Genomic DNA, 57,671 nt, shown 5'->3' with positions numbered 1-57,671 from the left:
CCTCTCGGGACATCCGCCCGTGAAGCGAATGAAGCCGACGTCGCCGAGCAGGCCCGCTCTGTCCAGGGGGATGATGACTACCCCCGTGGCCCAGTGGATGAGGAGCCGGTCTAGCTCCGCTGGGCGTTTCCAACTCTGTGCCCGCCCGGTTCTCCGGGCGGGCACATTGATGACGTGATACTGCACGAGCGCACCCCTACCGATCGGTAACTCTTGACGGTATGATGAAGTGCTTAACTGCCCCGGCGACCGCCTCAGGGCTTTTCCGGCCCGGCCTTTCAGGTGTTGCATTGCCCGGTCCACGTACGCGAAGGACGATGATCCCTTGGAAACTTTTCCGGGAGCGCACAGGCCCCTCTATGAAGTGAAGGCCAATCTCTTCAAAGGGATGGCGCATCCGGTGAGGGTGCGGGTTCTTGAGATTCTTTCCGCGACGCCTGACGTCTCCGTGACGGACCTTATCTCGGATATGGGGGTTGAAGCTTCACGGCTTTCCCAGCATCTTTCGGTGCTGCGTACACACCACCTCGTCGTGTCCGAGCGACGCGGCAGCCAGGTCTTTTACCGTCTGGCCTACCCGCGGGTTGCTGAACTGCTGGCGACGGCCAAGATGTTGCTGGGTGAAGTCCTGGAGGCCACCCAACAGCAGTTACTCACTGCGGAGTGGGCTGCGGCGGACTCTCAGAAAACGGGATCCACGTCTACGTCCTAGCCGGCGCCCGCACGAGCCGAGGCATCCTTGGCGAGGCCTCGGAGCGGTCGCGGATGTGGCCCATTGCGGCATTCTCACGCACCGCTGTAATAGCGGTGACTGCCTCCCTTTTGTGGTGGTATCCCGCAGAGGTCACGAGGACACCGCCATGCTCATCCATGAGATGAAAGCGGTACAGCAGGTCAGTGTCTCTGAAAATTTCGAAGTTTCCGGTCAAATGAGTCCCTCCCCCGAGGTGCCCAGACGCCCCGTTGCGCCTGAGCAATTTATGGTTTCATCAAATCACCATATTGGGAAGGTTTGTGACGTCACATACCGCACCGGCTCCGAGGAGTCAGGTGCCCGTCCAGCCCTGCCGGTCGAGCCAGCGGCTGCAGAGCGAGGTCCACTCATCCGGCCCGCTCTCCTCCCAGGCCAGACCCAGGCCATGGCGCCCGTGCGGGAAGACGTGCACCTCCGCCGGCACCCCGTGCTCGATCAGGGCGCGGGCATAGGCGAACGTGTTCTCGACCGGGACGGCGCCGTCGTCCGCCGTGTGCCACAGGAAGGCCGGCGGCGCTGCGCTGGTGGTATTCAACTCCGCAGACATCCGCTGCAGCAGGTCCGACGACGGGGAAGTGCCCAACAGATTGTCAATACTTCCCTGATGCGCGGCACTGGTGAAGGACACCACCGGGTAGCAGAGGATTGAAAGGTCCGGAACGGCGTCGGCAATGTCCAGCGCCGGGTCGTCGCAGGGGACGGCGGTCGACAGCGTCGCGGCGAGGTGACCTCCCGCCGAAAACCCGAGCACTCCCACACGGGAGGTGTCGACGGCCATGCCGTGGTCACCGTTGCGGATCCACAGCATTGCCGCTTTGGCGTCGGACAGCGGTGCCGGATGCCGGTGCGGGGCAACCCGGTACCGCAGCACGAATGCGTGGATGCCGAGGCCGGCAAGCCATTCACCCACCGGCTCGGCTTCATGATCGGAGGTCTTGCCATAACCGCCGCCGGGGAGAACCAGAACGGCGGGCCGGGGTGTCTGCGGGCTGTTTTGGGCGGGAATCAGGGTCAGGTCCAGGGCAGCGTGGCTTGTCATGGTTTCAAACTAACCGAGCCACTGTCCGCGCCCTCAGCCGGGCGCAATATACGACGCCACCGCCGGTGCAAGCGAGGCACCGATTTCCTGGGGACTTCGCCGGGCGCCCTTGACCGCAAAGGAGTGGTCGGCGTTGGGCACATAGGTGAGGGTTGCCCGCTGTCCCAGTTTCGCCACCACCGCCTCCAGGAGTGCGTGCTGGGCGAAGGGATCATTGCTTCCCTGCAGGAACAGCATCGGGATTTCGACGGCGCCGAGATGTTCGTCGCGGATCTTCTCCGGCTTTCCCGGCGGGTGCAGCGGGTACCCGAGGAAGATCAGGCCGGCCGCACTCATTCCCTCAGGCACTGCCATGGACGCCATCCGGCCGCCGAAGGACTTCCCGCAGGCCCAGACCGGCTCACCGCCCGACAGCTCTCCAGCATGCCGCATCACTTCACGCCAGGCCGCAATCGCTTTGGGCGGCCGATCCGGGAAGCGCCGGCCCTGCTCCATGTAGGGGAAGTTGTACCGGAGCGTGGCGAAGCCGGAGTCATTGAGTGCCTCGCTGAAGCCCACCAGGAACGGGTGGTCCATCCCGGCGCCGGCTCCGTGCGCGATGACGAGCGTAGCGACAGGGTTGTCCGGCCCACTGCCAGCGCAGGAGAATTCGGCATCATCAACCTGCAGCGTGAAGCGTTCAGCGGAAGCCATATGCCCATCGTCTCGTAGCGTTGCACCCGCTCTGCGCGGGCGTCCTGGAATGGAACCGGGCGGCTTAGCCTTCCTGCTCGCGTCGGTTCAGCTCGAGGTTGATCTCCTCAAGTCGCGCTTCCGTTTCGGGTTCGGGGAGGCCCTCCGCGTACTCTGCCTCCAGCTCCCGATGGATCCGGCTGTTCAGTATTTCCACCTCGACATCCGTCAGGACGGTGAGGTCCTCCGGGAATGGGTCCTCAGGGGAAATCTTGTGGTTGGTTTCCATGGATCACTTTCAGCCGAGCGGTTCTCTCTCCCGAAGTGTAACCATGCCGTCGATTTTTGTGCGAGGGCGTATGACGGAACCCGCAGCGCCCGCGTCCACGGGTAGGTGCCCAGGCCTGCTGGAGGGCATCCCACGGGATCGAACCGGGGCTGTTCGGACTGCTCGCTGCTGATGCGCAGGTTCAGTGTGCCGCAGCGGGTCCATGGTCCGCGCAGATGGCTGTAGAAGAGTCCCCACTGGAGGTGCCCCTCGTACGAGCGAAGCTCCGAAAGGGTGCCCAGTCCCTGCCCCGGACCCTCGCGCCGTGCGGCCAGCAGTACCGGTCCGCCTGCTCCCCTGAACGGCATGAGGGAGGTGAACGGACCATCTACCACAGATCGGCGAGGCAGAACCATGAAGCGTCCCGGTGCACCGCGACCCGTGGTCGCGAGGAGCACATCAGCGTCACCGATGCGCAGAGCCAGCCCGACGACGTCGGGCAGAGCGTCCGGTAAGCCCACCGAGCGGGAAATCCGCGCAAGCACCTGCTCCTCGCAGGTGCTGTCAAGCCACTGCTCGCCGCTGAATACCCGAGTGTGGGTCAGCGTCCCGTGCAGCAGGACGCCGGAGCGGTGGATCGGCCGGTCCGGCCGGAAGAGGCGCAGAACAGCGAATACGGCCTTCAGCCCCTGGCCGCCGGCGCGGGCAAGAGGGAACAGCCCGCTCATGGTGTCACCGTCCTCAATAGGTCCTTTTCTTCGACGAGGGGAATCGACAGTGACTTGTACCCGTGCTCCTCGAACAGGACCGTGACAATCTCATTCTCATATTCCATCACCACGCCGGTGCCCCATTCGCGGTGACTCACAGTGCTCTGCAGCGGGAAGGGGCGGCTGCCGCCGTCGTCGTGATTCTCGGCCGTCCGCCCTGAGTCACAGTTGTCGCAGGCATTGCATTCGCCCTCCCGCTCCTCGGCGAAGTAGCCGAGCAGGAACTTCCGGCGGCACCCGCGGTACTCCGCATACTGCCGGGCCATGTCCACCCGTGAGCGGTCTATTTCCTGCCGCCGCTTCCGATGGTCGACGACGTCCGCGATCACCTGGTCGGCGTTCTTCCCCACCGCCCGGTATTTCCCTGCGCGCTCGCGGACGGCGCCCACCTCGAGCAGCAGGTTCAGGAGCCCGGAAAGCTTTCGCTGGGTCAGTCCGGTTACCTGCCGGATCCCTGCCGCATCCAGGGCGTCTTCCGCCGAGCGGAGGGCAGCGAACAGCTCGCGGAGGCTGCCTTCCGGTACGTTTTTCGCCGCGAAGAAGCGCCGGATCCCGAGATCCTCCGGGCGATAATGAAGCACGACGGCGGCCGGCTCCCCATCGCGCCCGGCGCGCCCTGCCTCCTGGTAGTAGCTGTCGAGGGAGTCCGGGATGTCCGCGTGGACCACAAACCGCACGTCAGGCTTGTCGATCCCCATGCCGAAGGCCGTTGTTGCCACCACAACGTCCAGCTCACCGGCGTGGAACGCCTCGTGCAGTGCGGTCCGCTCGGTCTTTCTGCGTCCGGAGTGGTAGGCATCCGCGCGCAGCCCGGCCTCGCGCAGTTCCTGGGCGTACTGATCAGCCTGCTTCCGGGTGGCCGTATACAGCAGGCCCTGGCCCTGCAGCGCCGTTACCTGCCCAAGAACCGCACGCCGCTTGTCCCGCTCCGACTCATGCTGTTGGACGCTCAGGTGCAGGTTCGGCCGGTCGAAGCCCTCCGCAACGATGACCGCGTCCGTCAGCCTCAGCCGCTCCAGAATCTCCTGCCGGACCGGCGGCGAGGCGGTCGCCGTCAACGCGATGACCGGGCGCTTCAGCCGGTTCACGAGCGAGCCGAGCTGCAGGTAGTCCGGCCGGAAGTCGTGACCCCATGCCGATACGCAGTGGGCCTCGTCGATCACCAGGAAGGACACGTCCAGGGTGCTGAGGCGCTCCGCGACGTCCTCGCGTGCCAGCTGCTCGGGTGCCAGGAAAAGGAACTTGGCGCGGCGTTCCTCATCGGAATCTTCCGCGGCGGCCCAGGCCTCATCGACCTCGGCATCGGACGCCGTCGAATTCAGGACATGGGCACGGACTTCTCCCAGCGCCTCATTGATGGCGCTCACCTGATCGCTCTGGAGGGCAATCAGCGGTGAAACAACGACGGCGACACCGGGCACAGTCATGGCCGCCACCTGGTAGATGGCCGACTTTCCATAGCCGGTGGGGAGAACGCAGAGGACGTTCCGTCCGTCGTCGGCCGCTTTCAGGGCCTTCCGCTGTCCGGGAAGCAGCGAATCCCAGCCGAAGAGGTCGCGGGCAGTGGTTTCGGATTGCGAATTCATTCGGCGGCCGCCGTGACCAGAGCGAGCAGGACCGAGTACACAACCATCCCGACCAGGAACCAGGGGAAACTGGAACCGCGGTTTGACGGCAGCTCCTCCTTGAAGACGTTCAGCAGTACGGCGCCGCCCAGCAGCGCGGTGAGGATGGCGACCAAAACGGTGCTGGTCGGAGCGACGATGACGGACAGCAGCCACCCGAGGAGCAGCGCGCCCGCGAGGAGCAACCGGCCGTTCGCGGCGAAGCGCCGCGGATAGTGCTCTTCGAGGTGCCGGTCCGTGAGTACAAAATGCAGGCCCATGGCCACGGTGAAGAGGATGGCGAACAGCAGCCCGGTTTCGAGGCGCAGCGCCATGGTGTAGGTGATGAGCGTGTTGTAGAAGGCAAACGCGCCGAGGTGTACCCAGTAGAGGCCCGCTGAGTCGGGTTTCCCGTGCGTCTTTCGGGAAGTCGCCAACCGGTCCAGACCGTAGAAGGCCGTGAAGCCGGCGAGTGCGACAACAAAGATGCCGAGGTCAAAGAGGGCGGTGACCTCGATAGTGTCCCCGAGCAGCTCACCGATGGCCTCTTCACCCTCCGCGATTTCCGGGAGAAGGTGAAGGAAAACGTAGGCCACGGCAAGCCCGCCGGCGAAGGACCCGGTGACGTTCTCGGGAACCAGCGGAAGCTTGCGGATACGCAGGGCTGCAAGGTGAAGCCCTGCCAGGGCCAGGGCAATGACCAGTGAGCCGAACAGTGCCATCTCCAAGGGGGCTACCTCACTTTGCCGTACTTTCCGATTGCCGTGCCATGCCTCAGGTGGGTTCGGAGCCGGCCGGGGGCAGGTCCGGATTCAGCGGCTCAAGATTCGGGTCCTCCGCCGTCCACACCTGCAGGACCGCCCAGGCCACTGCGGCGATCGGGACGGAGAGGACGGCGCCGATGATCCCCGCGAGGATGGTCCCGGCGGTTAGCGCCAGCAGGATCACCAGTGCGTGCAGCCGCAGCGATTTCCCCATCACGATGGGCTGGAGCAGGTCACCTTCCAACTGGTTGACGCCGACGACGACGGCAACCACAATGAGCGCGACCACCGGTCCGTTCGCCACCAGCGCCACGAGGGCGGCGAGGACACCGGCGAGGGTGGCTCCCACCAGCGGAACAAATGCGCCGATGAATACGATCATCGCGAGTGGAATGGCCAGCGGGACGCCGAGGATGAGGAGTGCGATGCCGATCGCCACGGTGTCGACGAGGGCCACGATCGCCGTTCCGCGTACGTAGCTGCCCAGCACCTCCAGCGTGCGGGCGCCGGAGCGGCGGAGTTTCTGCTCGCGTTCACCCTTGAAGGGCCGCAGGAAGAATTCCCAGATCTTCTTGCCGTCCTTGAGGAAGAAGAAGAGAATCACGGCCATCAGCGTGGCCCCGGTGAGGAATTCCGCGACCACGGAGACGCCCGAGATGGCGCCGGAACGGAACTGTGCGCTGGTGGCGAAGTCGATGATCGCCGTTCTCGCTTCGGCGAGCTGTTCCGGTGAGATGGGGAAGGGCCCGCTGGTCAGGAACGCCTGAAGCTCGTCCAGTCCCTCTGTTGCTGAGGTGACCAGCTCATCGGCCTGGCTTCGGACCGAGATCACGATGACGGTGATGATTGCGGAGAGTGCAATCAGCAGGCCAAGGAATGCGATGGCCGTGGCCAGCGCCCCCGGTACACCCCGCCGGCGCAGCAGGTTCACAAACGGTCCGATCGCCGCTGCCAGGATCAGCGCGATGATGACGGGAATCACCAGGAGGCGGATCTGCAGTAGGGCGTACACGCCGACAACGACCAGCGTGAGGATGAGCAGGATCTGCGCGGCCCGGGAGCCGGCGCGGCCCAGGCCGTCCGCCCAGGGACTCAATCGGGTGCTGTGCAGGCGGGAGCCGGCCATGTGGTTTCCTTCCCCGGTGGGTGAGCGGTATGCCGTGGAACTAAATGGTAAGCATACTGTGTATTTTCCCGGGGGCGTGGCGGGGGCTGCTGCGCAGTCAGTAGTCGGTGCGGTCAGTGAGTTCAGCCCAGGCGCGGAAGGGCTCCGCGCCCGCTGACTCTGGAAGGTCCACGTGCAGCAACTGCATTGACCGTTCCTCCACAGGCTTGGCGAAGAATTCGTAAAACACGGCGTCGTCAAAACCCGCCTGTGCCGCATCATGGCGATCCGCTGCGTACACGATGCAGTGCACCCGCGCCCACAGTGCGGCGGCCAGGCACAGCGGGCACGGCTCGCAGCTCGTATAGAGCATGCATCCGCTCAGATCGAAGGTCCGCAGGGATGAACAGGCGTTCCGGATGGCCATGACCTCGGCGTGGGCGGTGGGATCATTGTTCGCCGTCACGCGGTTGGTTCCCTCAAAAGTGCGTCCCTCGTCAGTGACGATGAGGGCGCCGAAGGGGCCGCCGCCGTCGTGCACATTCCGGGTTGCGAGGTCGATGGCGCGGGCGAGGAACTGCTCCTCCACAGTGCTCATTCTCGAACCCTACACCCGGGTGTGGACGCCGGTCCGGGCTCCAGGCGGCCGCCGCCGTCGATCTCTCTCCGGCCGGTCCGTAGAGTGCAGGTATGACGATTTCTGCCGGCGCTGACCGTGCCTGGTCCGATGAGGCGATCCGGCGGATCGACGCCGAGGGCAACCGGTCCGCCGATACCCACCTGCTCGCGTTGCCCATCCCGGAGAGCTGGGGCATCGATGTCTATCTCAAGGATGAGTCGACCCACCGGACGGGCAGCCTGAAGCACCGGCTCGCCCGCTCGCTGTTCCTCTTCGGGCTGGTGAACGGGTGGATCCGGGAGGGCGCCACGATAGTTGAGGCGTCGAGCGGGTCTACCGCGGTCTCCGAAGCGTACTTCGCGCAGCTGCTGGGGTTGCCCTTCGTCGCGGTGATGACCCGCTCCACCAGCCCGGAGAAGATCGCGCTCATTGAGCAGTACGGCGGAACCTGCCACTTCGTCGACGACGCCTCGGAGGTGTACGACGCCGCCGAACGGGTCGCCGCCGAAACCGGCGGACACTACATGGACCAGTTCACCTACGCCGAACGCGCCACTGACTGGCGCGGCAACAACAACATCGCCGAATCGATCTTCCGGCAGATGGAACACGAGCGGTTCCCGGTGCCCGAGTGGGTGGTGGTCGGCGCGGGAACCGGAGGAACCAGCGCCACCATCGGTAGGTACCTCCGATACAACCGGTACCCCACGCGCCTCGCCGTCGTCGATCCTGAGAACTCGGCGTTCTACCCGACCTGGGCGGGCGGCAGCGCTGCCGTCGGTCAACCCTCCCGCATCGAGGGGATCGGACGGCCCCGGCCCGAGCCGAGCTTTATCCCCTCCGTCATTGACGCGATGATCCAGGTGCCCGACGCCGCCTCGGTCGCTGCCTCCCGCCACCTGCGCTCGTTCGCCGGCAGCACAAGGAGAGGTACAGATGAACCAGCTGCTTCGGGTCCAGAACTTCTGCGTGTCGAGTGACGGCTATGGCGCCGGCGAAAACCAGAGCTTCGAGAGGCCCTTCGGCCACGCAGACCCGGGCGCCATGTTCGCGTGGGCGGGGGCAACGGCGAGCTGGCCGAACCGCACGGACCCCGGCGGAACCCGGGGCATCGATGATTACTTCACCCGGGACTTCACAAACAACATCGGGGCGGAGATCATGGGCCGCAACAAGTTCAGCCCGCACCGCGGCCCCTGGGAGAGCGAGGAGTGGCAGGGCTGGTGGGGTAGCGAGCCGCCCTTCCATACGCCTGTCTTTGTGCTGACCCATTATGAGCGGCCGTCCTTCACCCTTTCTGACACCACCTTCCACTTCATCAACGCTGACCCGTCCAGTGTTATGGCGAAGGCCCGTGATGCTGCCAACGGCAAGGACGTACGGCTGGGCGGGGGCGCCGCCACCATCCGGGAGTTCCTTGACGCGGATCTGGTGGACACGCTGCACGTGGCGGTCTCACCGATACAGCTCGGCGGCGGGTCCCGGCTCTGGGAATCACCCGAGGAGCTGCTTGACCGATACCACCTTGAGACTGTTCCCAGTCCGAGCGGGGTGACGCATCACCTGTTCTGGCGTCGCTGAGCGCCGGCGCCTTTTTCCGCGCCCTGCGGGCGGCGGTTGTACCCTGAAATACCAGGGAATGCAGGAGCGGTGATGTCGACAGACGAGAACTCTCTGGCACGTCAGGCCGCCGATGCGGCAGAGGACGCGTCGGACCACAAGGCGCTCGACGTCGTCGCGCGCTTTGGGTTCGCTGTTCTCGCCGTGGTCCACATTCTGATTGGCCTGATCGCACTGCAGATCGCGTTCGGCGGAAACGGCGAGGCCGAGCCCAGCGGGGCCCTGGAACACCTGGCCGGCGGAACCTTCGGTCCGTGGACCATGTGGGCGTGCGCGGTCGGGTGTCTGGGGTTGGCCGCGTGGCAGTTCAGCGAAGCGACGCTACGTGCCCGGCACCTTCCCACCGGGCAGCAGGTGTCCAAGACCATTTCCTCAGGGTCCCTGAGCATCATCTACGGCAGCATGGCTTTCACCTTCGCCCGGTTCGCCTTTGGCGGGGAGGTGGACTCCAGCGAATCCACCCGGGATTTCACCGCCTCCATGATGGAATCCCCGTTCGGCATCTTCGTGATTCTCGCCGTCGGTGGGACTGTGTTCGGGATTGGTGTCTATTTTGTCTTCAAGGGGATCCTGCGCAAGTTCCGGCCCGAACTTGCGCACTTCGAAGACACGCGACGGGGTGCTCTCATCGACGTGCTCGGGGTGATCGGGCACGTCGCCAAGGGGCTCGCCCTTGTGCTGGTGGGCATGCTGTTTGTGGCCGCCGTAATGACGCATGATCCGAGCCGTTCCACCGGTCTTGACGGCAGCCTGAAGGCGCTGCCCGAGCACCCCTTCGGTATCCCGCTGCTGATCACCATTGCCGTTGGGCTGATCTGCTACGGGATCTTCGCGCTGGTCCGCTCCAGGTTCGGACGGATGTAACGGTGCCTGGCGGCAGTAGGGTGCGGACCGGCAGGACTGTCTGAAACCACGCCTATAGGGTGAAGAGGTGGACACTGACACTCTTGTGAATGCCCTGCTGGTTCTCGTCTTCGTGCTGATCGGGGGTGTGTTCGCGGGCACCGAGATGGCCATCGTCAACCTGCGCGAGGGACAGATCAAGCGCATCGAAGAGTCCGGCCCCGGTGGTGCGAAGACCGCCACACTGGTCCGCAATCCGAACCTGTTCCTCTCGGCCGTGCAGATCGGCGTCACACTGGCCGGATTCTTCTCCTCGGCCTACGGTGCATCCACCCTTGCGCCGGACGTGGCGCCAATCCTGGTGGACCTCGGAATAACGGAAGGGACCGCCAATACGCTGGCCCTGATCGGGATGACGCTGGTCATTGCGTACCTGTCGCTGGTGCTCGGCGAACTGGTTCCCAAGCGCCTCGCCATGCAGCGCGCCGTCGGATTCACAAAGGTGCTTGCTCCGCCGCTCAACGTGTTCGCCGTGCTGATGCGCCCGGTGATCTGGCTCCTGTCCGTGTCGACCAACTTCGTGGTGAAGCTGGTCGGCGGGGACCCGCATGCCACCACCGAGGACTACACTGCAGCGGAACTGCGGCAGCTGGTCCAGGACACCCCGGACCTGCGGCAGGAACACCGTCAGATACTTTCCGATGCCTTCACCGCAGGCGAGCGCCTTGTCGAAGAAGTGAAGCGCCCGCGAACCGACGTCGAATTTCTGGACCAGGCCATGCCGGTCAGGGAGGCCGGCGATGCGGTGCGCAGTCTCCCCTTCACCAGGTATCCCGTGTACCGGGAGTCGATTGACGACGTCGTCGGCTTTATCCACCTCCGCGACCTGCTCACCCACGAGGGCTCCGGCGGGGAGCCGATCGCAGGGCTTGTCCGTCCCATCCTCGCCGTGCCGGGATCCAACAAGATCCTGCCGACCCTTACGCAGATGAGGCGGGAGGGACACCACATCGCCCTGGTGGTTGACGAATACGGCGGCACCGACGGGATCGTCACGCTCGAGGATCTCCTGGAGGAACTGGTGGGGGAAATCTACGACGAGTACGACGACGACCGCGCCGGCCATCCGGAAGCGCACCGGCTCGAGGGCGGTGAAGTGCTGGAACTCGATGGTGGGCTGATTCTTCAGGAGGCCTCCGAGAAGATGGGAGCTGAGCTTCCCGACGACGGACGCTATGAGACGCTGGCAGGCCTGGTCCTTGATCTTCTCGGCCGTCTCCCCCAACGTGGCGACAGTGTGGAGGTCGCCGGGCACCGTATCGAGGTGGACAGGATGGCTAACCACCGGATCGAACGTGTGCGGGTTACCCGCCTCGAGGAGGCCCAGGAGCCGGACGCCGGGTCATAGCCGGGGAACGTCCACCGCTGCGGGGGCCGTCCGGCGCACCGGTACGGTCAGCACAGCGAGGCTGGCAATCACCAGTCCCACGCCGGCCCAGCCCACCGGAGGAAGCCGTTCCCCGACGATGAGGACGGCGAGGATCGCCGCGACCACCGGTTCCGCCAGCGACAGGGTGGTGGCCGTGCTCGCCTTCACCCGGGCGAGGCCCAGGCCGAAGAACACGTAGCCGAGGAACATCGGCACCAGCGCCATGTAGATGCCCACACTGAAGTTGGTCCACGAGTCCAGCAGCGGTGCACCGGTGATGAAAAGCACCGGCATCAGCAGGACACCGCCCGCCCCGAAGATTGCGCCCATCGCCACCCGGGACGGTACGCCGCCCTGCATGGTCCGATGCGCAGCCCAGGAGTACAGCGCATAGGTGGCGCCGGCCAGGAGCCCGAGCAGGACGCCCAGCGCAGTATTGCCCGCTCCGGCCGCCCTCGCCGGCTCGACGACGGAGAGCAGTGCTACTCCCACGAGCCCGACGCCGGCACCCACCACCCAGCGCGCGCTCAGCCGGTGCCGGTCGATCAGGCGTTCGATGACGGCCGAGGCAATCGGAGCGGACCCGATCGAGATGACCGTACCCACGGCCACGCCGGCCAGGCGCATGGAGCTGTAGAAGGCGAGCGGGTAGATCGCGACCGCCAGGCCGCCGACCGCTACGGTGACCCACCGCCGTCGTAATTCATCGCGGGCGGAAGCCAGCGCCGGGCCCGCAAGGAGCGCCTGGAGGAGACCTCCGACGCCCATTGCCGCTGCGCCGATGGCGAGAGGACCGACGTCGGGCGCGAACGTCGCCGCGGTTCCGGTGGTACCCCACAGCACGGCGGCGATGAGCACGAACAGCGCACCAAGGCCGGCACCGGGGGAGACAGTCACAGCGGAAAGCCTATCCGGGCGGCGCCGGGCAGAATCGCCGGTTGGTTGCAGGTGCGTCGAAAGGTAACGACGTTCCTGTCGGGGACCGGCGTTCCTGCACACGGGGAGCGGTCAGGTGTCCCACACCTGGAGCCGCCCGCACATCCCGAAGGCGCGTGGCTCCGGACGCGGAACAGCACGCACGACGGCGGCATCCGCCAGATGCGCAGCGTCACCGGCGGCGAGGGACGCCAGTTGCGCGCGGGTGGTCTCGACGTCGGTGAGGACCGTCTCCGACCAGAGCTTCGTCCACTGCTCGACCCTGGGCTGCACCAGCGCCGCGGCGGCGGCGTAGAACTCCTCAAGCGGCCCGCGGTCACCGTCCTGCAGCGGGCTAAGCAGGGCACGGTAGCCCTCGATCGCAAGGTCCCGCCGTCGTCGTGCGGCGTCGGCACGCTCGCTCTCCGAGCCGTCCGGCAGGGTCACCGCTTCCTGGTAGCGATCAGCATCCGACACGACGTCCAGCGGGAAGGTGAGCACGGCGTCGCCGGCCTCCGGCAGCCCGGAATTCTGCATGACCGTCAGGATATGCAGGTCGCCGGTGTTGATCAGCCGGTGCACCGTGCCCGGGCTGAACCACAGGACGGACCCGGCGCTGAGCGGATCCCGGGCGAAGCCGTCCGATGAAAGGGTGTGCACCTCTCCCGTTCCACCGGCCACCACGTAGCCCTCGTTCGACACGGTGTGCAGGTGCGGGGTTCCGCCGTGGTGGCCGTCGTCTGTTTCCCACTCATAGACGCGCAGGTCGCTGATACCCACGCTGCCGGGGAACGCCGGTCCCTGGGGCAGGGCAGGTGTCACAGCGAGGCGCCCTTCGCGATCCGCTCGATGTCGCCGCGCTCGCAGATCCGGTCCACAAAGACGTAGCGGTGCTGCAGTCGCAGCGACTCTCCGGGGGTGAGCGTTATTTCCTCATCGAACGCAGGGGAGGGGGCGAGCGCCGCGAACGGTTCGCTGCGGACAAACCACTTCAGCGGAACCGACGACGACGACGTCCCCGCCAGCGCCACGATGGTGGCGCCGCCGTCGAGCCCGTCATGCTGGCCCGCGAGGGCGATCCACGGCGCCGACGTTCCCATCATCGCTTCACCCCCGGCGCCGTCCGGTCCGAGGATGTCGCAGCCGGTCCAGCTGCGCGGGCCGCGCCAGAAGAAGCCGGTGTAGCCGGCGTTGGGGCGGCCGTGGGTGGTGGGGCTGCCGAAGTCGAGGGTGCGGTCGGAAACGTTGGTCAGTTCCGTGGCGAAATCCAGCTGCCAGGATTGTTCCTGCACATCGACGGCGGAGAAGACGGTCTCGCGCTGCTCCGAGAGCCAGCGCTCGCCGGCCGAAGTACGCCAGGAGAGGTCCTCGCCGACGGTGATCCGGTCCGGCGTCGTCGAGAGCGAGGGGAAATCGTCGTGTTCAATCGACCCCAGGTTGTCGCGCCACTGGTAGTCCGTCTCCGGTGAGAACGTGGGCCCGCCCCAGAAGTTCTGACCGGAGATGTGGGACCAGGCGGGATGAACACGTACGTCGCGAGGTCAACGGCGCCGCAGGAGATGACGAGTTCGCTGTTGTTCGGGCGGCTGAGCTGCAGGTCAGGCATCGGCTGCCTCCTTGATCGGTTCGCGGGATCCCTGCCCTGATCCGTTCATGGACCAGTAGAACGGATTATCCCGGTGAAGCTCGCTGCGCTGTACCCGCCGGCCCGTGAACGCGGACTGGTACAGTCCCGCAACCAGTTCAAGCACCCGCCGCCCATCATGCCCGGACGCCGCCGGGCGCTCCCCGCGCTCAAGCGAGGATACGAGCTCCTCCAGTTGCACCGCGTGGGAGCTGGCGAGGTTCTGGGTAGGGGCCCAGGCACCCACCACATCGGGGCCGACGTGCGGTGCGGGCGTCCACCTCCAGTGCGAGTTGTCGTACCCATAGAGATGCTCCACCTCCACCGTGGCATCGGCGAAGTCGAAGCGCAGGTAGCTGGTCTCCCGCGGCGAGAGCACACTGTTGACCACCGACACGATCGCGCCGTTCTCGAAGGTCACGTGAGCGAAGGAGACGTCTTCGGTTTCCACCTCCCGTCCGAGCGTTGCCATGGTGGCGCTGATTTCAGTCCAGTCGCCGAGCAGGGACAGCAGCAGATCCATCTGGTGGATGCCGTGGCCCATGGCGGGCCCGCCGCCTTCCGTTTCCCACTTACCCCGCCACGCGACGTCGTAATAGGCAGTGTCGCGGTACCAGAGCGTGTGGCAGATGCCCACCAGCGGCGCCCCGAGATCACCGGCGGCGATCTGCGCACGCAGCGTGCGCGCGGCGGATCCGAACCGGTGCTGGAATACGTAGGAGGCGTACGGGCCGGCGGCACCCTCGTGCTCGAGGATGGAATCGTATTCGGCGAGTGAAAGTGTCGGCGGCTTTTCGCACCAGACCGAGGCGCCGGCGTCGAGCGAGCGGATCACCGCGTCGGTGTGGGAGCCCGGCGGGGTGCACACCACCACGAGGTCGGGCTGCACCTCGGCGAGCATATCGGCCACGGCTGTGAAGGAACGGGGCGCACCCCACTCCGCCGCGACCTCCATGGCGCGGCCGCCGTCCATGTCGACGACCGCGTCAATGCTGACCCGGTCACCAAGTCCGCGCAGGGCGGGCAGATGCTGCCCCTGCGCGATGCCTCCGGCTCCGACGACGGCGGTACGGATAGGGGTACTACGAGCTGACACTGGGGTTCCTTCGCTCTCAGGTGGTGCTGAACGCCTTGCTCGGTTCATAACGGGAGGTTTGGGCAGTGCCGCGGACGGCGGCGCGGATTTCCTTCAGGGTTGCGTTCTTGCCTAGGGCACCGTCGGCGCGCGCCTGGACCAGCACATTGCCGAGGGCGGTGGCCTCGACCGGACCGGCCACGACAGGCAGGCCGGTAGCGTCCGCAGTGAGTTGGCACAGCAGCCGGTTCTGCGAACCGCCGCCCACAATATGCACGACGTCGATCGGCCGGCCACTGAGTTCAGCCGCCTGTGCCAGCGTCCGCGCGTACACCTGCGCCAGGCTGTCGAGGATGCAGCGGACGACGGCGGCCTCAGACTCGAGCGCCGCGCCCGCGGCTTCACGGATGCGGGCGGGCATGTTGCCCGGAGCGATGAAGGCATCCGAATCGGCGTCGATCGTGGGTCCGCCGGCCGGAAGGGCGGCCGCGTCTGCCAGGACGTCCTCGAGGGTGACTTCCGCTCCCCATTCGCGCAGGCACTCGCTCAGCAGCCACAGGCCGCCGCAGTTGCGCAGGTAGCGGATGGTGCCGTCGACGCCGCGTTCGTTGGTGAAGTTCGCGGCCCGGCTCTCCCCGGTGCGGATCGGCTCGTGGAGTTCCACGCCGACCAGCGACCAGGTGCCGGAGGAGATGTAGGCAAAGTTGTCCTGCCCGGCTGGAACGGCTGCCACCGCCGACGCAGTGTCATGGGAGCCGACGGCGATGACCTTGGTCGCCGGGTCCAGTCCGGTGTGGTCGGCAATCGCCGGCAGCAGGGTGCCCAGCGTGTTCCCCGCTTCGATCAGCGGCGGGAAGAGTGTGCGCGGGATGCCGAGGGTGTCAAAGAGTTCGCCGGCGAAATTGCCCGTCGAGGCGTCCAGCAGGCCGGTGGTGGAGGCGTTGGTGACCTCCGTCCGGCGCTCCCCTGTGAGCCGGAAGCCGAGGAGGTCGGGGATCAGGAGCGACTGTCCGTTCTCGAGGTTCGGTTCGGCGGCGAGCTGGTAGATGGTGTTGAACGGGAGGAACTGCAGGCCGGAGGTCTCATACAGCCGCTCGAAGGGGACTTTCTCGTGGACCGTGCCCGCCACCTCCGCCGTGCGGGAGTCCCGGTAACTGTGGGGCTGGGAAGTGAGGGCGCCGTCGTCGTACACCAGGCCGTAGTCCACTGCCCAGGTGTCGACGCCGATACTCACGATCCGTTCACCCTTTGCGTCCGCCTGCTCGCGGGCCAGCGTGAGGCCGCGGAGTACCTCGTCGAACAGGGCGGTGAAGTCCCAGCGCAGCGCGCCGTCGATCTCCTGTACCCCGTTGGGGAAGCGGTGCACCACGTCGAGCGTGGGGCCGTCGGCGCCCATCCGGCCGAGGATGACCCGGCCGGATGAGGCTCCGATATCGACGGCGGCGTAAACCTGCGTCATGGTGAGCCGGTCAGCGCAGGAAGGCGGCGGCGACGCCGGCGTCGACCGGGACGTGCAGCCCGGTGGTGTGGGACAGTTCAGCGGAGGTGAGGACCGCAGCGGCGTTGGCCACGTTCTCCGGGAGTACCTCGCGCTTGAGGAGGGTCCGCTGGGCGTAGTACTCGCCGAGCTTCTCTTCGTCCACACCGTAGACCGCGGCGCGCTTGGCGCCCCAGCCGCCGGCGAAGATGCCGGAGCCGCGGACCACGCCGTCGGGGTTGATGCCGTTAACCCGGACACCGTATTCGCCGAGTTCAGCGGCGAGCAGGCGCACCTGGTGGGCCTGGTCTGCCTTGGTGGCTGAGTAGGCGATGTTGTTCGGGCCGGCGAAGACGGAGTTTTTCGAGGAGATGTAGATGATGTCTCCGCCCATTTCCTGGTCGATGAGGACCTTCGCGGCGGCCTTCGAGACCAGGAACGAGCCCTTGGCCATGACGTTGTGCTGCAGGTCCCAGTCCTTTTCGGAGGTTTCCAGCAGCGGTTTGGAGATGGACAGGCCGGCGTTGTTGACCACGAGGTCCAGCCCGCCGAAGGCAAGGACGGCTGCGTTGACCGCGTCCTGGACCTGTTCGGTGCTGGTGACGTCCGCCTGGACTCCGATGGCGACGTCGGGGCCGCCGAGTTCCTCGGCTACCTTTTCGGCGTTCTCGAGATTCAGGTCGGCGATGACCACGCACGCACCCTCAGCTGCGAGGCGGGTGGCGATGGCCTTGCCGATACCCGATGCTGCGCCGGTGACCAGCGCGATGCGGGTGGCGTGGGACTTGGGTTTCGGCATCCGCGCGAGTTTGGCCTCCTCCAGTGCCCAGTACTCGATGCGGAACTTTTCCGACTCATCGATGGGCGCGTAGGTGGAGATCGCTTCGGCGCCGCGCATCACGTTGATGGCGTTGAGGTAGAACTCGCCGGCCACGCGGGCGGTCTGCTTGTTGGCCCCGTAGGAGAACATTCCGACGCCGGGGATCAGGACGATCGCCGGGTCCGCTCCGCGCATGGCTGGGGAATCCTCTGCGGCGTGGCGCTCGTAGTACGCGCGGTAGTCCTCGCGGTACTCCTTGTGCAGTTCCTTCAGCCGCTTGACGGACTCCTCGATGGAGGCGTCTGAGGGGAGGTCCAGGACCAGGGGCTTGACCTTGGTGCGCAGGAAGTGGTCCGGGCAGGAGGTGCCCAAAGCGGCCAGGCGCGGGTGTTCCGTTGAGGCAAGGAAGTCCAGGACGGCGTCGTCGTCCGTGAAGTGCCCAACCTGTGCCCGGTCGGTGGAGGCCAGGCCGCGGATCACGGGGGCGAGGGCCGCGGCCTTTGCGTGGCGCTCCTCCGGCGACAGGGCGGCGTAGCCCTCAAGGGGCTCGCCGAACGGGTTGGCTCGGCCGTTCTCGGCGATGTAGCGCTCAGCGGTCTCGATGATCCACAGTGAGTTGTTCTCGGCCTCCCCGGAGGTCTCACCCCAGGCGGTGATGCCGTGACCGCCGAGGATGGTGCCGACGGACTGCGGGTTCTCGGCCTTGATCGCGGCGATGTCCAGGCCCAGCTGGAACCCGGGGCGGCGCCAGGGAATCCAGACCACCTTGTCGCCGAAGATCTTCTGCGTGAGCGCCTCGCCGTCCACGGCGGTGGCGATCGCGATGCCGGAGTCCGGATGCAGGTGGTCCACGTGTGCGGCGTCGACGAGGCCGTGCATGGCGGTATCGATCGACGGGGCAGCGCCGCCCTTGCCATGCAGGGTGTAATCGAACGCGGCGACCATCTCGTCTTCGCGGTCCAGGCCGGGGTAAACGTTGGTCAGGGCGCGCAGCCGGTCCAGGCGGAGCACGGCCAGGCCCTGCTCCTTGAGTGTGCCGAGGTCACCGCCGGAGCCCTTCACCCAGAGCAGCTCGACGTTTTCGCCGGTGACCGGGTCCGTGTCGGTGCCCTTCGCGGAGGTGTTCCCGCCCGCGTAATTGGTGTTGCGCTTGTCCGCGCCGAGCCGGTTGGACCGCTCAATGAGGTCCTGGACTGTTGGGTTATCCATGCTTACGCGCCCCATCCTGCCTGCTGTCCGCCCTTGCGGTCAGCGTTGATTTGTTCCTGGTAGCCGCTGGCCCTGTACTCCGCCATCGGGTCCGCGGAGAGGCCGCGGGATGCACGCCACTCGGCCAGCGCCGGACGCACATCGGTGTAGAAGGCATCCATGAAGAGCGCATGCGCACCGAGTACGTCGCCGGCCTCCTGCGCCTGGGTCAGGGCACCGCGGTCGATCAGCAGCGCCCGTGCAGCCATCTCCTGGACATTGAGTACCGAGCGGATCTGCCCGGGGATCTTCTCTTCGAGGTTGTGGCACTGGTCCAGCATGAGAGCCACGTTGCTGGCCGGATCCAGGGCGTCGCCGCGGACCACCTCGTACATGATGCGGAAGAGCTGGAACGGATCCGCGGACCCGACAATCAGGTCATCGTCCGCGTAGAAGCGGGAGTTGAAGTCGAAGGAGCCGAGCTTTCCCAGGCGGATCAGCTGCGCGACGATGAATTCGATGTTGGTGCCCGGGGCGTGGTGCCCGGTGTCCAGGCAGACCAGCGCCTTCTCGCCGAGAGCCAGGGTATGGGCGTAGGAGGTTCCCCAGTCCGGAACGTCGGTGTGGTAGAAAGCCGGCTCGAAGAACTTGTACTCCAGCACCATGCGCTGGTCATCACCCAGGCGCGCGTAGACCTTCTGCAGCGAATCGTGCAGCCAGTCCTGACGGGAGCGCATGTCACCCTGGCCCGGGTAGTTGGTGCCGTCCGCCAGCCAGATCTTCAGGTCCTGGGACCCGGTGACGTTCATGATGTCGATGCACTCGTACATGTGGTCGAGGGCCTTGTTGCGCACCGCCGGGTCGCTGTGGGTGAGGGAGCCGAACTTGTAGATGTCGTCCTGGAACGTGTTGCTGTTGATGGTGCCGAGCTTCATACCGAGGTTCTGCGCGAAGTCCGCGAGCTCCGTGTAGTCCTCCACCTTGTCCCAGGGGATATGCAGCGCAACCGACGGTGCCAGGCCGGTCAGCTCGTTGACCTTCGCCGCGTCCGCGATCTTCTCCTGCACAGTGCGCGGGGTGCCCGGGGTCTGGAACACCTTGAAGCGGGTTCCGGAATTGCCGTAGGCCCAGGACGGCACCTCAATGGCCAGATTCTCCAGGGTTGGCGTAATGCGGCTCAGGTCAACCATTACTTCTCTCCATCTACGGCCGTGGGCTCCAGGGCCGGCGCGCGTCGTCGTCGTTTTGCACCGGCTCTTCACCGGAGGCAATGGGGCGTTCGGTGGAGAGCCAGGAGATGAATCAGATATTGAATCGATTCATTAGCACGTTTCAAAGGTATCCTTGGCGGTAAGTGGTGTCAAGCAATTCGGTGAAAGCCGCAGATTCTCCGGCGCCGCGTCCCACAACCGAGCACTTCCGCGAAATGAGGGTCTGTCCGGATGGTCAGTATCAAAGACGTTGCCGACCAGGCGCAGGTTGCCGTCGGTACGGTGTCCAACGTCCTCAACAACCCCGACCGCGTGGCGGAAAAGACGCGCGAACGGGTGCTCAATGTCATCTCCGAACTGGGCTTTGTCCGCAATGACGCCGCCCGGCAGCTCCGTGCCGGGCTCAGCCGGACCATCGGGCTGATTGTCCTCGACGTGAGCAACCCCTTCTTCTCCTCGCTGGCGCGCGCCGCCGAGGACCGCGCGGCGGAGTCGGACAGCACGGTGCTGCTGGGGGACAGCTGCCACGACGTCGGGCGCGAAGGCCGCTATCTCGATGTGTTCGAGCAGCAACGGGTGAAGGGCGTGCTGATTTCCCCAGTGGGAAACATCGACTCCCGCCTTGAGCAACTGCGGGCGCACGGAGTGCCGGTAGTCCTGGTTGACCGGGTGGACCCTCAGCGGCGTGTGAGCTCGGTGTCGGTCGACGACGTCGCGGGCGGTTACATGGCCGTGAAGCACATGCTCACGCGGGGCCGGCGGCGAATCGCCTTTATCGGTGCCTCGACCGATATCCAGCAGGTCGCGGACCGTCTCACCGGAGCCCAGCAGGCGGTGGCCGAGTATCCGGATGCCGAGCTGGAGGTGGTGGAGGCCGCAGCGATGACCGTTCTTGCCGGGCGGGCCGCGGGTGAGCTGCTGGCCGAACGCGGCCGCGGGGGCCTGCCGGACGGCATCTTCTGCGCCAATGACCTGCTGGCGATCGGCGTCATGCAGGCGGTGCTGCTCATCCGCGGGCTGCGCATTCCGGAGGACCTCGCGCTCATCGGTTACGACGACATCGACTTTGCCCAGTCCGCCGTCGTACCGCTGTCCACCGTGCGGCGACCGACGGAACTCATGGGGCGCACCGCCGTCGAGCTGTTGCTGGAAGCGATTGACCGGACCGCCGCCGAGAGCCGCCAGGTGATTTTCCAGCCGGAACTGGTCACGCGCGGCAGTACGCTTTAGCCTCGTCCCGTTCCCGCCCGCCCCCGGAACTTTCGGGCACCCCTGGTGGGATCGCCGGCGTCGGGCTCGCCAGACGTGCGCAAAAGTTTCGACGGTTTCGGGGTTCTGAATGGACCGTCCGGTGTACCATTGTATGAAACGATTCACATCAGGCACGAATCTGTGGGGGTTTTTGTCGCCTAACTGACGTTTAACCGCACCAAAGCAGCAGTTAGGCGACAAAAACTCCCGAGCGCCGCTGAGAGGAGATCCATGGAACGCGTCTGTTTCCAGTTGCAGGTGAAGCCCGACCGGCTGCAGGAATACAAGGAACGCCACGCCGCGGTCTGGCCGGAGATGCTACGCGCACTCAAGGACACCGGCTGGAACAACTACTCTCTTTTTCTCCGCCCGGACGGGCTCCTGATCGGGTACGTGGAAACGGAAGACTTGGCAGCGGCACAGCGCGCGATGGCGGAAACCGAGGTCAACGCACGCTGGCAGGCCGAGATGGGGGAGTTCTTCGTGGAACTTGAGGGTCGTCCGGACGAGGCGTTTGTGCGTATCGAAGAGGTCTTCCATCTGGAGGACCAGCTCGGGCGCGTCGAATGACCCGCACCCTCCGCGCCGCCATTCTCGGTACCGGCGCCGTCGCGCACCTGCATGCCGAGGCGCTGGCCCGGATCGACGGTGTCACCGCTGTTGCCGCCGCGGACCCCAGCGCGGAACGCGTCCGCGACTTCAACGCCCGGCATGGCATCACAGCCGGGTACGGCACCCTGGAGGAGTTGCTGGCGGCGGAGGCCGTCGACGTCGTCCATATTTGTACGCCGCCTGCGGGACATGCGGAACAGGCAAGGGCAGCGTTCGACGCCGGTGCCCACGTGATTGCCGAGAAGCCACCCGCGCTCTCCCTCACGGAGGTGGATGACATGCAGTCCGCGGCTGCCGCCGCGAACCGCCAGCTCGCCGTCGTCTTCCAGCAGCGGACCGGCACTGCCGCCGCGCACATCAAGAAGCTGCTGAGCTCGGGAGAGCTGGGCCGGCCGCTGACCGCCGTCTGCCATACGCACTGGTACCGCGGGAGCGGCTACTACGAGGTCCCGTGGCGCGGAACCTGGGAATCCGAGGGCGGCGGCACCACGCTGAGCCACGGTATCCATCAGATCGATTTGCTGTCCTACCTGCTTGGGGAGTGGAGTTCTGCTTCGGGTCAACTCTTCCGCCTGGACCGGGAGGTGGAGACGGAGGACACGTCGTGCGGCGTCGTGGTGTTTGAAAGCGGTGCCGTCGCGTCCGTCATGACCACGGTGCTCGCCCCGCGCGAGTCCAGTCTGATCCGCATCGACACGGAACACGCCACCATCGAGCTGGAGCACCTGTACGGCCACAATCATGCGAGTTGGAAGCTGACTCCTGCGCGCCATGTCGACGCCGGCCGCGTTGCCTCGTGGGCGCTTCCCGCCTCCGAGGTGCCAAGCGGACACGACGCGCTGCTTTCCGAGGTCTACGGTTCGTTGTTCGCGGGGGCGGACGTGCCGCCAGTTGCCGCCGATCCGGCGAGGGCCATCGAGATGGTCGCGGCGCTCTACGCGTCCGCCGGGCGGGGAGCACCGGTGTCCCGGGCGGAATTGGCGGCATCTGAGTTCCGGGGAAGCATGCGCGCGCCGGTGACGGACCTTCGCCCCGCGCGGTAAGTGCCCTGCTCCCGATCTGCCGGTTGCGCTCGATGGCCAAGCCGGTCTTCCATCCGCGCCTGCACCCGACAGAGCACGCCGGGCGCCGGTAGGGGTGCGCCGGGCGCCGGTTGCGTAGGTCGGACGCCGGTTAGAGCAATTCGGACACCCTGTAGAGCAATCCGAAAATCCTGTAGAGCAATCCGGACACCGGTTCGAGCAGACCGGACGAGGGTGAGCGGAACGTTGCTCCCCTTTGTCTGGGTTGCTCACGCGCCGCAGTAGGCCACTCCCGTAGCGCGCCCGCAGGAGGCCGCACCAGGCGGTGGCCGCGGGGTGCGGAGGCCGCACCAGCAGAAGCCACACGAGACAGGGACCGAGATCGGTAGACCCAGGCGGGGGTCGGGCCAGCAGGAGACTCGCGGCGGAGAGCGCAATAACCACCCGGCGGGACATCCGATGCCGAATCACATCGACCTTGGAAAAACCTTGACCTTCCACAACAGCTCGCCTAGCGTATAGAAAGCGCTTTCCCGTTGAAAGGATTCAAAGATGAACTCGCGCTTTCACCTTCTTCCCGTACCGGCAACGCTCGCTCTGAGTGCTGCCCTGATTGCCGGGGGTGGCGGCGTTCCAGCCGCCGCGGCTCCGGCACCGGATGCCCAGGCCGGCATCCAGCTCGAACACCTCGACCGCGGTCTCGTCGCCGCCGCAACCTCCGAGGGGACCTTCCTCAGCTGGCGCCTTCTCGCCACCGAAGTCATCGGCGCCAGTGAAGCAGGCCAGACCGGCGCCGACTTCGCCGTCTACCGCAACGGCGAGAAAATCGCCACGGTGACCGACAGCACCAACTACCTCGACCCCGACGCAACGGAGGGCACCACCTACTCGGTTGCCGCCGTCGTCGACGGTGTTGAGCTGCAGCGCAGCGCGGAAGTCAGCCCCTGGGCGCAAGGGCACACCGACATTCCGCTCCAGAAGCCGGCCGACGGCGTTACCCCCGCCGGTGAAAGCTACACCTACTCCGCAAATGACATGAGCCTGGGGGACGCGGACGGCGACGGCGACTACGAGTACGTGGTCAAATGGGATCCCTCGAACTCCAAGGACGTCTCGCAGACCGGCTACACCGGCAACACCTACGTCGACACGTACACGATGGACGGCACGCTGCTGCACCGCATCGACCTCGGCGTGAACATCCGCTCCGGCGCCCACTACACGCAGTTCATGGTCTACGACTTCGACGGCGACGGCCGCACCGAGATGATGATGAAGACCGCGCCGGGCACCACAGTCACCCGGTACACCGACGGGGTCGCGGGCGAACCGGAGTACATCACGATGCCGGCCGATGACGTCGCCGCCGGCTACAGCAACGAGGACGACTACCGGAAGAGCGCGGCCGACTACTACGAGCACGTCGTGGACATGTTCGCCGGCTGGCACGAGCACCCCGAGGTGGTCGCCGATAACTGGCCGGCCACGCTTGAGGATGCGTTCGGCATCGAGCAGCGTTACGAGTACCCGCTCTCGGACGCCGACGCACGCGCCATGGCGGACTACTTCATCGACGAGTACGCGCCCAGCCGCAGCACCCGCAACAATCTCCGCGCGTTCGAAGGCTTCATCCTTGACGGCCCCGAATACCTGACCGTGTTCGACGGCGCCACCGGGGAAGAGCTCCAGACCGTCGACTACGAGCCGGGACGGCACGACGACGGCCTCATGTGGGGCGACTACGCCATGAGCCGCATCGAGCCGGGCAACCGCGTGGACCGGTTCCTCGCCGGCGTTGCCTACCTGGACGGCCAGCGTCCGTCGGCGGTCTTCGCCCGCGGCTACTACACCCGCTCCACCCTCGTTGCCTACAACTGGGACGGAAAGAACCTTTCCAAGGTCTGGAACGTGGACAGCGGCTGGACGCCGATGACCAACCCGTTCAATGACGGCCCGCACGGCCGCCTCGGCACCGACCCGGAGTTCGGCTCGATCACCACGCAGGGCTTCCACTCGCTGAGTGCCGCGGATGTTGACGGAGACGGTCGCCAGGAAATCGTCTACGGCGCAGCCACAATCGACGACGACGGCTCCCTCCTCTACAGCTCCTTCGACACCCTGCCTGAGGGCAGCGGTAACCCGGGCGCGGAAGCGGGGCTGGGACACGGCGACGCAATGCATGTCACCGACATTGATCCGAACCGCCCCGGCCAGGAAATCTGGACCGTCCATGAAGGTGGCCGTTGGGCTCCGTATGGTTCAGTGATGCGCGACGCCGCCACCGGAGAAGTTCTCTTCGGCGCCTACTCCGGCCGGGACACCGGGCGCGGCATGATCGGCGATGTCCGTGCCGACGTCGAAGGCATCGAAGCGTGGGCCAGCATGCCGGGCGGCAGCGACGGGTCGGGCCTGCTCAGCGCAACGGGCGAGCGTGTCGATACCCGTACCCCAGGCACCAACATGAGCATCAAGTGGGCGGCGGACCTGACCACGCAGATCGTCAACCGTTCCAGCAACGGAGCTCCCACCATTGACGACTGGACCCGCGGAACTGTCCTCACGGCGGAGGGCACGCTCACCAACAACGGCACCAAGGGCAACCCCTCGCTGGTGGCCGACGCGTTCGGCGACTGGCGCGAGGAACTGTTTGTCCGCACGGCTGACAGCTCCGCGATCCGCGTGTACCTCAGCACCGAGGTCACCGGGCACAAGCTCACCACGCTGATGCACGACCTGCAGTATCGCGCGGAGGTGGCACGCCAGAACACCACCTACAACCAGCCGTCCTACACGAGCTACTACCTCGCCTCGGACATGGACTTTGCGGACGTTCCGGTTCCAGACGCCTGGACCCCGGGACTCATCGGTTACCTGCAGGCCACCCTTGACTCGCTCATCGAGAGCGGTGACGTTGCAGGGCCCGTAGCGAAGCAGTTGGAGACCTCACTCGCCCAGGCGAGGGACGGCGTCGAACAGGGAAACCTCGAGAACGTCGGCAAGGCGATGGACCGGTTTGTGCAGGCCCTGAACCAGGGCAAGAAGCCGGACGTCGTGTCGGATAACGCCCGCGCGGTGCTTGAGAACGGCGCCCAGACGGTCCTCGGCATGGTCCGGTAATCCTCGGCTAACCCCGGAACTTTCGGGCAGATATGGCGGGTTCGGCACGGCTGAACCCGCCTTATCTGCGTAAAAGTTCAGACGTCATTGCGGGTGAACGCGGCGGCGCGGACAACGTCGTCGTTCTCCAGGCCGGCGCCCAGAGCGCCACCCACGGTCGCCAGCGCTGCGGTGAGCAGACTGAGCTGCGCGTATTCCGCCAGTCCCACGGAACTCCCGACGACGGCGGCAAACACCCCCGCATCCACCAGCAGCACCGCTGCCAGGAAGGACAGGACGAAGAGCGCGCCGAAGAAGGTGAGGACGCCGATGACCACGGTTGCCGTCGTCGCGATGTTGAAGAGCGTGACCTGCTCCCGCTCAAGCCGCCGCCGCGGCCGTTCCCACAGGTCCGCGCCGATCATGAGGGTCAGGGTCACCGCGCCGACCGCGAGCACGGTCAGCAGGATGAGCCGCACGGGTCCGTAGGCAGTTGCCAACAGCCAGAGGTCGCTGGTTGCGAGAGTCACCACGCCGGCGGCCGCCGCCGCGGTCAGTGCGCGGGACAGGGTGACCGCCAGCCGCCACGGCCGGTTCGCGAGGATGAGCCCCAGCAGTACGCGCGCGTTTCCCGCGACCACGCGGCCGGTGAACTGGATAGGGTTTTCGTCCGTGAGGTCGGGCAGGTCATCCGCCATTTCGCGGGCGCGGCGGGCGCGGTCCTCAGGCTCGTCACCGTCGTCCCACCCGGCAAGCGGCCCGACCAGGTGAGCCACCGCCGTCGTCAGGCTCTCCCTCCGACCGACGGCCCGTAGGGCAGGCAAGGCGACGAGCCCTACCTTGTGGACGGGGCTGATCTGGGTGAGGACCGGCTTCCGCCCGCTGCGGAGCGCCAGATCGCTGACGACGACGGCGAGATCCCAGTCCTCATCCAGCAGCCGGTCGCGGGCGGTTTCCAGGAGTTCCGACGGTACGTGTCCATCGAGGGTTTCGGCCGTGAGGGATACGCGCCACGCGACTCCGGGGTACAGGTCGGCGAGGAGTCGCGGCAGCGCATCACCCAGCTCCTGCGCGGACACCGGGTCGAGGGACGGAGGCACCACGACGCCGAGGGTCAGCACGGGGACATGGTCGCTGTCGGGAGCTTCGTTCGGCGGGGACGGGGGTGTATCGGGCACCGGTCAATGATCGCCGGGCCGGAGCGTGGACGGAAATCGACGGGGGCGGGGAGAGGAGTCACGAACCGCCGTGGGCCACACGGTACGCCCGTGGACTCACTCCGGTTTCCGAAAGAAAGTGTCGGTTGAAGTTCGAGAGATTGGAGAACCCTACCTCGTAGCAGATCGAGGAGACCGGCGTATCAGTCTGCTCCAGCAACCTGCACGCATGCGCCAGCCGGAGCTTGCGGACCATGTCGCTGAAATTCTGGCCCGTGGCTTTGCGGAAGTACTTCGAGAACGTGGGGTCGGTCATCCCAACCAGTGACGCGGCTTCAGACATGCGCACCGACCCCGCATGGTTCGCGAAGATGTACTCCAGGGCAATATCAACCACGGCTGCCGCTTGGCTGTCGAGCTGCGGTTGGAACCACTCGCGAGCCAGCAGCACCCGGTCGGACTGTGGCGAACGGGCGAAGACTGCCAGGATCCGGAGGACCTGATGCAGGCGCTCCACTCCCGTACTGACAGCGACGGCTTCGATAGCTTCCGTTGCCGCGACCGCCGTCTCACCGGTGAAATGTATGCCACGGGCAGACTGCTGCAGGACCGGCTCCACTTCAGTGAGTTCAGGCATCAGTTCGGCGCACTTGCGGAGCCATCCGCCGTCGAACTGGATGACGGCGTCGCGATTGGTGAGAACTTCACCGGGCTCAAGGTCACTCACCCAGTCATGGGGCAGCCCCGAACCGACCAGGGTGACCTGCCCCGCCTCGAACGTTCCGAGATGGTCGCCCACAATGAAGCGCCCGGTCCCTTTACGGATGAGGTGGATCTCGTACTCGGGGTGGTAGTTCCACCGCGCAATTGGGCTCGGATAGTCGTGCTCATGCCAGCGCACCGAAGAGTTTGGGTCATGTGGGATTACTTCGCGGTTCGCCCGCAGGCCGGTAAGGCGCTCGGCCAACCGAACCGCAGCATCTGCCTCCTGCACCCTGCTCATCCGCTTCCTTCCTGCATCACATAACAATTGTCCGGCATGCCGACCCCGCAGTCGGCAACCGTTCGATAACGGCAGGTCCCTTCTCCCGCGGCGCTCCAGCGCAACAGAAAATAAGTATCAGTTTGAGGAAACAGCGGCGCTAGTTGTGCCTATCGTCACACCCTACAGTTTTTGTATAGGCACAACCGGCGCCGCTTGAGGCACGGTTATCCAACACAAATCACCAGCACTGAGTGCGTCGATCCGGCGCGCCCTCAAACAAGTAAGAACGAAGGAGTCCTTATGGGAAGCCCACGTACGCGAATCACAGTGACAGCGGGCCTGACCGGTGTGACCCTGGCCCTCAGCGCCTGCTCCGGCGCAGGGGGAGGGGCAACCGGTGGCGGTGCCGACGGCGATGCGCAAAGCATCAACGTCCTCATGGTGAATAACCCCCAGATGGAGGACCTGCAGCGACTGACTGCCGATAACTTCACCACGGAAACCGGCATCACCGTCAACTTCACCACCCTTCCCGAGAACGATGTCCGGGCGAAGATCAGCCAGGAGTTCTCGGCTCAGGCCGGCCAGTACGATGTCGCGTCGCTTTCCAATTATGAGATTCCGTTCTACTCCGCGAATGGTTGGCTTGCTCCCCTGGATGAGCATGTTGCTGCGGACGAGGAATTCAACCAGGACGACATCCTGCCCGCCTATACGGCATCACTCACCGGCGAGGACGGGAAGCTTTACGGCGAGCCGTTCTACGGGGAGTCCTCTTTCACCATGTACCGCACCGATGTTTTCGAGGAACTTGGGCTCACCATGCCCGAGGAACCCACCTGGGACGAGGTTGCGGAACTCGCAGCCACGGTTGATGAGGCCAGGGACGATATGAAGGGCATTTGCCTCCGCGGCCAGCCCGGCTGGGGACAGGTTTTCGCTCCGCTGACCTCGGTGGTGAACACCTTCGGCGGCACCTGGTTCGACAAGGACTGGAACGCCCAGGTGGACTCGCCGGAATTCACCGAGGCGGTCCAGTTCTACACAGACCTGGTCAAGGAGCACGGCGAGGCCGGAGCCGCACAGGCCGGCTTCACCGAGTGCCTGAACAACATGACCCAGGGGAATACGGCCATGTGGTACGACGCGACCTCCGCCGCCGGAAGCCTCGAAGCTGAGGGCTCCCCAGTTGCGGGCAAGATCGGTTACGCCGCTGCCCCGGTGAAGGAGACTGACTCCTCCGGATGGCTGTGGACCTGGTCCTGGGGTATCCAGGCCGCATCGCAGAAGCAGGACGCCGCGTGGGAGTTCATCTCCTGGGCCAGCTCGCAGGAGTACGAGGAGCTCGTAGCTGAGGAACTCGGCTGGGCGAAGGTCCCCTCGGGCAAGCGCATCTCCACGTACGAGAACGAGGAATACCAGGCTTCTGCTCCCTTCTACGAGGCCGAACGCAACGCCATCGAGAATGCCGACCCCCTAAACCCGGGAGTACAGGAACGCCCCTACATCGGGATCCAGTTTGTCGGAATCCCGGAATTCGCCGACCTCGGAACCACCGTTTCCCAGGACATCAGCGCCGTCATTGCCGGTCAGCAGACCGTTGAGGAGGCTCTGGCCAAGGGCCAGACAGCCGCCCAGACCGTCGGCGACAAGTACAAATAAGCAGCATCTAACGCACGGCTGGCGTTCTGGCCGGGATTCCGGTCCGACCGCCAGCCAAGCAGGAGAACCCATGACTTCCGCCACCGTAGCCCCCCAGCACAAGAGCCACCGCCCCTCCCCACCCGTCCGCAACGCCGCAGCACGAGAGCGCAGGACGGCCTGGGCACGCAGAGCTCCACTTCTGCCGGCCCTTATCTTCCTGATCGTTGTCACCCAGCTCCCGTTCGTGGCCACCCTGGTGATCTCGTTCATGGACTGGAACAGCCTGCGCCCGAATGACACGGGCTTCGCCGGCTTCGGAAACTATGTGCAGGTCCTGACCGATCCCGTACTCCGCCAGTCGATTTTCACCACCATCCTGCTGACCGCCACCGTGGTGTTTGTGAGCCTGGCTCTTGGCCTGGGGCTGGCCCTGCTGCTGGACAAGAAGTTCATCGGCCGGGGAATCGTACGGACCATGCTGATCGCACCATTCCTGGTTGTACCGGTGGCGGCAGCGCTGATCTGGAAGCATGCACTCCTGAATCCGAGCTATGGCCTCGTCAACGGCGCGCTGACCTGGATCTGGTCCCTGTTCGGCAGCGACAACGCCCCGCAGCCGGAGATCCTTACCCAGTCACCGCTGCTCGCCGTCGAAGCTTCACTGATCTGGCAGTGGACGCCCTTCATGATGCTGATCCTCCTTGCCGGACTGCAGTCCCGGCCCTCGGATGCAGTCGAGGCAGCTGAGATGGACGGCGCATCGCCGTGGCAGGTCTTCCGCTACCTGACGCTCCCGCATCTGCGGCAGTACCTCGAGTTGGGAGGGCTCCTGGGCACCATCTACATCGTCCAGAACTTCGATGCCGTCTTCACGCTCACGTCGGGCGGTCTCGGCACAGCCAACCTGCCATATTCCGTCTACCAGACCTTCTACATTGCCAACGAATACGGCCTGGCCTCAGCCACCGGGGTCATCACGGTCATCGGTTCGCTCATTGTGGCCACCTTCGCCCTGCGCACTGTCTTCACTCTCTTCAAGAAGGAGGAGTCCCGATGACCGCCCTGAATCCGACCTCCCAGCCGTCCGCCGGCCGCCGCTTCCTCGGCCGGAAGCCAAAATCGCGCCTGGATCCAACTCGGAACAACACCGTCGCGGGCCTGCTGGCATGGACCGCCGCGTTCATCTTCGCGATTCCGGTGCTGTGGATGGTGCTGACGTCCTTCCACTCGGAAGTCGACGCCGCAACAAACCCGCCGTCCATCGCGGCGGAACTCACCCTGGACTCCTACCGGGACTTCTTCAGCGGCGCCTCCGGACTCAACCCGTGGCCTCCGCTGATCAACTCCGCCACCGCATCGATCACCTCCACCGTACTGGTGCTTCTCCTGGCTATTCCGGCGGCCTACGCGCTGTCCATCCGCCCGGTGAAGAAGTGGACGGACGTCATGTTCTTCTTCCTCTCCACCAAAATGCTCCCCGTGGTTGCCGCGCTCCTTCCGCTCTTCCTCATCGCCCGCAACCTTGGTGCCCTGGACAACATCTGGTTCCTCGTCCTGCTCTACACGTCCATGAACCTCCCCATCGCGGTCTGGATGATGCGCTCCTTCCTCGCGGAAGTGCCGGTCGAGATGCTTGAGGCAGCGCAGATCGACGGCGCAGGGCTCCTGCTGACCCTCCGCAAGGTTGTGGCACCGGTCGCCATGCCGGGTATCGCCGCGACAGCGCTGATCTGCTTCATCTTCAGCTGGAACGAACTCCTGCTCGCCCGGGTGCTCACCGGTGTGGTTGCCGGCACGGCTCCCGTCTTCCTGACCAGCTTCGTCTCCAGCCAGGGGCTCTTCCTCGCCAAAGTCTGTACCGCAGCAGTAATCATTTCCCTCCCCGTCCTGCTCGCAGGCTTCGCAGCGCAGGACAAGCTCGTACAGGGTCTGTCCCTCGGCGCCGTGAAATAAGAAACGCTCAACTGAAAGGACAGGTCCGTGACCGCGACTGTCGAAGCAACACCCATCAACATCCCGACGACCATGCGCGCCTCCATCCTGCGCAAGCAGGGAGACATAGCACTGGAACAGGTAGGAGTCCCACCGCTCGACGATGACCAGGTCCTCGTGCAGGTTGCGGCCGTCGGCGTCTGCGGCAGCGATGTCCACTACTACGAGCACGGGCGGATCGGCGACTACGTTGTTGACCACCCGCTGGTCCTGGGACATGAGCTCTCCGGCCGGATCGTCGCGGTCGGCGCGACGGTTGACCCGGCGCGGATCGGCGAGCGCGTCGCCGTCGAACCGCAGCGTCCCTGCCGGGTCTGCGACCAGTGCAGGCAGGGCCGGTACAACCTCTGCCCTGACATCGAGTTCTATGCCACACCGCCGATCGACGGCGCCTTCACGGAGTATGTGGCCATCCAGGCGGACTTCGCCTTCCCGATTCCGGACAATGTGAGCGATGAAGCGGCCGCCCTCATTGAGCCGCTGTCCGTGGGCATCTGGGCCTGCCAGCGAGCCAAGATCGGCCCGGGTAGCCGGGTGCTTATTGCAGGCGCCGGTCCCATCGGCATTATCGCCGCCCAAACGGCGAGGGCATTCGGAGCAACGGAAATCCACATCACCGACATCTCACCCGACCGCCTCGCCTTCGCCCTGCAGCACGGCGCCACCCACGCCCTCGACGCCCGGACCGACTCCGTCGCCGGGCTTGACGTCGACGCGTTCATTGACGCCTCCGGAGCGCCGCAGGCAGTGCGTTCTGGCATCAAGGCGGTAGGTCCGGCCGGCCGGGTGATACTCGTGGGGCTCGGAGCAGACGACGTAGAACTCCCCGTTTCATACATCCAGAACCGCGAGATCTGGCTCTCCGGAGTGTTCCGCTACGCCAACACCTGGCCGCTTGCGATCCAGCTCGTTGCCGACGGGAAGGTTGACCTTGATGTCCTCGTGACCGCTCACTTCGGGTTGTCGGAGGCTGAAGCAGCGCTCCAGGCGGGCAAGGAACCCGGTCAGCTCAAGGCCGTTGTCCACCCCGGACGATAACGGGCACCCCCACCCTTCCACGCAAAGGCACCACATGACCCAGCTTTCAGCCTCAACCCTCGCTTCACTAGCGCCCGCCCTGCCGGTGCCGGCCTATGACCGGTCGGCCCTGGCAGTGGGTATCGTCCACTTCGGCGTCGGCGGCTTCCACCGTGCACACCAGGCGATGTACCTCGACCGGTTGATGAGCCGGGGGCAGGCACTGGACTGGGCGGTCTGCGGTATCGGCGTCCTTCCAGGCGACGTTGCCATGAAACAGGTCATGGACCACCAGGATTGCCTGTACACCCTGGTGGAGAAGGCACCTGACGGTTCCCGAAACGCCCGCGTCATCGGTTCAATTCTTGAGTACCTCTTTGCACCGGATGATCCGGAAGCCGTCATCGAAACCATCGCAGCACCCGGTGTCCGTATTGTGTCGATGACCGTCACCGAGGGCGGCTACTTCATCGACCCGGTGACCGGCCAGGTGGACACCGGGAACCCCGCCTTCAACGCCGATCTGGTACCGGGCGCAGTTCCGGCGACGGTATTCGGGATGGTCACGGAAGCCCTGGCACGACGCCGGGACCGAGGGCTTCCCGGGCTGACCGTCATGTCCTGCGACAACATCCAGGGCAACGGCGACACGGCCCGCGCTGTCTTCAGCGCGTTTGCCGAACGCCGCAACGCAGCCCTTGCGGACTGGATCGCCGACAACGTGACCTTTCCCAACTCCATGGTGGACCGGATCACCCCGGCGACCACGGACGCGGACCGCGCGGAGGTATCCGCCGAGTTGGGAATCGAGGACGCCTGGCCCGTGGTGTGCGAGGACTTCGAGCAGTGGGTCCTCGAGGATTCCTTCGCTCAGGGACGCCCTGCGTGGGAAGACGCGGGTGTCCAACTGGTTGACGACGTCGAACCGTACGAGCTCATGAAGCTCCGCCTCCTGAACGCGAGCCATCAGGCGCTCTGCTATCCCGGTTTCCTGGCGGGGTACCGGCTGGTGCACGACGTGTGCCAGGACCCCGCTTTCGCCCGGTACCTGCTTGCCTACATGGAACAGGAGGCGACTCCGACCCTCCGGCCGGTGCCCGGCGTGGACCTGGACGTCTACCGGCACAAGCTCATTTCCCGTTTCTCCAACGCCGCGGTCCGCGACACAGTGGCGCGCCTGTGCGCCGAAAGTTCAGACCGCATTCCCAAGTGGCTTGTGCCAGTCATCCGCGAGAATCTCGCAGCCGGCAGGAGCGTCCGCTACGGCGCCGCGATCATTGCCGCGTGGGCGCGCTACGCAGAGGGTACCGATGAGGCGGGACAGTCTATCGACGTCGTCGACCGGCTCCGGGCACGGGTCATGACCGCCGCCTCGCAGACCCGGGAGGACCCGCTTGCTTTCCTTCGGCAGCGGGACCTCTTCCTTGACCTCGCCGACGACGCCGCATTCGTCGACGCCTACCTCGATGCGCTCGGCGTACTCCACGGACCAGGTGCCAAGGCACTGGTCGCAGAGCTGGCAGCGTAGCTAAGTGGGTTTCCAGGACGGCAGGTAAGGAAATTTTGCGTAGATCTGGCGGTTTCCAGAGCGCCGAGCCCGCCAGACATGCGCAAAAGTTCCTTGGTCTAGGCCCGGGCGAACACCTCGCGCTGGAACCGGATGTGCTCGGCGGCCTGGACCGCCCCGCCGTTCTCGTGACCGTTGTAGGGGAACACGTTCATCGACTTCGGCCCGGCGTAGGCGTTGTAGGCGGCGTATACGCAGGACGGCGGGCAGACGTCGTCGAGCAGGCCAACCGAGAACAGTGCGGGCAGAGTCGCGCGGGCGGCGAAGTTGACGCCGTCGAAATAGCTGAGGGTTGAGAAGATTTCCTCCTCGCGTCCGCGCTGAATGCCGAGGTAGCGCACCAGCTCGCCGTAGGGAGCCGTGTCCACAATTTCGGTGGCGCGACGGATGTGGGAGAGGAACGGCACGTCCACAATGGCAGCCACCGGCGCGTGCTCGAGGAACGTGGGGGAGAGGGCGGCGGATGCCAGTGCAATCGCTCCGCCCTGGCTGCCGCCCGAAATGAGCACCTTGGAAGCATCCACAAACGGGTGAGCCTGCGCGGCCTCGACGGCGCGCACCGCGTCGGTGAACAGCCGCCGGTAGTAATAGGTTTCGGGAGTGTCGATGCCGAGCGTCAGATGCCCGCCGAAGTGTGGTCCGCTCACCCCGGGATCCGGGGTGTCCCCGCTGCGGTGGCCCGCACCCTGCCCGCGCAGATCCATGACGAAATGCGCGACGCCGGTGCTCGGGATCGCGGTCCACTCGCCAGGCAGGCTCCGGCCTCCTCCGTACCCGATGTACGTGACTACCGTGGGTAGCGGACCGGACGCGGAACGCGGGCGCAGCATCCAGCCCTTGATCGGGTGCCCACCAAAGCCGGCGAAGGTGACGTCCTCGGTGACCAGTTCGGAATACCCGGCGTCGATCTCGTCGAAGCGGGCATCGAGCGCAAAGGACGCGGTCTCCGCGAGGGTCTTCTCCCAGAAGGCGTCAAAATCGGCTGGTTCCGAGCGTTCCGGCGCATAGCGCTCGAGCTCGCCGAGGGGCAGGTCAAACTGCGGCATAGAGAGAATCCTTCGCTGAATAGTGTCTCGGAAGTATCACGGCTCACATTATTCTAGGAATAGGTCTTGCGTATTGAGACGATTCAATTTAGTCTCTTTGGAGAGCGCTTTCCGTGATGTGCACCACTGTACCAGCGGACCCGAAGAGCTTCACGTCATATCTGAGCCGTTCCCCAGGAGGACAAAGATGTTCAAGAGAATCTCACCACGCGCCGGTTCCGGCGTAGCGGTCACGCTCGCAGCCGCACTGATGCTGACGGCATGCGGGGGCAGCGGCGGCGGCGACGCCGGCGGCACCCCGGACCCCAATGAGGAAGTGACCCTCAACTTCACCTGGTGGGGCAACGAGGACCGCGCCGAGCGCTACGAAAAGGCAATCGCACTGTTCGAGGAAGAGAACCCGAACATCGACGTCAACGGAACCTTCATGGACTTCCCGGCCTACTGGGAGAAGCGCCAGACCGAAGCTGCGGGCGGCGGCTTGCCGGACGTCATGCAGTTCGACTACAGCTACCTGCGCCAGTACGGCCAGAACGGCCTCCTCCTGGACCTCACCGGGTTCGAGGGCGACGGACTGACCACCGACAGCATCGACGAGACGCTGCTGGCAACCGGCAAGCTCGAGGACCAGACTCTCGCAGTCCCCACCGGCTACAACGCCTGGTCACTCTTCGAGAACCCCGCGGTGCTTGAGCAGGCCGGCGTTGAGGGCTACGAGGGCGGAACAACGTGGGATGACTACGACGCCTACATGGCCAGCGTCACCGAAGCCTCGGGCGGCGAAGTCTACGGCGGCACCGACTACACCATGCGCATCCAGAACTTCGAGCTGCAGCTGCGTCAGGAAGGCCGTGACCTGTTCACCGAAGAAGGGGAAATCAACTTCACCCAGGAGGAACTCGCGGAGTTCTGGAGCAGCGCCGAGGACATCCGTGAGAACGCCGTGATCCCCGCACGCCAGCTTGAGGAAGTAGCCCCGAAGTCCGGCTTCGGTGCCAACCTCACCGCAACTGAGATGACCTGGTCCAACTTCATGGGCGGCTACCTGGGAGACACCGGCGCCGAAGACCTGAACATCGTTGCACCGCCCACCAGCGATCCTTCCGTGCAGGACCTCTACCAAAAGCCCTCCATGCTGCATGCAGTATCGGCCGGAACCGAGCACCCTGAAGCAGCGGTGGCGTTCATCGAGTTCCTGATCAACAGCCCTGAGGTGGGCGAGATCTTCGGCGCAACCCTGGGTGTTCCGGCCTCGGAGACCGCGCTCGAGGGTGCCGCTCTCGAAGGCCCGGAGCTCGAGGTCAAGGAATACCTGGACTCGGTGGCGGACCGCATCGGTGAGCCCCCGGCAGCACCGGTTGTCGGCTACGGCGCACTGGAGAACACCTTCCTGACGCTGGGCACCTCGATCGGGCTCGGCGCCATCACTCCTGAAGAAGCCGCACAGCAGTTCTTCGACGAGGCCGCCGTTACGCTCGGCAGCTGAACCAACCGTTATTAGGAGCAGTTCATGACCACGGGATCGGCGCACGCGCCAACACACACCCGCCATAGTGCCGAACCCGGCACCCGTCCGGCGGACCCCCGCCGGACGGGTGGGCAGCCCAAACGAAAAGGCAACAGGGAGAACCTCGCCGGGTATCTTTTCCTCTCCCCCTGGCTGCTCGGGCTCTTTGCCCTCACCCTGGGCCCCATGCTCTTTTCGCTCTACCTCGCCTTCACGGACTACAACATCTTCACGGCCCCTGAATGGTCCGGCCTGGCCAACTTCGAGCGGATGGCGGGCGACACCATCTTCTGGGGTTCCGTTCAGATCACCCTGATCTACGTACTCGTAGGAACCCCCATCAAGCTCGCCGCCGCCCTCGGTGTGGCCATGCTGCTGAACTTCAAGTCGAAGGGCACCGCGTTCTTCCGCTCGGCGTTCTATGCGCCCAGCCTCATCGGCGCATCGGTCAGCATCGCCATCGTGTGGCGGGCAATGTTCTCCGCTGACGGCCCGGTTGACAGCGGGCTGAGCCTCTTCGGCATCAACCTCGGCGGCTGGGTGGGCGTTCCCGCCCTGATCATGCCGATGATGATCCTCCTGGCGGTCTGGCAGTTCGGTGCCCCGATGGTCATCTTCCTGGCAGGCCTCAAGCAGATTCCCACTGAACTCTATGAAGCAGCGTCCGTGGACGGTGCAAGGGCCTGGCGCAAGTTCCTGAGCGTCACCCTGCCGATGCTCTCTCCCGTGATCTTCTTCAACCTGCTGCTCGAGATGATCGGCGCGTTCCAGATCTTCGCGTCCGCCTACATCATTGGCTCGGGCACCGGCGGTCCCGCGGGAGCCACCAACTTCTACACCGTCTACCTCTACACCCGCGCGTTCACGAACAACCAGATGGGCTACGCCTCGGCGATGGCCTGGGTGCTCCTGATCGCGGTGGGCATCCTCGCTTTCATCCTTTTCCGCACCTCCAAGAGCTGGGTGCACTACGGAGGTGACACCAAGTGACCACGATCGAAACAAACCCCACGGCCGTCCCCCCGGTCCAGCCGGTACGCAAGCGCCGTCAGACCCCACGCAAGACCGCCGCGACGGTGGTCTGGATCATCGGCATTGTGGTGCTGACCGCCGTCGTGCTTTATCCGCTCATGTGGATGATCTCGGCGTCCTTCAAGCCCAGCTCGGAGTTCGGCTCGAACCAGGGTTTCCTGCCCGAGAACCCCACCGTCGACAACTTCGTGAAGGTCATGGAGGGCGTGGCCGGCATCCCCACCTGGAAGTTCTTCTGGAACTCCACCATCCTGGGCGTCGGCGCCGTGATCGGTACGGTCATCTCCTCATCGATGGCGGCCTACGCGTTCGCCCGCCTCGACTTCAAGGGGCGCCCGCTGTTCTTCACCATGATGATCGGCACCCTCCTGCTCCCGTTCCACGTGCTGATCATCCCGCAGTACATGATCTTCCGGAACCTCGGCATGGTGGACACGTTCTTCCCCCTGCTGGTCGGCAAGTTCCTGGCCACCGAGGCGTTCTTCGTCTTCCTGATGGTCCAGTTCATCCGGAACCTGCCCAAGGAACTCGACGAGGCGGCGCGCATTGACGGCTGCGGCCACTGGCGGATCTTCTGGTCCATCACCGTCCCGCTGATCAAACCCGCACTCATCACGTCCTCGATCTTCGCGTTCATCTGGAGCTGGAACGACTTCCTCGGCCCGCTGCTCTACCTGAACTCGCCTGACAACTACCCGCTGCCGCTCGCACTGCGCGTCTTCAATGACCAGTCGAGCGCCTCCGACTACGGAGCAACCGTGGCGATTTCCGTTCTCGCCCTGCTGCCGGTCATGCTGTTCTTCGTGATCTTCCAGCGATTCCTCGTTGACGGCGTGGCCACCCAGGGCCTGAAGGGATGACACCCCGCAAACGGCGCGAACTTCCCGACGGTACCCAGCTCAAGTGGCCGGGCGCCGAGGGGAAGTTCGCGCTGTTCGCGGAAGTACTGTGGATGGGCATCCTCACCGTTGCCGGCGGTCTGCTCATCATCACCCTCCCGGCCGCGATCAGCGCCTCCACCCGTCACCTCCACCGCTACCTGCTGGCGGAGCGCTCCACACTCGGCCAGTGGTGGTCGGACTTCCTGTCCGCCCTCCGCACCGGCTGGGTGGTGGGATTGACGACGACGGCGCTTGCCGCCGTCCTGCTCTTCAACCTCCTGCTCGCCGGCACCCAGGTGCTGCCGGGCTGGCAGGCGGTGTTCGCCGTCGGGCTGGTGGCGCTTACCGCGCTCGCGCTGGCCCTGCTGCAGTCGGCGGTGCGTTGGAAGCCTTCCACGGGGTGGCGGCAGGCGGTCCGGGACGGCGTGGGCTCGTTCGCCACGGATCCGGGGGCGATTGTTCCGCTGATTGTCGCGCTGGTGCTCACCGTCGTCGTGACCTGGCAGTTGCCGCCCCTGATTGTGCCCGGAATGGGCTGTCTTGTTTTTGCTGTGCTCGTGGTGAAGGAACGCGAGCGCAAGCGCTGAATCCCCCATCCCGAAAGGAACACCACCGTGCACTACGGCGGCGATTACAACCCTGAACAGTGGCCGGAATCGGTCTGGCCCGAGGACATTGCGCGGATGCGCGAGGCCGGGGTCACCATGGTAAGCCTCGGCATCTTTGCGTGGGCGCGGATCCAGCCTGCGGAGGACGTCTACGATTTCGAGTGGCTTGACCGCGTGGTCGACCTGCTGCACGAGGGCGGTATCGCCGTGGACCTGGCGACAGCGACGGCGTCGCCTCCGCCGTGGATGACCGTCGCCTACCCGGACATCCTCGCCGCGGATGAGAACGGCGCGCCGTACTGGCACGGGAGCCGGCAGCATTACGCGCCGTCGTCGCCGTCCTACCGCCGGCTCGCGGGCGCTTTGGTGCAGCGGATCGCCGAGCGGTACGCGAACCACCCCGCGGTGGTGCTGTGGCACGTGAACAACGAGTACGGCTGCCACCTGAACCTGGACTACTCGGACTCTGCGCGGGATGCCTTCCGGGGGTGGCTGCGGAAGAAGTACGGGTCCCTGGATGCGTTGAATGAGGCCTGGGGCACCTGGTTCTGGGCCCAGCACTACGAGTCCTTCGACCACATCTTCCCGCCGCGGAAGGCGCCGTACAGCCACAACCCGGGCCAGCTGCTCGACTTCCGCCGGTTCACCTCGGACATGCTGCTCGAGTGCTACCGAATGGAACGGGACATCATTCGCGCCGCCGGGGCCACCCAGCCCGTCACCACCAACTTCATGGGCGCCTTCAAGCCCGCGAACTACTGGGAATGGGCGCAGGATATGGACGTCATTTCCGATGACTGCTACCCGGACCCGAATGACCCTGAGAGCTTCCGCGCCGGCGCGTTCCAGCGGGACCTGATCCGCTCCTTCAAACCGGAGACGCCGTGGCTGCTGATGGAGCAGTCCACCAACGCGCTCAACTGGCGGCCCACCAACGCGCCCAAGGCGCCGGGCCAGATGCAGGCCCTGTCGATGCAGTCCGTGGGCCGTGGCGCCGACGGAATCCTCTTCTTCCAGTGGCGGCAGTCCCGGGCCGGCGCCGAGAAGTTCCACTCGGCGATGCTGCCGCATGCCGGGACATCCACCCGGACCTGGCGCGAGGTGGTCCAGCTCGGCGGGGAGCTCGCGTCCCTGCCCGTGCTGCCCGCAGGATCCCGTGACGCCCGCGTGGCCATCGTGTTCGACTGGGAGAACTGGTGGGCCCTTGAGGCGCCGGACCACCCGGTGGTGCTCGACTACGTCGAGTGCGTTCAGCGCTGGTACTTCGCCATCCACCGGCAGCATGTGCAGGTGGACTTCGTGCAGCCGACGTCGGACCTTTCCTTGTACGCCGTCGTCGTCGCGCCCCAGCTGTACCTGCTCGGTTCCTCCGGGGCTGCGAACCTGACCCGCTTCGTGGAGGGCGGCGGGCACCTGCTGGTCACCGCGTTCAGCGATGTGGTCGACGAGCACGACCGCTTCCGTGACGGCGGCTTCCTCACCCAGCTCGGGCCGGTGCTCGGCGTGACCGTCGAGGAGTTCGGCGCGCTGGTGCCCACTGGCGCAGACGGCCCGGGCCAGCGTTCTGCGCCGGTGTCCTTTGAAACCGGCTTCGACGGCCTGTACCTCGCCGAGGAGATCGCCGCCGTCGACGCCGAGGTGCTCGCGTCCTTCAGCGGCGGCCGCACCGCAGGTCTGCCCGCCTTCACTGCCCGTTCCATTGGTGCCGGCCGCGCCTACTACCTCGCGACAATTCCCGACGACGACGGCGCACGCCTGGTGAGTGCGCATGTGTTCGCGGGTGCCGGCGTCGTGCCCGTGTTTGAGAGTTTGCCCTCGACCGTGGAGGCTGCCCAGCGGGGCGACGTGGTGACCCTGATCAACCACGGTCCGGACGCCGTCGCGATCGAGGTCGCCGGGGCGGACCTGCTCACGGGTGAGACGGTGGACAAGGTGCACCTGGAGTCATTCGGGTACGCGCTGATACGCCGCTGAGGTCTTGCGCACGCCTGGCATGCGGGGAACCCGCGGATGCGGGGGTGCTACCTCGGAGCGCATACCCTATTCACGACGACACAAAGGAGTGGATAGAACCATGACGACCGCCAGCACCCAGGACCAGCCGAACGGCAAGGCCCCGATGCTTCCGGATGAGGGGCATGTCTCGGCGGCGGTGGCTGATGCTGTTGCGGAGCGGGCCGGCCACTTGTTCGGGCTGATGGGCAACGGGAACGCGCATCTGATCAGCCGGCTCACCAGGCGTGGTTTCCCGTTCACCTCGGCGCGGCATGAATCGGCGACGGTGGCCATGGCGGATGCGTATCACCGGGCTACGGGTGGGGTTGCTGCGGCGACCACCACGTATGGCGCCGGGTTCACCAATGCCTATACGACTCTGGCCGAGGCTCGGATTGCCCGCATCCCGCTGGTCCTGGTGGTGGGGGATGCTCCGGCCGGCGGGTCGCGCAACTTCGACATTGACCAGGTGAAGGCTGCTGAGGCGGTGGGGGTGCGGACCCTGGTGGCAGGTCCGGGGAATGCGGCGGCGATCACTCACCGTGCGTTTGATCTTGCCGTGCAGACGGTGCAGCCGGTCATTGTCGCGATCCCGTATGACCTCGCGACGGCGCCGCTGGCGGAGCCGGAGACCCTTGAGCCGCTTCCCGCCAAGGCCGTCTGGCCCCCGCAGGAGAGTGACCTGGAGCGTGTGGCTGCGCTGCTTGCGGCGGCGGAGCGGCCGGTGGTGATTGCCGGACGCGGTGTGGTGCTCGCTGATGCCGCCTCGCCGTTGCGGGAGATCGGCGACCGGCTGGGAGCGCTGTTCATGACGTCGGTGATGGCGATCAACGCGTTCGGCAGCCAGTGGGACCTCGGCGTCGCGGGCGGATTCACGCGCCGTCACCGCCTCGAGGTGGCGCGGCAGGCCGACGTCGTGCTGGTGGTCGGCGCGAGCATGAACATCTTCCAGACCCGGTACGGGACGCTGTTCCCGGAAGGGACAAGGATTATCCGGGTGGATAACGAGCCCGATGAGGAACACCCGATTGTGGTGGATTACATCCGATCCGACATCCGGCCATTCGTTGAGCGTCTGCTGGGGCGGGTGGAGCCCGCAACGTCCGCGTGGCGGGAGCGTGTCCCGGAGGTGGCGGGGGAGGAGTTCCGGTCCTCCTCGCCGACGGAGGATCCGGTGGAGTTCGGGCCGGACGGGAGGCTGAATCCGCGGGCCGTGGTTGCCGCGCTGGAGGGTATTCTCCCGGCGGAGCGGTCCGTGGTGATGGGTGGCGGGCACTTCATCGGGTGGGCGCCGATGTACCTGTCGGTGCCGGATCCGCACGCGATGATCCTGGTGGGGACGGCGTTCCAGTCGATCGGCATGGGGTTCGGTTCCGCGGCTGGGGTGTCTGTGGCGAGGCCGGAGCGCGTCACGGTGCTGGTCAGTGGTGACGGCGGCGGGCTCATGGGGTTGGCTGATTTTGAGACGTTCCTGCGGGTTACCCGTCGGGGTGTGGTGATCGTCCTGAACGACTCGGCCTACGGGGCTGAACTGCACCAGTACGCGGCCAAGGGGCTGCACAACCAGGCGATGCTGATCGATGAGGTGGATTTCGCCGCCGTCGGGCGTGCTCTCGGTGCCAAGGGCGCCAAGGCCTACTCGCTGGCAGACCTAGCCGAGCTGGAGTCCTGGCTCGCCTCCGGCGACGACGGCGTGTTTGTCCTCGACGTCGCCATCTCCCAGCAGGTGGTCGCCGAATTCATGGCCGAATCAGTCGCCAGGAAGTAAGCGGCTACCGTTCTTCGGCTGCCGGACCTTCGTTGCGTTCCCGGTTGCGCTCCTCGGCGCGGCGCCGGAAATACCGCCGCGCGGGTCCGGCCCAGGACAGGATGAGGATGATCGTGAAGAGGTTGTTCGCGAGTCCGCCGAGCACCTGAAACGGCACGATCTGCACCAATGCCGTGATCACCAGCACGCCCAGGAGCACGGTCTTTACCGCCTTCAGCGCCTGCGCGCTCAACGGCTTTGGCCACTCGAGCGTTGCCGTCACTTCTTCATGCCTGTCCGCGCGCTGCATCGGTCCCCTTTCCTCCCTTAAGGTTAGCGCGCTGACGGCCCTCGCGCGGCAGGCGACCCTTGAACGTGCAGGTCCTTCAGCGTGCAGAAACTGCCGGGAGGCGCAAACCCGCCGGTTCGAAGCGGCGCTCCTGCACCTCCGGGCAGTTTCTGCGATCGAGTCTTCGGCGGCTTTTCCACATACGCGCAGTTTCACCAGCCCGCGGCCGCCGGAACGCATCAACCTGAGAGGGTGCAATCACTTGACTGGCTTACCGGGAGCAGCGGGCTATGGCTCACCGACGTACTCATGGACCGGGGGCTCACGAAGCGAAACATCCAGGCCCTGGTGAAGTCGGGCCGGTTGGTGAGGCTCCGGCGCGGCTGCTATATGGCGGCGGCCGCCTGGAAGAAGTTGTCGTCGGACGACCGCGCTTTCCGGTTGATTCACGCTCACCGCCACGCAACGGTGGCCACCGGTTCAGGCTCCGGAACCTACAGCCATACGTCTGCTGCCCGCGCCCATCAGCTTTACCTGTGGGAGGTGGACTCGCTGATCCACCTGACGCAGCCGTCAAACATCTCGTCCACCAGCCACGCGCCGGACGTCCGGAATCACCAGGCACGGCTGGAGCCAGATGACGTGGTACTGGTAGGCAACCTTCCGGTCACCTCCCTTGAGCGCACCGTGGTGGACTGCGCACGCATACTGCCGTTCAGGCAGGGGCTGGTCATCGCTGAACACGGCCTTCAGAAGGGCGCCAGCGAGGACCTGATGTGGAGGAGCATTGAACAACTCATCGGCCATAAGGGTGTGGCCCGGGCGCGGAAGGTGATGGCCCATGCCAGTTCCCTCTCGGAGTCTCCCGGTGAAACCCTCACCTGGTACTTCCTCCACAAAATGCGCCTGCCGATGCCGGTGCAGCAACTTCGGGTCCCGACGCGGAACGGAGCGCACCGGTTGGACTTCGCGTGGAAGGACATCAAGCTCGCCCTCGAGTTTGACGGCCGGACGAAATACTTCGACTACGCACCCACCAGCGAGGTGCTCTTCCAGGAACGACGACGGGAGAAAGCCCTGATGGAGGAAGGTTGGACGTTCATCCGCATCGAGTGGAAGGACCTCTTCGACGAGGGTCGCCTCAAGAAGCGCGTTCTGGATGCGATCGCCCGGGCGGAGGCCAGGAAGGCAGCCTGACGCCCCACACCGTTCACCCACCCGAGCCGCAGAAACTGCCCGGAGGTGCAAAGCCGCCGATTCGAAGCGGCGCTCCTGCACCTCCGGGCAGTTTCTGCGGAGGAACCGGTTGACGCACACCACATTCAGCGCCTACCATTTCATTAGACAGAAAGTAAGTTCCACATTACGGAATCAAGCACAAGGATCGATGATGACCTACACCGTGAACTGCTCCATCCTCCTCACCGAGCTGCCCCTGCTGGAACGGCCTGCCGCGGCGAAGAAGGCGGGCTTCGACGCCGTCGAGTTCTGGTGGCCGTTCAGCACCTCCACGCCGTCGGACGCAGACCTCCAGGCTTTCGAGAGTGCCATCACCGACGCCGGGGTCCAGCTCACCGGTCTCAACTTCAACGCCGGAGACATGCCCGGCGGCGACAGGGGCCTGGTGTCCTGGCCGGAGCGGCAGGAGGACTTCCGGGCCAACGTGCCGGTCGTCGTCGGGATCGGTGAGCGGCTGGGCTGCAAAGCCTTCAACGCGCTGTACGGAAACCGAATCGACGGCGTCAGCCCCGAGGAACAGGACGCCGTCGCCGTCGAGAACCTGGCCTTCGCCGCAGATGCGGTGGCAGCCATCGGCGGAACGGTCCTCCTAGAGCCGGTGAGCGGAGCAGACCGGTACCCGCTGCTCACCGCCCAGGACGCGCTGAACGTCATCTCGAAGACGGGAAAGAGCAACATCAAGTTCCTCGCGGACTTCTACCACCTTGCTGTCAACGGCGACGACGTCCCGCAGGTCATCGAGAACCACGCCAAGGACTTCGGCCACATCCAAATCGCCGACGCTCCCGGCCGCGGAGCCCCCGGCAGCGGAAACCTTCCGCTCGGCGAGTGGATCGCCCGCAGCCGCGAACTCGGCTACGAAGGGCCTATCGGCCTCGAATACAAAGCCGCACAGGACGAGGCGTTCACCTGGACCATCCGCGAACACGCCTCCCGCTAACCCGAACCCCGCAAGCCCGGCCAGGCAACCCGGCGGCCGGGCCCGCCACAGATCTCAAAGGACAGACAGAATGAGCAACGTAACAGTCATCGGACTCGGCATCATGGGCCTGCCCATGGCCATCAACCTCGTCAAGGCCGGTTACACCGTCACCGGGTTCAACCGCAGCTCCGACAAAATGGACAAGCTCGTCGCCGAGGGCGGCTCAGCGGCAGCCGGCATTGCAGAAGCAGTGAAGGATGCCGACGTCGTCATCACCATGGTGCCGGACTCGCCGGACGTCGAGGGCGTGGTGACCGGCAGCGACGGCGTTTTCGCCAACGCGAAGAAGGGCGCGCTCTGGATCGACGCGAGCAGCATTCGCCCCGATGTGGCGGTCGAGCTTTCCAAGCAGGCCCGCGACGCAGGCCTCCGCCCCCTGGACGCACCCGTATCCGGCGGTGAACAGGGCGCCATCGACGGGGCCCTCTCGATCATGGTCGGCGGCGAGAAGGAAGACTTCGACGCCGCACAGGACGTACTCAACGCCGTCGGAAAGACCATCGTCCATGTTGGACCCTCCGGCTCCGGACAGACCGTCAAGGCAGCCAACCAGCTCATCGTGGCCGTCAACATCGGCGCACTCTCCGAAGCGATCGTTTTCCTCGAGGCCTACGGCGTGGACACCGACGCCGCCCTCAAGGTCCTTGGCGGCGGTCTTGCCGGCTCCAAGGTGCTCGACCAGAAGGGCCAGAAGATGCTGGACCGCAACTTCGACCCGGGCTTCCGCCTGGCCCTCCACCACAAGGATCTCGGCATTGTCACCTCAGCCGCCCGCGAAGCCGGCGTCGCCACCCCACTGGGTGCCGTCGTCGCGCAGTTGGTTGCCTCGCTCGTCAACACGGGCGACGGCGGCCTGGACCACTCCGGCCTCTTCAAGCTGATCAACCAGCTGTCCGGCAAATAAACCCAACTTTCGTGCAGATCAGGCGAGCCGACGACGTCGTTAGTCGCCTTATCTGCCCAAAACTTCACTGAAGTAGGAGCACACCATGCCTAAAATGCGCGCTGTTGACGCAGCCGTTGCAATCCTGGAGAAGGAGGGCGCCACCACGGCGTTCGGCCTGCCCGGAGCAGCAATCAACCCTTTCTATTCCGCGATGCGGGCCCACGGCGGCATCCATCACGTCCTCGCCCGCCACGTTGAGGGCGCCTCGCACATGGCCGAAGGCTTCACCCGGGCAAAGCCCGGCAACATCGGCGTCTGTATCGGCACCTCCGGTCCCGCCGGGACGGACATGATCACCGGTCTCTACTCGGCCATGGCGGATTCGATCCCCATCCTCTGCATCACCGGCCAGGCTCCCGTGGCCAAGCTGCACAAGGAAGACTTCCAGGCCGTGGACATCGCCTCGATCGCAGGCCCCGTCACCAAGATGGCCGTCACCGTGATGGAGGCCGGCCAGGTTCCCGGTACCTTCCAGAAGGCGTTCTACGAAATGCGCACCGGCCGCCCCGGACCCGTGCTCATCGACCTGCCGATCGACGTCCAGCAGACCGAGATCGAGTTCGACCCCGACACCTACGAACCCCTCCAGGTCCACAAGCCCGCTGCCACGCGCAGGCAGCTCGAGAAGGCGCTGGACATGCTGACGGCCGCGGAAAGGCCGCTCATCGTCGCCGGCGGCGGCATCATCAACGCCAACGCCTCCGAGCAGCTGGTGGAGCTCGCCGAACTGCTGCACATCCCCGTCATCCCCACCCTGATGGGCTGGGGCACCATCCCCGATGACCACGAGCTCATGGCCGGCATGGTGGGCCTGCAGACCTCGCACCGCTACGGCAACGCGACCATGCTGGAGTCCGACTTCGTCATCGGCATCGGCAACCGCTGGGCCAACCGCCACACGGGCGCCCTGGACGTCTACACCAGGGGACGCAAGTTTGTTCACATCGACATCGAACCCACGCAGATCGGCCGCGTCTTCGCACCGGATTACGGAATAGTGTCCGACGCCGGTGCAGCCCTGAGCGGTCTGGTCGAGATCGCGCGTGAACGCAAGGAACAGCAGGGCCTGCCGGACTGGGGCGCCTGGGTGAAGGACTGCGCACAGCGGAAGTCCACCATGCAGCGCAAGACCAACTTCACCAACGTTCCGGTCAAGCCGCAGCGTGTGTACCAGGAGATGAACCGCGCGTTCGGCCGGGACACCCGTTACGTCTCGACCATCGGCCTCTCGCAGATTGCAGGCGCCCAGTTCCTCCACGTGTACGAGGCCCGCAACTGGATCAACTGCGGCCAGGCAGGGCCGCTCGGCTGGACCGCACCGGCTGCGATCGGCGTAGCCCAGGCGAGCCCGGGGGAGACCGTCGTTGCCCTGTCCGGTGACTACGATTTCCAGTTCATGATCGAGGAACTGGCCGTCGGCGCCCAGTTCCAGCTGCCGTACATCCACGTGGTGGTCAACAACTCCTACCTGGGCCTCATCCGCCAGGCCCAGCGCGGGTTCGAGATGGACTACCATGTGTCGCTGGCCTTCGAGAACGTGAACGCTCCGGAGCTGGACGGCTACGGCGTGGACCACATCAAGGTTGCCGAGGGCCTGGGCTGCAAGGCGATCCGCGTCCGCGAGGCCGACGATCTGCAGGCCGCGTTCGAGAAGGCCCGCGCGCTGATGCAGGAGTACCGGGTGCCGGTGGTTGTCGAGGTCATCCTCGAACGCGTCACCAACATCTCGATGGGTGCCGCCGGGATCGACGCGATCAACGAGTTCGAGGAGCTCGCTGAAGCCGCGGATGACGCCCCCACCGCCATCTCCCTGCTGGTCTAGAGGGCTGGTTCAATAGCGTCATGCGAATCGTCATTGCACCGGACAAGTTCAAGGGATCCCTGACCGCTCCGCAGGTCGCGGCCCATCTCAGGGCCGGGCTGCTGGCGGCGGACCCGGCGCTGAGCGTCGACGTTGTCCCGGTGGCCGACGGCGGTGAGGGCACGCTGGATGCGGCCCTTGCCGCCGGTTTCACCCTGCACACGGCAGTGGTTTCCGGGCCCACCGGCGAGCGGATCGAGGCGCCGCTCGCGATCCGTGGTACCACTGCGGTGATCGAGATGGCGCTCGCGTCCGGCCTGGCTGTCCTTCCCGGCGGAGTGCTGAAGGCCCGCGAAGCCTCCAGCCGCGGGACCGGGGAACTCATCCGGTACGCGCTTGACGAGGGCTGCACCAGCATTGTGCTCGGCGTCGGCGGCAGCGCCAACACGGACGGCGGCGCCGGGATGCTGACCGGGCTCGGCGCCGTCCTGCTGGACGACGCCGGCAATCCGCTTCCCCCCGGAGGCGGCGCACTGGCGGACCTTGCCCGGATCGACCTGTTTGGTCTCGATCCCCGCCTCGCCAACGCGGCATTCGTCCTGGCGTCCGACGTGGACAATCCGCTGCTCGGGCCCAACGGCGCCGCAGCGGTCTTCGGCCCCCAGAAGGGAGCAACGCCCGACGACGTCGCCCACCTGGACCGCTCCCTCGCCCGCTTCGTCGACATGCTCGCAAAGGAACTCGGGTCGCGCGTCCGTGCGGCCGCCGACGCTCCCGGGGCCGGCGCCGCAGGCGGCGTGGGCTACGCAGCCCTCGCCGTACTGGACGCGGAGCGCAGGCCGGGCATCGACGTCGTGCTTGAACTGACGGGACTGGCAGGCAGGCTCGAGGACGCACGCCTGGTGATCACCGGTGAAGGCAGCCTGGATGAGCAGAGCCTTGGCGGGAAAACGCCGCTCGGCGTGGCGACAGCGGCAGGAAACATCCCGGTGATCGCGGTCTGCGGCGGACCACGCTTACGCAGGCACAGGCGGCGGAGGCCGGGTTCGAGGCCGTGTACGCACTTACGGACCTGGAACCCGACGTCGCGAAGTGCATTGCTCACGCCGGACCGTTGCTTGAGCAGGTAGGCCAAAATATTGCCGCCCACATAGGCGTGGGCGCCGGAAAAGGAGGAAAACCATGAGTACCGAAACCTATGACCTGGTGATCCGTGGCGAACGCATCCTCACGACGGCTGGCATTGCGCCGCGTGAGGTCGGCGTCCGGAACGGCGTCATTGTGGCGATGGAGCCGCTGGGCAACGGGCTCGATGGGGCCACGGTCGTTGAACTGGCCCCCGATGAAACGCTGATCCCGGGACTCGTCGACTCCCACGTGCACGTCAACGAGCCGGGGCGCACGGAGTGGGAGGGCTTCGCGTCCGCCACAAAGGCGGCCGCTGCCGGAGGCGTCACCACCATCATCGACATGCCGTTGAACAGCATCCCGCCCACCGTGAACGTGGATGCGCTCCAGCAGAAACGGGCGGCAGCGGAAACCCAGGCGTTCGTCGACGTCGGCTTCTGGGGCGGCGCCATTCCCGGGAACAAGGCAGACCTGCGCCCGCTCCACGACGAGGGTGTCTTCGGATTCAAGTGCTTCCTGCTCCACTCGGGTGTGGACGAGTTCCCGCACCTCGAAGCTGACGAGATGGAAGCGGACATGGCGGAGCTGAAGACCTTCGACTCCCTCATGATCGTCCACGCAGAGGATTCCCGGGCCATCGACCGGGCACCGTCCGCGGAGGGCGACCAGTACTCGAAGTTCCTTGCGTCACGACCGCGCGGCGCGGAGAACGTGGCCATCGCCGAGGTTATTGAGCGGGCCCGCTGGACGGGGGCGAGGGCGCACATCCTGCACCTGTCGTCGTCGGACGCGCTGCCCATGATCGCTTCAGCCAGGCGCGACGGCGTCAACCTCACGGTCGAGACGTGCCCGCACTACCTGACCCTGTTGTCGGAGGAGATCCCCAACGGCGCGACGGCGTTCAAATGCTGCCCGCCCATCCGCGAGGCCTCGAACCGGGAGCTGCTGTGGCAGGGCCTGATCGACGGGACAATCGACTGCATCGTCTCCGACCATTCACCGTCAACCCTGGACCTGAAGGACCTCGAAAACGGTGACTTCGGCGTCGCCTGGGGCGGGGTCTCCTCGCTGCAGCTCGGGCTATCGCTGATCTGGTCCGAGGCCAGGAAGCGGGGGCTTCCGCTGGAACAGGTTGTGGAGTGGATGTCGGCCCGCCCGGCGGCCATCGCCCGGCTGCAGCGCAAGGGCAAGCTGGCACTGGGATACGACGCCGATTTCTCCGTCTTTGCGCCGGACGAGACCTTCGTGGTCGACGTCCACAAACTCCACCACAAGAATCCCATCTCGCCGTATGCGGGCAAGGCGCTCTCCGGCGTCGTGCGTTCCACCTACCTGCGCGGTGAAGTGCTGGACCTCGAGAAGCCAACCGGGCGCCTGCTCCGCCGCGGCGCAGCCTGAACCCCACAATCCTGCATCGACCGGGCGGATGAAGCCACGTTGTCCGCGTGAGACCCCACCCGCCCGCCCGATGCGCCAACACTCCGGAAGGGTGCTAGCACGTCCATCCGGGAACGCAGAAGGCCCTCCCTCTTTAGCCAGGGGAGGGCCTTTTGCGCGTGACCCCGCAAGGGTGGAACGGGTCAGGCGACGCTCAGCTGCTCCCGCAGGCGTGCCACGTGGCCCTTCGCGTCCACACCGTACTCGGCGTGCTCAACCGTTCCATCCGGACCCACAACGATGGTTGACCGGATGATGCCGACGGTGGTTTGACCGTTCCGCTCCCGTTCGCCGTACGCGCCCCACGCCTTCGCGACCGCGTTGTCCACGTCGGAGAGGAGCGGGTAGGCAAGACCGTGGTTGCTCGTGAACGCAGCCAGCTCCTCCGGCGTATCGGGCGAGATGCCCACAACACTGAAGCCTGCGCCCTGCAGCGACGCCAGGTTGTCGCGGAAGTCGCACGCCTCGGTGGTGCAGCCCGGCGTTTCCGCCTTGGGGTAGAAGTAGACAACAACGCTGCGGTCCCGGAACTCTGCCAGGCTCACCGGCTGGCCGTCGGCGTCAGGAAGCGTGAACGATGGAGCCGGATCTCCAACTGTGAGGTGGTTGCTCATGGGTTGGTCCTTTCATCTGGTGATAATCACTTACTGTATTGCGAAAACTTACGCAGGAAGGCCGAAGGGCGGCCAAAAGACTTTTTTGGTCGTAGTGTTTACCGTCCTCCACGGCCCGGCGGTGGATTACGACGACGCCGGTTGCGTAAGGTTCTAGGTATGGCTCCCCTTCGCAATAGCCGCGCTGCCGCGCTTCCCGCCAAGCTGTCCCGCTCCTGGCTGCTCGCCTCCGCTGCGTCGGAGTCAAACTTCGCCCCCGCACTGGCATCCGAAGCGGATTCAGTGGTCTTCGACATTGAGGACGCGGTGCCGGCGCCATCGAAGGCAGAAGCACGCGAGCGGGTTGTCGAGGCCCTCTCCACCGGCATGACAGCCTGGGTGCGCGTCAATGGTATCGAAACCGACTACTGGGCTGACGATCTCGCCGCCCTGTCCAGGGCGCCCGGGCTCCGCGGAGTCATGCTCGCCATGACGGAAAAGCCCGAGCAGGTCACCCACACCGCCATGCGCCTGCAGGCGGGCACCCCGGTGCTCGCGCTCGTCGAATCAGCCCTCGGTATCGAGAACGCCACAGCGATCGCCAGCGCCCCCGGCACCTTCCGCCTCGCCTTCGGCGTGGGCGACTTCCGCCGGGACACCGGCGCCTCGGATGACCCGATGGCCCTGGCCTATGCCCGCGCCAAGCTGGTAGTCGCCTCCCGTGTGGGCCAGCTGCCCGGCCCCATCGACGGACCGACTGTCGGAGCGCTGGGCGAGGATCTCCTGGAGGCGTGCAAGGTCACCGCATCTATGGGGATGACCGGCAAGCTGTGCCTCCGCCCGGAGGCCGCGGACACCATCAACAAGGGCCTCTCGCCAAGCGAGTCCGAGATCCAGTGGGCGCACGAACTTCTCGACGCGCACGCTTCCGGTGCGGTGGTCGGTGATGGCTCCTACCTGCCGCGCCTGGCCCGAGCGCAGAAGATCTCCTCGCTGGCAGACTCCTACGGACTCTGGAACGCCTAAGGGCTCACCGCCGTACCTTTCCCGGGGTAACCTCCCGCCCAAATCGCGGGGGTCCCTATCGCCCTCGAGCGGGCTGCCCGCATCCCATCAGCGGATGCGGGCTTTTTTACATCATTCCACCATATGGAAATACGGTTCCCCCTTGCGGAATAACTTCAACCGCTCTACGCTTATTGTGATCGCTCGACGGTGAGCGTCGTCACAGTCTCACGGGCACATCGGATGCCCACCGGCATCGCAGGGCACCCACACGGTGCCGTCGTCGTCGAACCCCACCGGTCACCAAAGCTTGACCGCCCTACCATCCGGCGCAACGATGCGCCCAGGACAGAACAGGCAGACTATGAAAGTCGATCCCGCACCGGCAATAACGGAAGAAGTTGCCGCCGCCGCTGAAGCCAATGCACGAGCGCAGTCTGAAGGACTCGCCGCCGTCAGCCCGCGGCTCTATAACCAGGACCTCGCACCCACCAAACGCGAAGGCCGCAAATGGACCAGCTACAGCATCTTCACGCTGTGGGCCAATGACGTACACAGCCTTGGAAACTACGCCTTCGCCATCGGGCTGTTTGCCCTTGGCCTCGGCGGTTGGCAGATCCTGCTCGCGCTCGGCGTCGGCGCTGTGCTGCTCTTCCTTCTGCTGAACCTCTCGGGCTATATGGGAGTCAAGACCGGCATCCCCTTCCCCGTGATGAGCCGGATCAGTTTCGGAATCCACGGAGCACAGATTGCGGCCATCCTGCGCGGCGGCGTAGCCATCGTCTGGTTCGGCGTCCAGACCTACCTCGCGTCAGTCGTCTTCCGGGTCCTGCTCATCGCAGTGTTCCCGGGGCTTGCCGGCCTCGACGCCGACAACATCCTCGGGCTCTCGACACTGGGCTGGTTCGCATTCATCTCCCTGTGGATCGTCCAGGTGGTCATTGTCAGCTACGGCATGGAGATGATCAGGAAGTATGAGGCCTTCGCCGGCCCGGTCATCCTGTTCACCTTCGCTGCGCTGGCGGTCTGGATGCTGATCGAAGCCGGCGGCTCCATCGCGTTCACAACGGACCAGAGCCTGGGCGGTGCCGAGATGTGGGTCGCGATCTTCGGCGGCGGTGCTTTGTGGGTGGCCATCTACGGCACCTTCGTGCTCAACTTCTGCGACTTCACCCGGTCCGCGGTCTCGAAGCAGGCCGTCACGCGCGGCAACTTCTGGGGTATCCCCATCAACATGATGCTCTTCGGGGCCATCGTGGTGGTACTCGCCGGTGCGCAGTTCACCATCAACGGAACCATCATCACCAGCCCGGCGGACATCGTCCAGACCATCCCCAGCACCTTCCTGTTGGTGCTCGCCTGCCTTTCCCTGCTCATCCTCACCATCGCGGTCAACCTGATGGCCAACTTTGTGGCCCCGGTCTACATGCTGGCCAACCTGTTCCCGAAGTACCTGAACTTCCGCAAGGCCGGGATCATCAGCGCGGTCATCGGACTGGTCATCCTGCCCTGGAATCTCTACAACAACCCGGTGGTCATCGTGTACTTCCTCGGTGGTCTCGGAGCGGTCCTCGGCCCGCTGTTCGGCGTGGTGATGGCTGACTACTGGCTCATCCGGCGCAGCCGGGTCAACGTCCCCGACCTCTACACGGAAAACCCATCCGGCGCCTACTTCTACCGGCGCGGATACAACACCAAGGCCATCACCGCGCTGATCCCCTCGTCCCTGATCGCCATCCTGATCGCCTTCATCCCGTACCTGTCAGCGGCTGCACCGTTCTCCTGGTTCTTCGGCGCAGGCATAGCGGCGCTGGTGTACTACTTCATCGCGGACCGGGACAGGACGTTCGAAGACGTCTCAGGGGAACCCATCGCCGTTTCCAGCGTCCACTAGAGAGCGGAAGAAACCCATGAGAATCCTTGTCGTCAACGTCAACACCACCCAGTCCATGACCGACTCCATCGGTGCGCAGGCACGGGCCGCGGCGGCGCCGGGCACCGAGATTGTGCCGCTGACCCCCGAATTCGGTGCCGAATCCGTGGAGGGAAACTTCGAAAGCTACCTCGCCGCAGTTGCCGTCATGCACACTGTGCGTTCCTATCCGGAGCCGTTCGACGCCGTCGTCCAGGCCGGCTACGGCGAGCACGGACGGGAAGGCCTGCAGGAGCTTCTCGACGTGCCGGTCGTGGACATCACGGAGGCCGCGGCGAGCACCGCCATGTTCCTCGGGCACAAATACTCCGTGGTCACCACGCTCGACCGCGCGGTTCCGCTCATCGAGGACCGGCTGAAACTGGCGGGGCTGTCGGACCGGTGCGCATCCGTGCGAGCCAGCGGGCTGGCGGTCCTCGAGTTGGAGGAGGATCCTGCGGGGGCTGTCGAGGCGATCGTGCGGCAGGCCGAACTGGCGGTGTCAGAGGACAAGGCCGAGGTGATCGTCCTGGGCTGCGGCGGAATGGCCGGCCTCGACGAGCAGATCCGTCTCCGCGCCGGCGTGCCCGTGGTGGACGGGGTGAGCTCCGCCGTCGTGATTGCTGAAGGTTTGGTGCGGCTGGGACTGACCACCTCCAAGGTGCGCACCTTCGCCCCGCCGCGGCCGAAGCGCGTCACCGGGTTCCCACTGAACCTGGCGGTGGGCGTCTAGTCATTCTGTCCCTCCGCTCGATCAAGATGGAGGCCGTCGTGCCGGATCCAGCGCAGTTTGCGGCGCAGCCGCTGGTTACTTCGGGTCGATCACCAGGAGGAGGTCTCCGCCCTGTGCCTGTTCGATGGTGCTGATGGCCAGCCGCTTGATGGTTCCGCCCACGGTGGTGGTGATGCCGGCTTCCATCTTCATCGCTTCGATGGTTGCCACGGTGTCACCGGCCTGCACGGTGTCGCCTTCGGCTACGCCGAGGGTCACTGCCCCGGCGAACGGCGCGGCGACGTGGCCCGGCTGCGCCGGGTCGGCCTTCTCCGCTGCCTTCACGTCGGTGTGGACACTGCGGTCCCGCACGACGACGGGGCGCATCTGCCCGTTCAGCGTGCACATGACCGTGCGCATGCCGCGTTCATCGGCGTCCGAGACCGCTTCGAGAGTGGCGATGAGACGCACACCCTTTTCGAGCTGGATGACGTGCTCGCTGCCCTGCTGCAGCCCGTACAGGTAGTCGCGGGTGTCCAGGACGGACACGTCGCCGAAGGTGTGGCGGGTGGTCTGGAAGTCCCTGGTGGGACCCTCGAAGAGCAGCCGGTTGAGCGTGGCACGGCGGGTCGCGGAGTCGCCGTCCAGTGCCTGCTGGTCCTCGGCGCTGAGCTCAGCGTCGCGGACCTTGACGGTGCGACCCTGAAGAGCCTTGGTGCGGAACGGCTCCGGCCATCCTCCGGGAGGGTCGCCGAGTTCGCCGCTGAGGAAACCGATCACGGAGTCCGGGATGTCGTACTTCTGCGGGTTCTCCTCGAACGCCGCCGGCTCCACGTTGGACCCGACGAGCTGCAGGGCGAGATCGCCGACCACCTTGGAGGACGGAGTGACTTTTACCAGGCGCCCGAGCATCCGGTCCGCCGCTGTGTACATGTCCTCAACCGCCTCGAACCGCTCGCCAAGACCCAGGGCGATGGCTTGCTGGCGGAGGTTGGAGAGCTGCCCGCCGGGGATCTCGTGACGGTAGACCCGCCCGGTGGGCCCGGGCAGGCCGGACTCGAAGGGCGCGTAGACGCGGCGCACTGCTTCCCAGTACGGCTCAAGGGAGCTGACGTTTTCCAGCGACATGCCGGTGTCACGGTCGGTGTGCGCAAGGGCCGCGACCAGAGCCGAGGCCGAGGGTTGGCTGGTGGTACCGGCCAGTGAGGCGCTGGCGACGTCGACGGCGTCGACTCCGGCGTTGGAGGCGGCCAGAAGGGTGGCCAGCTGGCCTCCCGCGGTGTCGTGCGTGTGCAGGTGCACCGGAAGGTCGAACCGGTCACGCAGGGCGGTAACGAGTTTGGCTGCCGCGGCCGGTCGCAGCAGGCCTGCCATGTCCTTGATGGCGAGGATGTGCGCCCCGGCGTCGACGATGCGCTGGGCGAGGTCGAGGTAGTAATCCAGCGTGTAAAGCTTTTCCTCGGGGTCCAGCATGTCCGAGGTGTAGCACAGCGCCACTTCAGCGACCGCGGTGCCGGTTTCGCGGACTGCGCGGATGGCCGGTTCCATCTGCGACACATCGTTGAGCGCGTCGAAGATACGGAAGATGTCGATTCCCGTGGCTGCGGCTTCCTGCACAAAGGCCTTGGTGACCGCCTCCGGGTACGGGGTGTAACCGACGGTGTTGCGTCCGCGCAGCAGCATCTGCAGGCAGATGTTCGGCATCTCCGCGCGCAGGGCAGCGAGCCGCTCCCACGGGTCCTCACCCAGGAAGCGCAGTGCGACGTCGTAGGTTGCACCGCCCCACGCCTCCACCGACAGCAGGTCCGGCATTTTGGCGGACACGGCCTTGCCCGCGGCGACAAGATCCCGGGTGCGCACGCGGGTGGCCAGCAGTGACTGGTGCGCGTCGCGGAACGTGGTGTCCGTGACGGCCAGGGCTGTCTGCGCCCGCAGCTCGGCCGCGAAGCCCTCCGGCCCGAGTTCCTGCAGCCGCTGACGGCTTCCGGGCCGCTGCTCTGCCTCGGTGACCGCCGGGAGCTTCTCCGCCGGGTCCAGCTCGACGGTGAGCTCACCATGGGGCTTGTTGACGGTAACGTCGGCGAGCCAGTTCAGCAGTTTGGTTCCACGGTCGGCTGGAACGCGCGCGGTGAGCAGTTCGGGGCGCTCGTCGATGAAGGAGGTGGCCACGTTGCCTGCGATGAAGTCCGGGTCATCGAGGACGGCCTGCAGGAAGGAGATGTTGGTGGACACTCCGCGCACCCGGAACTCGGCCAGGGCACGCCGTGCCCGGCGCACAGCCGACTCGTAGTCCCTGCCCCGGCAGGTGAGCTTCACCAGCATCGAGTCGAAGTGCGGGCTGATTTCCGCTCCCGCGTACACGGTGCCGCCGTCCAGCCGGACGCCCGCACCGCCGGCGGAACGATAGGCGGTGATTTTTCCGACGTCGGGGCGGAATCCGTTCGCCGGGTCCTCGGTGGTGATGCGGGACTGCAGCGCAGCGCCGCGGAGCCGGACGGAGTCCTGGGACAGACCGAGATCCGCCAGCGTCTCCCCCGCGGCGATTCGCAGCTGCGACTGCACCAGGTCCACGTCGGTGACCTCCTCGGTCACTGTGTGCTCCACCTGGATGCGCGGGTTCATCTCGATGAACACGTGCTGCCCGGCCCGTTCGCCCACGGTGTCCACGAGG

Annotated in this window: 51 protein-coding genes and 1 pseudogene (1 of these 52 running past the window's edge); 30 read left to right on the top strand and 22 right to left on the bottom strand. The window is 65.8% G+C overall.

Features of this window, described 5'->3' with window-relative positions; all coding sequences use genetic code 11:
- Window positions 1–114, top strand: partial view of a hypothetical protein gene (locus BLS52_RS14215; RefSeq protein ID WP_090587586.1) — the 3' portion only. 99 nt of this gene lie to the left of the window's left edge; the window shows 114 of its 213 coding nt (coding positions 100–213); its start codon lies beyond the left edge, outside the window; it ends in the stop codon at window positions 112–114.
- Between the two features lie 211 nt (window positions 115–325).
- Entirely contained in the window at window positions 326–712 is a 387-nt protein-coding gene (locus BLS52_RS14210; protein ID WP_035778107.1) for an ArsR/SmtB family transcription factor, read from the top strand.
- Here the strand turns inward: BLS52_RS14210 and BLS52_RS19145 are convergent.
- The 9 genes from BLS52_RS19145 to BLS52_RS14165 all read right to left on the bottom strand — a co-directional run bounded on the left by BLS52_RS19145 (window position 702) and on the right by BLS52_RS14165 (window position 7,574).
- Window positions 702–929 carry a YegP family protein gene (locus tag BLS52_RS19145; protein ID WP_139186273.1) on the bottom strand — a complete coding sequence of 76 codons (228 nt, stop codon included), beginning with the start codon at window positions 927–929 and terminating at the stop codon, window positions 702–704. The genes BLS52_RS14210 and BLS52_RS19145 overlap by 11 nt on opposite strands.
- Before the next feature lie 117 nt (window positions 930–1,046).
- Window positions 1,047–1,793, bottom strand: coding sequence for an alpha/beta hydrolase (locus tag BLS52_RS14200; protein WP_090587582.1), 747 nt, complete (start codon window positions 1,791–1,793; stop codon window positions 1,047–1,049).
- Window positions 1,794–1,826: 33 nt separating this feature from the next.
- Window positions 1,827–2,486, bottom strand: coding sequence for an alpha/beta hydrolase family protein (locus BLS52_RS14195; protein ID WP_090587581.1), 660 nt, complete (start codon window positions 2,484–2,486; stop codon window positions 1,827–1,829).
- Between the two features lie 64 nt (window positions 2,487–2,550).
- A complete protein-coding gene (locus tag BLS52_RS19005; RefSeq protein WP_281241726.1) occupies window positions 2,551–2,682 on the bottom strand; it encodes a hypothetical protein in 132 nt (43 codons plus the stop codon).
- A gap of 11 nt (window positions 2,683–2,693) precedes the next feature.
- Window positions 2,694–3,461 (bottom strand): hypothetical protein, encoded by a 768-nt coding sequence (locus tag BLS52_RS14185; RefSeq protein WP_051470509.1) that lies wholly within the window; start codon window positions 3,459–3,461, stop codon window positions 2,694–2,696.
- Entirely contained in the window at window positions 3,458–5,089 is a 1,632-nt protein-coding gene (locus BLS52_RS14180) for a RecQ family ATP-dependent DNA helicase (protein WP_035778091.1), read from the bottom strand. Before BLS52_RS14180 ends, BLS52_RS14185 begins: the two co-directional genes overlap by 4 nt.
- A complete protein-coding gene (locus BLS52_RS14175) occupies window positions 5,086–5,835 on the bottom strand; it encodes a hypothetical protein (protein ID WP_139186272.1) in 750 nt (249 codons plus the stop codon). Before BLS52_RS14175 ends, BLS52_RS14180 begins: the two co-directional genes overlap by 4 nt.
- Window positions 5,836–5,881: 46 nt before the next feature.
- A complete protein-coding gene (locus BLS52_RS14170) occupies window positions 5,882–6,997 on the bottom strand; it encodes an AI-2E family transporter (protein WP_026544417.1) in 1,116 nt (371 codons plus the stop codon).
- 97 nt (window positions 6,998–7,094) lie between these two features.
- A complete protein-coding gene (locus BLS52_RS14165; RefSeq protein ID WP_090587579.1) occupies window positions 7,095–7,574 on the bottom strand; it encodes a nucleoside deaminase in 480 nt (159 codons plus the stop codon).
- A gap of 92 nt (window positions 7,575–7,666) precedes the next feature.
- Here BLS52_RS14165 and BLS52_RS14160 point away from each other — a divergent pair, with 92 nt between their 5' ends.
- The 4 genes from BLS52_RS14160 to BLS52_RS14145 all read left to right on the top strand — a co-directional run bounded on the left by BLS52_RS14160 (window position 7,667) and on the right by BLS52_RS14145 (window position 11,466).
- Window positions 7,667–8,575 (top strand): PLP-dependent cysteine synthase family protein, encoded by a 909-nt coding sequence (locus BLS52_RS14160; protein WP_090587578.1) that lies wholly within the window; start codon window positions 7,667–7,669, stop codon window positions 8,573–8,575.
- Window positions 8,532–9,176 carry a dihydrofolate reductase family protein gene (locus BLS52_RS14155; protein ID WP_026544932.1) on the top strand — a complete coding sequence of 215 codons (645 nt, stop codon included), beginning with the start codon at window positions 8,532–8,534 and terminating at the stop codon, window positions 9,174–9,176. Before BLS52_RS14160 ends, BLS52_RS14155 begins: the two co-directional genes overlap by 44 nt.
- Window positions 9,177–9,248: 72 nt before the next feature.
- Entirely contained in the window at window positions 9,249–10,079 is an 831-nt protein-coding gene (locus BLS52_RS14150) for a DUF1206 domain-containing protein (RefSeq protein ID WP_090587576.1), read from the top strand.
- Window positions 10,080–10,146: 67 nt separating this feature from the next.
- Complete coding sequence (locus BLS52_RS14145) at window positions 10,147–11,466, top strand: hemolysin family protein (RefSeq protein ID WP_090587575.1); 1,320 nt, start codon at window positions 10,147–10,149, stop codon at window positions 11,464–11,466.
- Here BLS52_RS14145 and BLS52_RS14140 read toward each other — a convergent pair.
- The 7 genes from BLS52_RS14140 to rhaI all read right to left on the bottom strand — a co-directional run bounded on the left by BLS52_RS14140 (window position 11,461) and on the right by rhaI (window position 19,776).
- Window positions 11,461–12,384: a DMT family transporter gene (locus BLS52_RS14140; RefSeq protein ID WP_245702882.1), complete on the bottom strand. Its 924-nt coding sequence runs from the start codon at window positions 12,382–12,384 to the stop codon at window positions 11,461–11,463. The genes BLS52_RS14145 and BLS52_RS14140 overlap by 6 nt on opposite strands.
- A 111-nt stretch (window positions 12,385–12,495) precedes the next feature.
- The gene (locus BLS52_RS14135; RefSeq protein ID WP_090587573.1) at window positions 12,496–13,224 is read right to left on the bottom strand and encodes a cupin domain-containing protein; all 729 of its coding nucleotides are present in this window, start codon (window positions 13,222–13,224) and stop codon (window positions 12,496–12,498) included.
- On the bottom strand, window positions 13,221–13,907 hold the full coding sequence (locus BLS52_RS14130; RefSeq protein WP_090587571.1) for a DUF6807 domain-containing protein: 687 nt from the start codon (window positions 13,905–13,907) through the stop codon (window positions 13,221–13,223). The genes BLS52_RS14135 and BLS52_RS14130 overlap by 4 nt, the downstream gene beginning before the upstream one ends.
- A 93-nt stretch (window positions 13,908–14,000) precedes the next feature.
- Window positions 14,001–15,122: a Gfo/Idh/MocA family protein gene (locus BLS52_RS14125; protein ID WP_245702881.1), complete on the bottom strand. Its 1,122-nt coding sequence runs from the start codon at window positions 15,120–15,122 to the stop codon at window positions 14,001–14,003.
- A gap of 16 nt (window positions 15,123–15,138) precedes the next feature.
- The gene (locus tag BLS52_RS14120) at window positions 15,139–16,560 is read right to left on the bottom strand and encodes a rhamnulokinase (protein ID WP_090587569.1); all 1,422 of its coding nucleotides are present in this window, start codon (window positions 16,558–16,560) and stop codon (window positions 15,139–15,141) included.
- Between the two features lie 10 nt (window positions 16,561–16,570).
- On the bottom strand, window positions 16,571–18,607 hold the full coding sequence (locus tag BLS52_RS14115) for a bifunctional aldolase/short-chain dehydrogenase (protein ID WP_175460182.1): 2,037 nt from the start codon (window positions 18,605–18,607) through the stop codon (window positions 16,571–16,573).
- 2 nt (window positions 18,608–18,609) lie between these two features.
- Window positions 18,610–19,776, bottom strand: a complete 1,167-nt coding sequence (gene rhaI, locus BLS52_RS14110) for an L-rhamnose isomerase (RefSeq protein ID WP_090587566.1) — start codon at window positions 19,774–19,776, stop codon at window positions 18,610–18,612.
- 252 nt (window positions 19,777–20,028) lie between these two features.
- Here rhaI and BLS52_RS14105 point away from each other — a divergent pair, with 252 nt between their 5' ends.
- The 4 genes from BLS52_RS14105 (at window position 20,029) to BLS52_RS14090 (ending at window position 25,799) form a co-directional block, all read left to right on the top strand.
- Complete coding sequence (locus BLS52_RS14105; RefSeq protein ID WP_090587564.1) at window positions 20,029–21,027, top strand: LacI family DNA-binding transcriptional regulator; 999 nt, start codon at window positions 20,029–20,031, stop codon at window positions 21,025–21,027.
- A 252-nt stretch (window positions 21,028–21,279) separates the two neighbouring features.
- Entirely contained in the window at window positions 21,280–21,618 is a 339-nt protein-coding gene (locus BLS52_RS14100) for an L-rhamnose mutarotase (RefSeq protein WP_090587563.1), read from the top strand.
- Window positions 21,615–22,703, top strand: coding sequence for a Gfo/Idh/MocA family protein (locus BLS52_RS14095; RefSeq protein ID WP_090587561.1), 1,089 nt, complete (start codon window positions 21,615–21,617; stop codon window positions 22,701–22,703). Before BLS52_RS14100 ends, BLS52_RS14095 begins: the two co-directional genes overlap by 4 nt.
- Before the next feature lie 531 nt (window positions 22,704–23,234).
- Window positions 23,235–25,799: a rhamnogalacturonan lyase gene (locus BLS52_RS14090; RefSeq protein ID WP_090587560.1), complete on the top strand. Its 2,565-nt coding sequence runs from the start codon at window positions 23,235–23,237 to the stop codon at window positions 25,797–25,799.
- Between the two features lie 77 nt (window positions 25,800–25,876).
- On the opposite strand, the gene BLS52_RS14085 is transcribed toward BLS52_RS14090, so the two are convergent.
- Complete coding sequence (locus BLS52_RS14085; protein ID WP_090587558.1) at window positions 25,877–26,956, bottom strand: hypothetical protein; 1,080 nt, start codon at window positions 26,954–26,956, stop codon at window positions 25,877–25,879.
- A 58-nt stretch (window positions 26,957–27,014) separates the two neighbouring features.
- Window positions 27,015–27,938, bottom strand: a complete 924-nt coding sequence (locus BLS52_RS14080; RefSeq protein WP_090587557.1) for a helix-turn-helix domain-containing protein — start codon at window positions 27,936–27,938, stop codon at window positions 27,015–27,017.
- 282 nt (window positions 27,939–28,220) lie between these two features.
- Here BLS52_RS14080 and BLS52_RS14075 point away from each other — a divergent pair, with 282 nt between their 5' ends.
- From BLS52_RS14075 to BLS52_RS14055, 5 genes are all read left to right on the top strand, one after another.
- Entirely contained in the window at window positions 28,221–29,582 is a 1,362-nt protein-coding gene (locus tag BLS52_RS14075) for an ABC transporter substrate-binding protein (RefSeq protein ID WP_090587555.1), read from the top strand.
- A gap of 70 nt (window positions 29,583–29,652) precedes the next feature.
- Window positions 29,653–30,621 (top strand): carbohydrate ABC transporter permease, encoded by a 969-nt coding sequence (locus tag BLS52_RS14070; protein ID WP_090587553.1) that lies wholly within the window; start codon window positions 29,653–29,655, stop codon window positions 30,619–30,621.
- Window positions 30,618–31,517, top strand: coding sequence for a carbohydrate ABC transporter permease (locus BLS52_RS14065; RefSeq protein ID WP_090587551.1), 900 nt, complete (start codon window positions 30,618–30,620; stop codon window positions 31,515–31,517). The genes BLS52_RS14070 and BLS52_RS14065 overlap by 4 nt, the downstream gene beginning before the upstream one ends.
- Before the next feature lie 72 nt (window positions 31,518–31,589).
- Window positions 31,590–32,594: an NAD(P)-dependent alcohol dehydrogenase gene (locus BLS52_RS14060; RefSeq protein WP_090587605.1), complete on the top strand. Its 1,005-nt coding sequence runs from the start codon at window positions 31,590–31,592 to the stop codon at window positions 32,592–32,594.
- A gap of 34 nt (window positions 32,595–32,628) precedes the next feature.
- Window positions 32,629–34,101: a mannitol dehydrogenase family protein gene (locus tag BLS52_RS14055; protein ID WP_090587550.1), complete on the top strand. Its 1,473-nt coding sequence runs from the start codon at window positions 32,629–32,631 to the stop codon at window positions 34,099–34,101.
- A gap of 98 nt (window positions 34,102–34,199) precedes the next feature.
- Here BLS52_RS14055 and BLS52_RS14050 read toward each other — a convergent pair whose 3' ends face one another.
- A complete protein-coding gene (locus tag BLS52_RS14050; RefSeq protein WP_090587548.1) occupies window positions 34,200–35,186 on the bottom strand; it encodes an acetylxylan esterase in 987 nt (328 codons plus the stop codon).
- Between the two features lie 187 nt (window positions 35,187–35,373).
- Between BLS52_RS14050 and BLS52_RS14045 the strand changes: the two genes are divergently transcribed.
- The 6 genes from BLS52_RS14045 to BLS52_RS14020 all read left to right on the top strand — a co-directional run bounded on the left by BLS52_RS14045 (window position 35,374) and on the right by BLS52_RS14020 (window position 42,977).
- The gene (locus tag BLS52_RS14045; RefSeq protein WP_090587547.1) at window positions 35,374–36,672 is read left to right on the top strand and encodes an ABC transporter substrate-binding protein; all 1,299 of its coding nucleotides are present in this window, start codon (window positions 35,374–35,376) and stop codon (window positions 36,670–36,672) included.
- A 24-nt stretch (window positions 36,673–36,696) separates the two neighbouring features.
- Complete coding sequence (locus tag BLS52_RS14040; RefSeq protein ID WP_090587545.1) at window positions 36,697–37,683, top strand: carbohydrate ABC transporter permease; 987 nt, start codon at window positions 36,697–36,699, stop codon at window positions 37,681–37,683.
- The gene (locus BLS52_RS14035) at window positions 37,680–38,585 is read left to right on the top strand and encodes a carbohydrate ABC transporter permease (protein ID WP_026544954.1); all 906 of its coding nucleotides are present in this window, start codon (window positions 37,680–37,682) and stop codon (window positions 38,583–38,585) included. Before BLS52_RS14040 ends, BLS52_RS14035 begins: the two co-directional genes overlap by 4 nt.
- Window positions 38,582–39,193: a hypothetical protein gene (locus BLS52_RS14030; RefSeq protein WP_051470622.1), complete on the top strand. Its 612-nt coding sequence runs from the start codon at window positions 38,582–38,584 to the stop codon at window positions 39,191–39,193. Before BLS52_RS14035 ends, BLS52_RS14030 begins: the two co-directional genes overlap by 4 nt.
- 27 nt (window positions 39,194–39,220) lie before the next feature.
- On the top strand, window positions 39,221–41,188 hold the full coding sequence (locus BLS52_RS14025) for a beta-galactosidase (RefSeq protein WP_090587544.1): 1,968 nt from the start codon (window positions 39,221–39,223) through the stop codon (window positions 41,186–41,188).
- 100 nt (window positions 41,189–41,288) lie between these two features.
- Window positions 41,289–42,977: a thiamine pyrophosphate-binding protein gene (locus BLS52_RS14020; RefSeq protein ID WP_245702880.1), complete on the top strand. Its 1,689-nt coding sequence runs from the start codon at window positions 41,289–41,291 to the stop codon at window positions 42,975–42,977.
- A 4-nt stretch (window positions 42,978–42,981) separates the two neighbouring features.
- Here BLS52_RS14020 and BLS52_RS14015 read toward each other — a convergent pair whose 3' ends face one another.
- Window positions 42,982–43,266 (bottom strand): hypothetical protein, encoded by a 285-nt coding sequence (locus BLS52_RS14015; RefSeq protein WP_090587542.1) that lies wholly within the window; start codon window positions 43,264–43,266, stop codon window positions 42,982–42,984.
- Between the two features lie 231 nt (window positions 43,267–43,497).
- Here BLS52_RS14015 and BLS52_RS14010 point away from each other — a divergent pair, with 231 nt between their 5' ends.
- From BLS52_RS14010 to allB, 6 genes and pseudogenes are all read left to right on the top strand, one after another.
- The gene (locus tag BLS52_RS14010; protein WP_090587540.1) at window positions 43,498–44,442 is read left to right on the top strand and encodes a type IV toxin-antitoxin system AbiEi family antitoxin domain-containing protein; all 945 of its coding nucleotides are present in this window, start codon (window positions 43,498–43,500) and stop codon (window positions 44,440–44,442) included.
- 193 nt (window positions 44,443–44,635) lie between these two features.
- Entirely contained in the window at window positions 44,636–45,424 is a 789-nt protein-coding gene (locus tag BLS52_RS14005) for a hydroxypyruvate isomerase family protein (protein WP_026544959.1), read from the top strand.
- 70 nt (window positions 45,425–45,494) lie between these two features.
- Window positions 45,495–46,370 carry a 2-hydroxy-3-oxopropionate reductase gene (locus tag BLS52_RS14000; protein ID WP_090587538.1) on the top strand — a complete coding sequence of 292 codons (876 nt, stop codon included), beginning with the start codon at window positions 45,495–45,497 and terminating at the stop codon, window positions 46,368–46,370.
- Window positions 46,371–46,455: 85 nt separating this feature from the next.
- Window positions 46,456–48,234: a glyoxylate carboligase gene (gcl, locus tag BLS52_RS13995; RefSeq protein WP_090587537.1), complete on the top strand. Its 1,779-nt coding sequence runs from the start codon at window positions 46,456–46,458 to the stop codon at window positions 48,232–48,234.
- Between the two features lie 20 nt (window positions 48,235–48,254).
- A pseudogene (locus tag BLS52_RS13990) lies at window positions 48,255–49,415 on the top strand (glycerate kinase).
- Complete coding sequence (gene allB, locus BLS52_RS13985) at window positions 49,396–50,739, top strand: allantoinase AllB (RefSeq protein ID WP_026544962.1); 1,344 nt, start codon at window positions 49,396–49,398, stop codon at window positions 50,737–50,739. The pseudogene BLS52_RS13990 and the gene allB overlap by 20 nt, the downstream one beginning before the upstream one ends.
- A 182-nt stretch (window positions 50,740–50,921) precedes the next feature.
- On the opposite strand, the gene bcp is transcribed toward allB, so the two are convergent.
- Window positions 50,922–51,392, bottom strand: a complete 471-nt coding sequence (gene bcp / locus BLS52_RS13980; RefSeq protein WP_090587535.1) for a thioredoxin-dependent thiol peroxidase — start codon at window positions 51,390–51,392, stop codon at window positions 50,922–50,924.
- Between the two features lie 159 nt (window positions 51,393–51,551).
- Here bcp and BLS52_RS13975 point away from each other — a divergent pair, with 159 nt between their 5' ends.
- The 3 genes from BLS52_RS13975 to BLS52_RS13965 all read left to right on the top strand — a co-directional run bounded on the left by BLS52_RS13975 (window position 51,552) and on the right by BLS52_RS13965 (window position 55,021).
- A complete protein-coding gene (locus BLS52_RS13975) occupies window positions 51,552–52,397 on the top strand; it encodes an HpcH/HpaI aldolase/citrate lyase family protein (RefSeq protein WP_026544964.1) in 846 nt (281 codons plus the stop codon).
- 343 nt (window positions 52,398–52,740) lie between these two features.
- The gene (locus BLS52_RS13970) at window positions 52,741–54,270 is read left to right on the top strand and encodes an NCS1 family nucleobase:cation symporter-1 (protein ID WP_175460181.1); all 1,530 of its coding nucleotides are present in this window, start codon (window positions 52,741–52,743) and stop codon (window positions 54,268–54,270) included.
- A 16-nt stretch (window positions 54,271–54,286) separates the two neighbouring features.
- Window positions 54,287–55,021 carry an aspartate/glutamate racemase family protein gene (locus tag BLS52_RS13965; RefSeq protein ID WP_090587532.1) on the top strand — a complete coding sequence of 245 codons (735 nt, stop codon included), beginning with the start codon at window positions 54,287–54,289 and terminating at the stop codon, window positions 55,019–55,021.
- Between the two features lie 75 nt (window positions 55,022–55,096).
- Here BLS52_RS13965 and BLS52_RS13960 read toward each other — a convergent pair.
- Window positions 55,097–57,671: pyruvate carboxylase (locus tag BLS52_RS13960; protein ID WP_090587531.1), on the bottom strand; the 2,575-nt coding region annotated here is incomplete at its 5' end.

It is taken from the genome of Arthrobacter subterraneus (assembly GCF_900099735.1).
Classification (GTDB): domain Bacteria; phylum Actinomycetota; class Actinomycetes; order Actinomycetales; family Micrococcaceae; genus Arthrobacter_D; species Arthrobacter_D subterraneus.
Note: the sequence above shows the minus strand (reverse complement) of the source record. Positions and strands in the feature narration are given on the sequence as shown.

Excerpts from the sequence above, each read along its gene's own strand:
- BLS52_RS14105 (WP_090587564.1), top strand. The coding sequence starts at position 20,029 with ATGGTCAGTATCAAAGACGTTGCCGACCAGGCGCAGGTTGCCGTCGGT.
- BLS52_RS14015 (WP_090587542.1), bottom strand. The coding sequence starts at position 43,266 with ATGCAGCGCGCGGACAGGCATGAAGAAGTGACGGCAACGCTCGAGTGG.
- BLS52_RS14100 (WP_090587563.1), top strand. The coding sequence starts at position 21,280 with ATGGAACGCGTCTGTTTCCAGTTGCAGGTGAAGCCCGACCGGCTGCAG.
- BLS52_RS14090 (WP_090587560.1), top strand. The coding sequence starts at position 23,235 with ATGAACTCGCGCTTTCACCTTCTTCCCGTACCGGCAACGCTCGCTCTG.
- BLS52_RS14095 (WP_090587561.1), top strand. The coding sequence starts at position 21,615 with ATGACCCGCACCCTCCGCGCCGCCATTCTCGGTACCGGCGCCGTCGCG.
- BLS52_RS14080 (WP_090587557.1), bottom strand. The coding sequence starts at position 27,938 with ATGAGCAGGGTGCAGGAGGCAGATGCTGCGGTTCGGTTGGCCGAGCGC.
- BLS52_RS14030 (WP_051470622.1), top strand. The coding sequence starts at position 38,582 with ATGACACCCCGCAAACGGCGCGAACTTCCCGACGGTACCCAGCTCAAG.
- gcl (WP_090587537.1), top strand. The coding sequence starts at position 46,456 with ATGCCTAAAATGCGCGCTGTTGACGCAGCCGTTGCAATCCTGGAGAAG.
- BLS52_RS13970 (WP_175460181.1), top strand. The coding sequence starts at position 52,741 with ATGAAAGTCGATCCCGCACCGGCAATAACGGAAGAAGTTGCCGCCGCC.
- BLS52_RS14195 (WP_090587581.1), bottom strand. The coding sequence starts at position 2,486 with ATGGCTTCCGCTGAACGCTTCACGCTGCAGGTTGATGATGCCGAATTC.
- BLS52_RS14155 (WP_026544932.1), top strand. The coding sequence starts at position 8,532 with ATGAACCAGCTGCTTCGGGTCCAGAACTTCTGCGTGTCGAGTGACGGC.
- BLS52_RS14150 (WP_090587576.1), top strand. The coding sequence starts at position 9,249 with ATGTCGACAGACGAGAACTCTCTGGCACGTCAGGCCGCCGATGCGGCA.
- BLS52_RS14005 (WP_026544959.1), top strand. The coding sequence starts at position 44,636 with ATGACCTACACCGTGAACTGCTCCATCCTCCTCACCGAGCTGCCCCTG.
- BLS52_RS13975 (WP_026544964.1), top strand. The coding sequence starts at position 51,552 with ATGGCTCCCCTTCGCAATAGCCGCGCTGCCGCGCTTCCCGCCAAGCTG.
- BLS52_RS14060 (WP_090587605.1), top strand. The coding sequence starts at position 31,590 with ATGCGCGCCTCCATCCTGCGCAAGCAGGGAGACATAGCACTGGAACAG.
- BLS52_RS14115 (WP_175460182.1), bottom strand. The coding sequence starts at position 18,607 with ATGGATAACCCAACAGTCCAGGACCTCATTGAGCGGTCCAACCGGCTC.
- BLS52_RS14180 (WP_035778091.1), bottom strand. The coding sequence starts at position 5,089 with ATGAATTCGCAATCCGAAACCACTGCCCGCGACCTCTTCGGCTGGGAT.
- BLS52_RS14070 (WP_090587553.1), top strand. The coding sequence starts at position 29,653 with ATGACTTCCGCCACCGTAGCCCCCCAGCACAAGAGCCACCGCCCCTCC.
- rhaI (WP_090587566.1), bottom strand. The coding sequence starts at position 19,776 with ATGGTTGACCTGAGCCGCATTACGCCAACCCTGGAGAATCTGGCCATT.
- BLS52_RS14020 (WP_245702880.1), top strand. The coding sequence starts at position 41,289 with ATGACGACCGCCAGCACCCAGGACCAGCCGAACGGCAAGGCCCCGATG.
- BLS52_RS14185 (WP_051470509.1), bottom strand. The coding sequence starts at position 3,461 with ATGAGCGGGCTGTTCCCTCTTGCCCGCGCCGGCGGCCAGGGGCTGAAG.
- bcp (WP_090587535.1), bottom strand. The coding sequence starts at position 51,392 with ATGAGCAACCACCTCACAGTTGGAGATCCGGCTCCATCGTTCACGCTT.
- BLS52_RS14055 (WP_090587550.1), top strand. The coding sequence starts at position 32,629 with ATGACCCAGCTTTCAGCCTCAACCCTCGCTTCACTAGCGCCCGCCCTG.
- BLS52_RS14000 (WP_090587538.1), top strand. The coding sequence starts at position 45,495 with ATGAGCAACGTAACAGTCATCGGACTCGGCATCATGGGCCTGCCCATG.
- BLS52_RS14120 (WP_090587569.1), bottom strand. The coding sequence starts at position 16,560 with ATGACGCAGGTTTACGCCGCCGTCGATATCGGAGCCTCATCCGGCCGG.
- BLS52_RS14050 (WP_090587548.1), bottom strand. The coding sequence starts at position 35,186 with ATGCCGCAGTTTGACCTGCCCCTCGGCGAGCTCGAGCGCTATGCGCCG.
- BLS52_RS14160 (WP_090587578.1), top strand. The coding sequence starts at position 7,667 with ATGACGATTTCTGCCGGCGCTGACCGTGCCTGGTCCGATGAGGCGATC.
- BLS52_RS14045 (WP_090587547.1), top strand. The coding sequence starts at position 35,374 with ATGTTCAAGAGAATCTCACCACGCGCCGGTTCCGGCGTAGCGGTCACG.
- BLS52_RS14165 (WP_090587579.1), bottom strand. The coding sequence starts at position 7,574 with ATGAGCACTGTGGAGGAGCAGTTCCTCGCCCGCGCCATCGACCTCGCA.
- BLS52_RS14040 (WP_090587545.1), top strand. The coding sequence starts at position 36,697 with ATGACCACGGGATCGGCGCACGCGCCAACACACACCCGCCATAGTGCC.
- BLS52_RS14170 (WP_026544417.1), bottom strand. The coding sequence starts at position 6,997 with ATGGCCGGCTCCCGCCTGCACAGCACCCGATTGAGTCCCTGGGCGGAC.
- BLS52_RS14200 (WP_090587582.1), bottom strand. The coding sequence starts at position 1,793 with ATGACAAGCCACGCTGCCCTGGACCTGACCCTGATTCCCGCCCAAAAC.
- BLS52_RS13965 (WP_090587532.1), top strand. The coding sequence starts at position 54,287 with ATGAGAATCCTTGTCGTCAACGTCAACACCACCCAGTCCATGACCGAC.
- BLS52_RS14065 (WP_090587551.1), top strand. The coding sequence starts at position 30,618 with ATGACCGCCCTGAATCCGACCTCCCAGCCGTCCGCCGGCCGCCGCTTC.
- BLS52_RS14075 (WP_090587555.1), top strand. The coding sequence starts at position 28,221 with ATGGGAAGCCCACGTACGCGAATCACAGTGACAGCGGGCCTGACCGGT.
- allB (WP_026544962.1), top strand. The coding sequence starts at position 49,396 with ATGAGTACCGAAACCTATGACCTGGTGATCCGTGGCGAACGCATCCTC.